This window comes from Roseiconus nitratireducens (assembly GCF_008629675.1).
In the GTDB taxonomy this organism is placed as follows: domain Bacteria; phylum Planctomycetota; class Planctomycetia; order Pirellulales; family Pirellulaceae; genus Stieleria; species Stieleria nitratireducens.
Window position 1 is genome coordinate 230687 of sequence record NZ_VWOX01000004.1, and the last position, 57671, is coordinate 288357.

Genomic DNA, 57671 nt, shown 5'->3' on the forward strand with positions numbered 1-57671 from the left:
TTGGCTGCGGGAATTCGGCTTCGAAGACTGACTGGACGGCGACACTTTCATTCAAAAACACCGTGATTTGCGGTGCAATGAACGGCGTGGCGTTAGTCGCCGGTCGAAGCGGGACAAACCGCGGCTCAGCCAACGTGCGAAAACCCGCGGCTAGCGCCAAGCGGCGCACCCAAAGTGGCTCTTTCCGGCTAAGGATCCTCCGTTTCGGCGGAGCATTTGGGTGGGGATTTCGGGAGGCGGTTCCGGGCACGGGTTTCGGCGAAATGCGGCGGCCGGCACGGCCGGGGCGCGGGCCCTTTATGGCGTTCTCCATCCGACCTCCGCGACGCTGCTCCTTCCGCAGTCGCCTTGCGCGTCATAGAATCCCGGTCCCGAACGGCGATGCCGGGCGACCGCACTGCCACCTCACCCCCCAATCGAAAATCCGTCGATTCGATGACTGCAACTGCGACCAACCAACGCGCGTACAACTTTTCCGCTGGCCCCGCTGTCCTCCCCGTCCCAGTCCTGGAGGAAGTCCGCGACGAACTTCTGTGTCTGCCGGGAGCACGCAGTTCTTTGTTGGAGATGAGCCATCGCGACAAGCAGTTTGTCGACATTTTGCACGACGCGGAGAATTCGCTCCGATCTCTGCTGGGGATCGGTGACGACCACGCCGTGCTGTTCCTGCAGGGCGGGGCGGCGCTTCAGTTTTCGATGATTCCCGCGAACCTGTTGCGGGGCACCGGGAAATCGGCTGCCTACTTGCAAACGGGAACTTGGGGCAAGAAGGCCATCGCGGAAGCCAAGAAAGAAGGTGATGTTTCCATTGCCTACGACGCCAGCGGGTCCAACTTTGATCACACCCCGGGCAGCGGTGACTACAACGTCCCCGACGACGCGGCGTACCTTTATTACTGCAGCAACGAAACGATCCAGGGAGTTCAATTCCAAAGCGAACCTCCGTGTCCGGGCTCGGTTCCGCTGGTGTGCGACGCCTCCAGTGATTTCCTATGCCGCCCGCTGGACATGGAGAAGTACGGCATCCTGTACGCATGTGCCCAAAAGAATGCCGGACCGGCCGGGGTCACCGTGGTGGTGATCAAACGAGACCTGCTGGGGATCGGCAGTGACAAGCTGCCCGGTTACCTGAATTACAAGAACCATGCGGACAACGATTCGGAATGGAACACGCCGCCAACCTTTGCGATCTACGTGTTGGGCAAAGTTGCCAAATGGCTGGCAAACGATGTCGGCGGTTTGGACGCGATGGAACAAGCCAACCGCACCAAGGCGTCGCTTCTGTATGACGTGATCGATGGGTCGGGCAGGTTCTACACCGGACATGCGCGACCGGAAAGTCGTTCGATCATGAATGTGACCTTCACATTGCCCAACGACGACTTGCAATCGAAGTTCATTTCCACCGCGGCGGAACACGATTTGGTGAACCTGAAAGGTCACCGCAGCGTCGGCGGAATTCGCGCCAGCATCTACAACGCGATGCCGCTGGACGGTGTCAAAGCGCTCGCCGGCTTCATGTCCGACTTCGCTTCAAAGAACGCCTGATGCCCGATCGGCGTCGCCGGCGCGCCGCCCGCGTTGCTCTTCATCTTCGCCGGCCGACTTCCCCACCCTCTCCCTGTTTTTCTTTCCTGATGTACAAAATCCTGACGCTCAACAACATCTCGGTCAAAGGCCTTTCGCGACTTCCGCGCGAACAGTACGAGATCTCTTCGGACACCACGCGTCCTGACGGAATCCTGCTCCGCTCGTTCAAAATGCACGACATGGAGATTCCGGATTCGGTCGCCGCCATCGGACGTGCCGGTGCGGGAGTCAACAATATTCCGGTCGACCAAATGACCAAGCGGGGCGTGCCGGTCTTCAACGCCCCCGGGGCCAACGCCAACGCGGTCAAGGAATTGGTCCTCGCGGGCTTGCTGATCGCGTCGCGGAACATCTATCCGGCGATGCGGTTCGCCGGGACCCTGGAGGGAAGCGACGCCGAAATCTCCGCGGCCGTGGAATCGGGCAAGAAACAGTTTGTCGGATCCGAGTTGCCTTCGAAAAAGCTGGGAATCATCGGACTCGGGGCTATCGGCATCCGCGTCGCCAACGCCGCCAGCGCGTTGGGCATGAAGGTCATCGGCTACGATCCGCTGATCTCGGTGGAGAACGCCTGGAAACTGTCTCGCAAAGTCCAACAAGCGCTCAGCCTGGATCACTTGTTCTCGCAGTGCGACGCGGTCAGCGTGCACGTCCCGCTGCTCGACGCCACCCGCGGTCTGGTCAGCAAAGAGCGGATTGCGATGATGCCCGACGGCGGCACCATCGTGAACCTGGCTCGGGGCGGCATCTGCGACGACGAGGCCGTTCTGGCCGCGCTCGATTCGGGAAAGCTGAACGCCTACGTGATTGACTTTCCGACCGCGGCCCTGCTGAAGCATCCGAAGGTCGTTTCCTTTCCGCACCTTGGTGCGTCGACAGAAGAAGCCGAAGAAAATTGCGCGATCATGGTTGCCGACCAACTGCGTGAGTATCTGGAAGACGGCACCGTCCGCAACTCGGTGAACTTTCCCGAAGCGGTCATGCCGCGTGACGGAAAAGGCAGCCGAATCACGATCGCCAATGCAAACGTTCCCAACATGGTCGGCCAGATTTCGTCCATCCTGGCGGGCGCGGGTTTGAACATTGCCGACCTGTTGAACAAGTCACGTGGCGACGTCGCGTACACCGTGATCGATCTCGACGGCGGCGTCGAAGATACCGTGCTGGAGAAACTGGGCGCGATCGAAGGTGTGCTGACCGTCCGGCACCTTCCCGGCAAACCCTGACCCCGTTTGGAAGTCCGTCCCATGCACCCGTTCACACGGCTGACCTCGATGCGTTCGCTTGGACGGCAGATGCAAACGGTCACGCTGATCTTCGTCGGGTGTGTTGCGTGTTTGGGACCGACGCCACGTGGTTGGTCGCAAACGCCGTGGCGCCGCCACGCCATCGATGACCAATTCAAGGGCGCCGACGGCGTTCGCTTGGCAGATTTTAACGGGGACGGGTTGCAGGACGTCGTCACCGGATGGGAAGAATCGGGGTTGGTCCGTCTTTACCTGCACCCCGGCGCCGACGCCGTGACCGATCGCTGGCCCGCCGTGACCGTGGGACGAGCCCCGTCGCCGGAAGACGCGGTTGCGTGCGACATTGACGGGGATGGAAAACTGGATGTCCTCAGCTGCCACGAAGGCAAACACCGTCAAGCAATCGTCCATTGGAACGACGCGCCGGACAACTCCACCGAACAGTTGCTGCGGCGCGAACATTGGAACTCCGATCAGTTTCCGCAACTGGACGGCATTCAATGGATGTTCGCGCTTCCACTTGGTGAAATCGATTCGCGACGGTGCATCGCGATCGGTTCCAAAGGCAAGGATGCATCCATCACCTTGTTGGTCGCCCCCAGCGACGTTGCGGATGAGACGCCCCAAGCGAAACGCGACTTGAACCGCTGGACGGCGATTCGACTCCGCCCGGTCGGCTGGATCATGTCCCTTCGAGCGCGCGACATGGACGACGACGGTGACCTGGACATCGTGTTCAGCGATCGCAAGGGACCAGCACGACGCGTCGGATGGTTGGAACAGCCGTCGGACCTGCAAACCGCTTGGACCGAACACGGGGTCGGCGGTGACGGCGCCGAAGTGATGTTTCTGGACATCGATCAGGACCGCGTCGTCGTTGCCACACGAAAGTCGCACATCCTGGACTGCCGACGCGTCGGCGCACCGAACGATTCCCGCTGGCGAGTCTCGTCCATTGAAAACCCGCCCGGCGTGCCTTTCGGCAAGGCCGTCGCGCTGCTGCCGGAAGGCCGGATGCTGATGACGGCCAACACGAACGCCAGCCCGATCCGCGATCAGCCCGGCATTTGGATTCGCAGTCCCGGCGGTGAGTGGTCCGTCGTTGACCCAACGACCGAAACCAAGTTCGACCGAATGGAAGTGATCGACTTGGACGGCGACGGCGACCTGGACGTGATGACCTGCGAGGAACGTCGAAATCTGGGCGTGATCTGGTACGAAAACCCCGGGCAGGATTCTGGGAATCACTAGTGGTGCTTCCAGATCCGCCGTCAGGCACAGCCTGACCTACCGCTTGGGGTGAGCCGAGGGTTTCCTCGCCTCCAACCGGCGGCTAACGTCTTGCCGCTCTTTTCACCGCAAATCAACGTGGTTTTTGATTGGGCTGCAGGCGACGGTTTCACGGTGTTTCACGAACCGATTGGCTGGCGGGTCTTGCGCGGAATCATCTGGACCGGCCGGAGCGGATTTGGGTAGTGTCGTCTTTGACCATCCAGATGACCGCTCCAGCCCACCAGAAGGCCCGGAAGTGCCGCCGATCGACCGCTACCGACCGCTCCTGCTTCCGATCGGCATCATGGCCTGTCTGGTGGTCATTTTGTTGCCGCTGCCGACGCCCGTGATGGATCTGCTGCTGGCAGGCAACATCGCGCTGGCCGTGATCATTCTGCTAACCACGCTGCACGTTCGATCCCCGCTGGAATTCAGCGTGTTTCCGACGCTGTTGTTGGCGACCACGTTGTCTCGGCTGGTTCTGAACATCGCCACCACGCGGCTGATTTTGACGGGGGCTGCAACCGGCGGGGAAGATGCCGCCGGCGGTGTCGTCCGCACCTTCGGCCAATTCGTCGCCGGCAACCAGGTGGAGGTCGGGCTGATTCTGTTCCTGATCCTGGTCGTCGTCCAGTTTGTGGTGATCACGAAAGGCGCGACGCGAATCAGCGAGGTCGCCGCCCGTTTCGCTCTGGACGGCATGCCCGGGCGGCAATCGGCCATCGAAGCCGATTTGAACGCCGGGAACATCGATCCGGAAACGGCGTCCACCAAACGCGAGCAGTTGGGCGCCGAAGCCGACTTTTTCGCGGCCATGGACGGTGCTGGAAAATTTGTCCGCGGTGATGCGATCGCCGGTCTACTGATCACCGCCATCAACATCGTTGGCGGTTTGTACTTGGGCTTGTTCGTGTACGGAATGCCGGTCGGCCAAGCTGCATCGGTGTTCACGCGTTTGACCATTGGCGACGGCCTGGTCAGCCAGGTTCCGTCGCTGCTGATTTCCTTGTCGGCGGGATTCCTGGTGACCCGCGGGACGCGACCAACCGAACTGGGCGACAACTTCGTCCGGCAGCTATTTGGACAGTCCCAGGCGATGTGGATCGCCGGCGTTTTCTTGGTGCTGCTGGTCGTGACCGGATTGCCCCCGATTCCACTGCTGCTGCTCGGTTCGGGGTGCGTTCTGATCGCGACCACGCTGCGGCGAAGCGAACGCGAGCAAGAACACGCGCGACAACGTTCACGCGAGGAACAAGCGGCCGCCGAATCCGCCACTCAGAAACGTGTGGAAGACTTTTTGACCGTTGATCCGTTGGAAGTCGCGATCGGCTTGGGATTGCTGCCATTGGCGGATCCCAGTCGCGGCGGCGACCTGATGCAACGGATCGCCGGGTTGCGAAACCAAATGGCCGCCGAAATTGGGATCGTGTTGCCGAAAGTGCGTGTCCGTGACGACGCCACACTGGGCGACCAGGAATACGAAATTCGCCTGTTCGGCGACTTCGTTGCCCGAAGCGAGTTGCGGATGGACAAGTTGCTGGCGATCGGCAATGGCCAAACCACCGGGACGCTGCGTGGGGACGTGGTTTCCGAATCGAAAGCCAACGCACGTGCCGTCTGGATCGATCCGGCGGATCGGGAACAGGCGTTGATCTACGGATACAAAACTCAGACCGCGCCGGGCGTGCTGGCCGACCACTTGGAACAGGTCGCGCGGGCTCACGCGGACGAACTGCTTTCGCGTGATGCGACCAAGCACCTGCTGGACGAACTGCGCCAGATCGCCCCGGCGATGGTGGAGGAACTGGTTCCAGGCGTGATGGGTGTGGCGGACGTGCAAAAAGTCTTGCAGGGGCTGCTGCGGGAAGCCATCCCGATTCGCCAATTGAGCCTGATTCTGGAAGCGCTCAGCGACGCGGCGCGCGTCACCACCGAGACCGAAGTCCAAGTGGAATACGTCCGCCGTCGGCTCAAACGGACCCTCTGTTCCGGACTGCGTGACGCGGACCGCGTGCTGCGCGCGGTGGCCCTGGATGACTCCGTTGGAAGCAAGTTGATCGCGCAGGCAGCAACGCATGCCGGCGGCGAGCAGGGCAGGGCAGGGCGGTCAGCAAACATTTCGCAAGACGTCACTTGCAACGTGATTCGTCAAGCGGTTAAGAACCTAATCGATCGAGGATACCCACCGGTCATCCTGGTCGCCCCATCCTTGCGGCGCGACGTCAAGCGTGCCGCCGATGCGATGGGGATTTGGGCTCACGTCCTTTCGACTGACGAAATCACCAGCGACACCGAACTGGAAGTTCAGCCCCTCGCCTCTGCCCATCACGCGTCCTCGGCCGCCTGACCTGTCGATCGCCTTTATCCATTCACGCAGTCCGTTTTGATGCAAATCAAAGTCTTTCGAGCCGCCAATTTGCAAGCCGCGCTGGAGGAGATCCGAGAGCAGCTCGGCCCCAATGCGTCGGTCCTGAAAACACGGCAGTGCCGCGACGGTTGGATGGGATGGCTGGGACGCAGCTACGTCGAAGTCACCGCCACCGCGGCCACCGACGTGCTGCCGTCGCCACCGCTGAGCGTGTTGAACGCATCAAAGCATCCGATTGTCAGCAGTGTTCCGATCGACGCCCGTCCGCTGCAGCCGTCCGGCGATGAATCGCGACCGTTATCCATTCACAACGTTGCGTCCGCGCGTCCCACGGGGCCGGACGACCTCAGCCCTGCCGACCTTTCTCCGCTTGCCGACTATCACGCGCACCTGTTGTCCCTGGGGGTCGCGCGTCCCGTTGCCGACCGCTGGATCCGTGCCACGTCCGGCTTCGTCGCCAATCTGGGCGACCGATTGGAAGAGCCGTGGTGGAAACATTTACAGCGGAGTGTTGCCCGAGAAATTCGGCTCAGCGGCCCCATTCAATTGAATCCCGGGGAACGTCGCATCGTTGCGTTGATCGGTCCGACGGGCGTCGGAAAGACAACGACCATCGCCAAGCTCGCGGCGGGATTTCGCCTGCAATCCAAACGCCGTGTCGGTTTGCTGACCATCGACACCTTTCGAATCGCCGCGGTGCAGCAGCTTCAAGCGTATGCCCAGATCATGGATTTGCCGATGAGCGTGGTCGAATCGGCCGACCAGATGCGGCACGCGATCGAACAACTTGGCGACGTCGATCTGATTTTGATCGATACGGCCGGACGAAGCCCGAAAGGCGATGCGAGGATCGAGGGGCTGGCCGACGTGCTGCAAACGGCGCAACCGGACGAAACCCACCTGGTAATCAGCGCCACCAGCACCGCTGCGGTCGTGCAATCGGCTTTGGACGGCTTTGCCGTCGCCCGGCCCACCGCCGCGATCCTGACGAAGCTGGATGAGGCGCCCTACACGGCGGGAGTCCTGTCGGCGGTGACTTCGACCAACGACTTCGTTGGCGTTCCGATCAGCTACCTGACCAACGGACAACACGTTCCCGACGACATCGCGATCGCCACGACCGAACAGTTGCTGGCACGGTTGCTGCCGACCCCGATCGAAATGCCGCAAATCGAAGCGGCTTAATCCAAAAAACAACTCAACCTCAATTAGCCAACGGACCGATACAGAAGAAGACGAAGGCTGGACCGCGAAAAGATGACTTGAGAGCTTTTTTTCGGAGTCCGCTTTCGGCGACTGGGTAGACCCAGCCACGCTCCGGCAACAAACCTGGACACGGATGTCCCAACGGGTTGGCCGGTGCAAGGGTCTGCGATACCCGCGGGTGTCTGATGAGGAAGGTGGCATGGAAGCGACCTGAATCATCGACCGCTCGCAAGCGCCAGCCCGGCGCACTGACAACGATCAACGTTGCCTCGACGGCCGGACGCCGTCGGCGGAAACTTAAAAGTTCATGGAGGATTGGATGCCAGCCGCAGTATCAACGGACGACGAAATCCTAGAGGTTTGGAAGCAATTCAAACAAACCGATAAGGATGCCGAAGAATACGAACCGCTGCGTAATCGCTTGGTCGAGCGTTACATGCCGCTGGTTCGCTACAACGGCGAACGCATCTGGCAGCGACTGCCCGACGGCGTCGAGCTGGACGATCTGATCAGCGCCGGAATTTTCGGACTGATGGACGCGATCGATGCCTACGACATGGATCGGGGCGTCAAATTCGAAACGTACTGCGTTCCGCGAATTCGCGGCGCCATGTTGGACGAGCTTCGCACCATGGACTGGGTGCCTCGCCTGGTTCGCAGCAAAGCCAGCAAGCTGGCCGTCGCCAAGAAGAAACTGGAGACTCGATTCGGACGCCCGCCGTCGGTCCAGGAATTGGCCGAACACATGGAGCTGTCGATCGCCGAAGTCGAGAAGATGGAATCTGACGCGAATGCCGTCGGCGTCGTCTCGCTGAACAAGAAGTGGTACGAAACCGACAGCTACAAGGACGTCCGAGAAATCGACATCCTGGAAGATAAGAAGGGTGAAGATCCGACCCGCCGCGTGCAAAAGAACGACCTCATGCGGCTGGTCACCAAAGGGCTCAACCGCAACGAGCGTCTGATCATCATTCTGTACTACTACGAAGAACTGACGATGAAGGAGATCGGCGCAACGCTGGACCTTTCCGAGTCGCGCGTCAGCCAGATGCACACTTCCATCGTCAACCGTCTGCAAATGCAACTGGGACGTCGGCGCGTCGAGTTCGGCACCTGAGGCCGAACAGACTCTTTGCTCCGTGTTGGCGATCCACCCGGCACCAACACGACGACGGTCTTGAATCAAATCTACCGGCTGCCACCCGGTCTTCGGCCCGGCGCGAAAGCGTCGGGCTTTTTTGTTGGCTGCTCGACCCATCGAATGTGACTCGACATGCCGATCGGCGGGGCAGGGCAGGGGACCACTCCCGGCGTTCTCCCGGGGCACGCCGACGGAGTATCATGTTTCGGCGTCACCGTCGGCGCATTTCGTCCCATTTGCCCAGGCATCCCGGAATGATCCGATCCTTGCTGTTGCCCGTCTTGATCGTCGCGGCGACGTCGCCGCTGGTGCCCCCCAACGCTGCCATCGCCGGCCGACCCGTGTTGCGTCCCGACGATCGCCCGATGCTTGTCAGTGATGATTTCGAACTGGCCGACGGCGCCGCCTGGGACGGGGCAGCGACCCTGTACGTGCCCGACGTCAAAGGCCGAAAGTTGTTGGCGTTCAATCTTCGCAAACCGGATCAACCGCCCAAAACGGTTCTGGACTCGCTGGCCATTTCCGGGACATGTTTCCAGCTGGGCCAGCTGTACCTGGCCGACAACCGGGACGCGAGAATCCTGACGTTCCAGCCGGGCGGCGAGATCAAGACGTTTGCCGCCTTCGATTCGCAAGAACGCCCCAACGACTTGGCCGTCGATGCCGAGGGCAACGTCTACACGACGCTCACCCGCCAAGGCCTGGTGCGCAAGATCACACCGGAGGGAAACCAGTCAATCATCGCCAACGGTTTGGATTCACCCAACGGCATCGCGCTCTCGCCGTCGGGAAAACGGCTGTACGTCTCCTCAGCGCGGCTGGGAGTCATCTTTCGCATCGATTTGACCGGCGACCAGCCCAGCGGCGACGCTGCCGAACTTTTTTGCCAGTTGCCCGCAACCACCGACGGCTACAAGGGCGACGGGATGTGCGTCGACCGGGCCGGCAACCTGTACGTCTGTGGTGCCCAGTCGGTCGTCGTCTTCGATCCGTCCGGCGATCTGATCAGCACGCTGACGACTCCCCAACGCCCGATCAACGTGACAATCGCCGGCACGCAGGGCCGGACCTTGTTTGTCAGCACCTTTGGCGGTTTGTATCAGCACGATCTGTCTGCCTATGGTGTGATGCCAAATCGTCCGACGCAGCCGCAGAACGACGACTCGCCAACCTCGACCGCGATCCCCGATGGCATCCGGGCCGAGTTCAATCGGGTTTATGCGGTCGACGGAAAACGTGAATTGCTGATGGACCTGTTCGTGCCGCAATCAAACGATGCGGCCAAACCGGCTGTCATCGTTGTCCACGGTGGCGGCTGGATCAATGGTGACAAAACAAAGTTTCGGGCCCTGGCGATTCGGTTGGCAGAACGGGGGTATGTGACCGCGGCGATCGAGTACCGCTTGGCTCACGAAGCCACGTTTCCCGCCGGCGTCCGCGACTGCAACGCGGCAACCGTTTACCTGCGATCGCAGGCGAAGGAGTTGGGCATTGACCCGAAGCGCATCGCCGCGGTCGGCGGTTCGGCCGGAGGCCACTTGGTCGGGCTGATGGCGGCGGGCGACGACGTACCCGAGTTGAAGTCTCCCGCGGATCGTGATGCCGACTCGTCCCTGGCCGCCGCGGTTGTCATGGCGGGCCCCTTGGAAATCGCCACCGGTCCGGTCGCCGAACGTTCCATCCACCAGCGGGATCAATCCAACAGCAACGTCTGGTTGGACGGGAATCTGACCGAATGCCCGCAGTTGTACCACCTGGCCGACGCCCTGGAAAAAATCGACGCCTCGATGCCCCCGACTCTGTTCCTGTGCGGCAGCCAGGACAACCCGGATCGCAACGAAAAAGCGAGGGACAAGATGAACGCCCTCAACATTCCGAACCAGATCGTTGTCCACGAAGGCGCCAAGCATGGACATTGGAACCGAGCCGACTGGATCTCCCAAGTGGTTTCCGATATCGATGACTTCCTGAAAAAGCATCTCTGATAACGACCGGTTCGCCGAATCCGGTTCAGCGGCGACCGTGTCCTGACGAATTGCCGTCGCCGAGCTTTGTTTTTCATCCGACACCTCGCAGATCGTTGAATCTCCATTGCGCGTCGCCCACATCATCACACGAATGATCATTGGCGGTGCGCAGGAAAACACGCTGCTGAATTGTCGCGACTTGATTGACCAGTACGGCGACGACGTGATGTTGATCACGGGACCGGCGCTCGGCCCCGAAGGCGACCTGTTACAGCGTTCAGGTTTCGCGGACGCCGGCGACGGTCGGGGCAGGGCAGGGGAGTTGCGAATCAAGCTGCTTCCGGATTTACGCCGCAACATCGATCCGCTGCGAGACCTGCGGGCGGCACGCGCGATCCGTCGCACCCTGGCCGAATTTGATCCGCAAGTGGTCCACACCCACAGCGCCAAGGCCGGATTGCTGGGGCGTCATGCCGCCTGGTCGATGGGGATTCCTGCGGTCATCCATTCGGTGCACGGTGCGCCGTTCCATCGCTTCCAGCCACGTCCAGCGCGAGAGTTCTTTCGACGTTGCGAACGGTGGGCGGGATCCCGATGCCATCATTTGATTTCGGTTGCCGATGCGATGACCGACCTGATGGTCCAGGCCGGCGTCGCGCCGAGAGAGAAATTCACCACGGTCTACAGCGGAATGGATGTCGATCCTTTCCTGGCAGCGGATCGCCATCGCGACGCGGTTCGGGCCAAGTACGGTATTCTCGCTGACCAGGTGGTGATCGGCAAAATCGCCCGTCTGTTTCACCTCAAGGGTCATGACGATTTGATTGCAGCGGCCCAGGCGGTCGTCCGTCAGTGCCCGCAGGTGGTCTTTCTGCTGGTCGGAAGCGGCATCCTGGAAGACGCCTTGAAGGCCCGAATCGAATCCCTGCAACTTGGCCGTCACTTCATTTTCACCGGCTTGGTGCCGCCCGAGGACGTCCCGCCGCTGATCGGCGCGATGGACGTGCTGGTCCACACGTCTCTGCGTGAGGGGCTGGCACGGGCGTTGCCGCAGGCCTTGATCGCCGGGAAACCGGCGGTCAGTTACGACGTCGACGGCGCCCGCGAAGTGGTGATCTCTGACCAGACCGGGTTTCTGATCCCGGCACGCCAAACGGCGGCCCTGGGGGACGCGCTGATCCGTCTGAGCCAAGACAGTGGCTTGCGGCAGCGGCTGGGCGGAGAAGGGCGGCGACGCTTCACCGAGCAATTCCGTCACGAGACGATGACCCGGCGGATTCGCGAGATTTACAGCCGATTCACGGGCGAAAGCTAGCCTCCGGGCGGCGGGGCAGGGCAGTTCTGCTGCGGATCCAGCCTTTCGCGTCAGGGGCCGCGTCAACTATCATGCCGCTTCTAACGGTTGGTGAACCTTTGGCAAATGAGGCAAAGTTTTCCGCTCTTCCAGGCGCACCACCCCCCTCTCTGGCGCCCTCCCGTCCGCACGGTGACTGATGACCAAGACCCGCGATTTCTACGGACCCTATCGGCTGACCCGGCTGATCCGATCTGGATCAACCGCCGAGGTCTGGGAAGCAGTCGAAGAGCACGAACAAAAGCGCTACGCGCTGAAGATCCTGAAGGCCTCGATGGCGAAGGACAAGTCCGAAGTCGCGATGTTGAAACACGAGTACAACGTCGGACAGGATCTGCAGAACAGCCCGCGAATCATCAAGATCCTGGATTTCAAGACCGCCAACGACCGGCCGTTCCTGGTGCTGGAGCTGTTTAGCGAATTGAACATCAAACAGGCACTGCGACGCGGACCAGATTCGCTGGCCTTCATGCTGGACAAGATCATCGAACAGGCCGCCGAGGGCCTGTACTACATGCACACCCGCGGCTGGATCCACTTGGACGTCAAGCCGGACAATTTCCTGGTCAGCCGTGACGGCGAAACCAAGTTGATCGACTTCACCATTTCGGAGAAGAAGAAGACCGGGCTGAGCAAGATCTTTCACCGCGCCAGTTTGGCCAAGGGCACCCGCAGCTACATGGCGCCCGAACAGATCCGCCGCAAGATTTGCGACGAGCGCACCGACATTTATTCGTTCGGCTGCGTGCTGTTCGAAATGGCGACCGGCAAACCGCCGTACACCGGCGACACCCCGAACGACTTGCTGAATCGCCACCTTCAGTCGTCGATCCCGAGCGCGATCGCCTACAACAAAAACATCAGCAAGCCATTCGCCGACTTGATCAAATCGATGATGGCCAAGAGCCCGGCGGACCGACCGCCATCGCTGTGGGAATTCCTGAAGGAAATCCGATCGATGGAATTATTCAACAAGCGACCTCGCAAACCCGAGATCAGTGTGTTCGACAACATGCCGGGAATCCGAGGCGCCGACGACATGATCCGCAAACCGTCACGCGACGAACTGGAACCAGAAGAGGAAACCTGATCGATGGCCGGACCCGGACTCGATTTTGAAACTGAGATCGCGGAACTCGAAAGCCGCATTAGCACGCTGGAACGTCAAACCGAACGCGATGACGAATCCGAAGGCGAATTGAGAAGCTTGCGGATCGATTTGGCGAAGCAACTCCGTGAAGTCTACTCATCGCTCGACCCTTGGCAGACCGTTCAAGTCGCCCGCCACAAGAATCGACCGTACACCAGAGACTACCTGAATCTGGCCTTCGACGATTTTGTCGAACTTCACGGCGACAAACACTACGGTGACGATCGCGCGATGCTGTCCGGCTTCGCCAAACTTGACCGCTTCAAAGTCATGGTGCTGGGCCATCAAAAGGGCCGGACCTTCAAAGAACGCGCCGCGTGCCACTTCGGTTGCGCCCATCCGGAAGGCTATCGCAAAGCGATGTCGAAGATGCGGCTGGCCGAAAAGTACAAGCTGCCGCTGATCTGCTTCATCGACACCCCGGGCGCCTATCCGGGCGTCGGGGCCGAAGAACGCGGCCAGGCGCAAGTGATCGCCGAAAGCATGTTCAAAATGAGCCAGCTGAAAACCCCGATCATTTGCATCGTGATCGGCGAAGGCGGTTCCGGAGGCGCACTGGGAATCGGCGTGGGTGACCGAATCGCCGTCATGCAACACGCCTATTACAGCGTGATCAGCCCCGAAGGCTGTGCGGGCATCTTGTGGAAAAGCCACGAACACGCCCCCAAGGCCGCCGCGGCGCTGCGATTCACCAGCGACAACCTGCAACGGCTGGGCGTGGTCGACGATGTCCTGGACGAACCGCTCGGCGGAGCCCATCGCGATCACCATCAGATGGCGTCGCGGATGAAAACCTATCTCTCGCGGACACTGACGGACCTGGAATCCAAAAGCATGGATCAGCTGCTTGATGCCCGCTACGAGAAGTTCCGACGCATCGGCGTGTTCCTGGAATCGGCGTCAGCCTGACGCCGATTCATTGGTTGTCGACAACCGAGCGCCACGGCGGGCTTGGTTGTCGACAACCAACCAAATGACGCCGCAGCGGCCTCGGCGACGGCCGTTGATCGAAGCAGCGAATCCGGTCACGCCGACGGCCAATCTTTCGGCGGCCGGCAAGCGGCGATCACTCCACCGAGAGGGACCGCGACAAACGACAGCGGCGAGCACTTCAATGGACCTCCAAGCAGTCCACGACTGGGTCGTCACGCAGCCGATGAAAGCCACCAGGGAAGCAGCCAAAGACGGCAATTTGCCGGGCAAAACACCGCTTCCGCAACGTCCGATAATCACTCTTATGTTGTATTGAGTGTCGAAAAACCCCCGTGTTTGAGCGAATTCCCGGTCTGGTGGCTGCTCGCATTGCGACTCGGCACGTTCCACTGCCCGGCTACACGAAGACGGCGTGGGATTCGCGGCCGACAGCATCCCGCTAAGCGACCAACGCACCACTGTTTAACACACGGTTGGTCAACTCGAATGACCGCCGTTGCCGCCGTCGCCAGACAGCTGACGACCAGGCTCTGAGCAGCACCGCTGCGTGTGCTGTCGGACGTGGAGGAGCGCTTTGCTACTGCCGCCGCCACCCGGCGGGACGAGCGATCGTTGACGGGCCACCGATCGACGGATTAGCCGGGGGCTGCGACGTCGCGGGGGATGGCGTCTGGAAGGACTGCCAGTCCTGCTGCCATTCGGAGATCGTCTGTGGCGTCAGTCCCGTCGCCCCGTCACCCGATCCCGGGACGAAGGGCGCCGCCGGAGACGAGGAACCTCCTATCGCCTGGTCCTGGAACTGAGCGTCGAATCGATCCAGGTAGGGACGGACGAAGTGATGGATTTCCGGCGGGATCACCGATTCGCTGCGGTCCAGATTGCGGGCGATGAATCGGCCGGTACCGCTCGCCACGATTTTAGTGCGGACCGAATCTCCCATCAGCGTCACGGCAAACAGGGTGATCAAGGTGCAGTACAACGCCCCCTTCAACAGCCCAAACAAAAAACCGATCTGTCGATCGAATTCTTTCAATCGCATCCGGTCGATCGTCTGCCGAACCATGTTGAACCCGACCCACACCACCAGCGATGTCCCGACGAACAGGATCAGCATGGCCAAGAACCGGTTCCACGGCGGCTCCGCCTGGATCGACTGGCTGAGCGGTTCGCGGAATCGATACGCGACAAAGTAGCTGAACACGATCGAGGCGATTGACGCCAGTTGCCAGGCGAAACCTTTGACGGCGCCGAACAGGCCGGCCGACACCAGCACGACCAACATCACGATGTCGTAGATCTCCACGAAACCTTTCTCGTTCGGACAGGGGGCGGGAGCGCGTCGCACGGTACCAATGGCTGGGGGACCAATGGCTGGGGACCGACGGGCGAGTACCGACGGGCGGGGGCGGCGCGCGAAACCGATTGACAGCAAATACGTTTCCCCCGGCGCCCGGCACCGAGGGGCAACTGACACCAAGGGTCCGGGAGCGACTTATAGAGAAGTCGGGCGTGAAAACGAAGAGCGATTCGGCTTGGCACCAACCGCGCGAAAGCGGTATGTACCAGGATGCTTTCTCCGCAGTCCCCCGCCCTGCACCGCCATTTCGATCATCAGTTTCCAGCGTGGCCGATTTTAAAACGCACATTAGCGTCAGCACGCTCACCGGGATCGCCTACGGTTACTGGGGTGTGACGACCCAATCCATGACGCTGGAAAACGGCATGATTGCCGGAGGCCTGTGTTCGGTCAGCGGGATGCTTCCCGACCTGGACAGCGATAGCGGCGTTCCGCTGCGAGAGATCAGCATGTTCGTCGCGGCGGTCGTCCCGGTGATGATGATCCAACGCTTTCGCGACTACGGACTCTCGCACGAATCGATGGCGCTGGGTGCGATGTTGATCTACGTCGCGATCCGCTTCGGTTTGTTTGAATTCTTCAAACGATTCACGATCCACCGGGGCATGTGGCACAGTTTGCCCGCGGCGGCGTCGGCCGGCCTGATCACTTACCTGGTCACTCCCTGCGAAAGCGATGGCGTCCGAGCCTACAAGGCGTTCGGCGTGGTGCTGGGATTTCTGGTGCACCTGATCCTGGACGAGATCTGGGCCGTCGAAGTCGGTGTCGGACGGATCCGCACCAAAAAATCATTCGGAACCGCCCTGAAGTTCTTCGGCTCCGATCCGATTTCCAACGTCGGGATTTATGCCATCCTGTTCGGGCTGATTTACACCGCGTGGAGCGACAACGAAATCGCGGCCAGATTGCGGGAGAGAGCCAAGTACGACCTGACAGCCCCGGGGTGGCAGATCGACGCCGATCCGTCTCCGGGCAGCTGGCCCCAGCGGGGTTGGACCAAACCCAATCTCCAGGACCCGGCCTGGCAACCGCCGCAATTCGGAATCGGAAACTCGACGTCCGATGAAAGTCGGTGGAAATAAAATCGGCATACCACTCATCGCCGTGGTGCCGCGTTGATCCTTCCCGCCTCAGCGTTCCAACAGCATCGTGACCGGTCCGTCATTGATTAGCGCGACTTGCATGTCGGCGGCAAAGATTCCTGTTTCGACGTGCAGGTCGTGGTCTCGAAGTCGCTGGACGTAGTGCTGGTACAATCGATTGGCGGTCTCGGGAGCCGCCGCGGCGGTGAAGGCGGGACGCCGGCCTTTGCGACAATCGCCGTACAGTGTGAATTGGCTGACCGCCAGAACGCTGCCGCCAATGTCTTGGATTGATCGATTCATTTTCCCGGCGTCATCTTCAAAAACTCGAAGCACCGCGGTTTTCGCCGCCATCCAGTCCACCGCCGACGGATCATCTTCTTGCCCGATCCCGACCAACGCCAAAAATCCGCGTTGAATCTCTGCGATGACTTCGCCTTGCACAGAAACACTGGCCTGAGCGACGCGTTGGAGTACCACTTTCAACGGAAGGTCCCTTAAACTAAACGGAGTTGGCCGAAGCCGCCGGTCCACTTGATTCCATCGCCACAAGGCTTCGCCTGGCCTTCGGCCGGCTGGGTGCTGTCGCGGGTACTGCGGTGCAGCCGCTGTATCGGCCGACCTGTATCCTGGCAGCCCCGTATCTGGGCCGACCTGTATCCGGGCATCCCAGTGACCTGGTTGGCGATGGAACCGCCCTGCCCCGCCGGTTCGCACCGCATTTGTTTTGACGCCATGCCGTACCTGTTTACCTGTCCCCACTGTGGTTCGAAAACCCGGGTGGACGATCGCTACAGCGGACAAGTTGGTGAATGCTTTTCCTGCGGCAGTCCGATTCAGATTCCCGACTTCGCAAATTCCGAGGTTGACGACGCGAACTCCGCGTCGGTCGACGGCAAACGGCCGGTGGGCGTGATCATTGCCGCCGGCGTCGTGCTGACCCTGCTGGTCTGCCTGATCTTTGCCGTGGTCCGGTTCGGCGGATCCAGCGTCACGCGACTGACAGAGATGCGACTTCGCAACGCGTCGATCAAGAACCTGGAAGCGATCGCCGGAGCCTTGAACGCGTACGCGGCCGACCACGGCACGTACCCGCCGGCGATCTTGCGTGACGATGCCGGCCGGCCTCTGCACTCCTGGCGTGTCTTGATCCTGCCGTACCTGGGCGAACAGGAAACCTACGACCTGTTTGATTTGAGCAAGCCGTGGGATGACGAGATCAATCTGCAGGCCAGCTACGAGACTCCCGGCGTCTACCAGCACCCATCGGATCTTCGTCGATCGCGCGGCCAGTCGGGCTACTATCTGCTAACCGGGCCCGGGACGTTGTTTCCGACAAGCGGCCCGTTGTCACCGACAAACATCAGTGACGATCCGTCCAAGACCATCCTGGTCATCAGCGGCGCGCCACCGCTGAGCACCTCGCTGGGGGCCTGGGCCGAACCGGTCGACCTGGACTTCTCCAAAATGCGTGGTGTGATCAATGGTACCGTGGGTGTTGAACCGGGCGGCTGGCTGGATGATGGCGTGACGATGGCGACCGTGGACGGCCGGGGTCACTTCTTACCCAACACGTTGTCGCCCAAAACATTTGCCGCATTGGCGACCGCCAACGGCAAGGAACCTTTGGCCGACGACACGCTGGATTGAGCGGCAGTTCGATTCCAGATGTTTGGTCAACCGCTGCGGGTCAAGCCAGAAACCCGATCGGATAGGCACCACCGCCCGCGGTCGGAAAATTCCGGATGTTCGGCAGGATAGCCTCCATGCTGCTGTCGTTCGACACGCCGTACCACATCGCCAGTTCGCAAGCCAACTCGTCGACCGACGTGGTCGGAAGCAAGCGACCGCGGCCAAGGTCCAAAGCATTCCCCGGCGCCAACGACATCGGGTACTGGCCATGCAACCGGTTCCCGCGGATACCGCCGCCCATCAAGATCTGATTGCCTCCCCAGGCATGGTCGCTGCCGCGTCCGTTGCTGTTGAGGGTTCGGGCAAAGTCGCTGGCGGTGAATGTCACCACATCGTTCTGGACCCCCAACTCCACCGTGGCATCGTAAAAGTCCTTCAGGGCCTCCGCGACGCGTCCCAGATTCACCTGCTGGTTGTCGATCAGTTCATCGTGGTTGTCCCAACCGCCCAAGCTGACAAAGAAGATCTGTCGGCTCTGCCCGATCTGTGTTCGGGCGCCAATCGTCTTGGCTACCATTTCCAGCTGGCTGGCCAAGGCGTTGCCATTGGTCCGAAACGTGGTGTTCAGCGTGACGGCGTCAGTCGCCGCATTGAACTCGATCGCCGCGTCCAAAGCGTTTCGGTTCGCACCGGCGAACGTCTTTTCCACCAGGTTGCTGTAGGATCGTGCCAGCACGTCATCGGTCAGTTCCGAATAGATCCTCGCCTGGGTCCAAGTTTGGCCGTACCAATTGACTTCGCTGGCGCCCGAACTGGTCACGATGTACGGAACCACCGATCCGCCGGTCTGCAGCATGTTGACCGAGTTGAGCGCTATGCTCATTGAGATGTTTGGATTGGTGTTGACGTTGTCGGAAATCATGTCCGCCATCCGCCCTGCCCAGCCGGTCACCTGCGAACGGGTTTGCGGGACCGACGTCATCCAGTGTCGCTGCAGGTCCGCATGCGAAAACAACCCCAGCGGCAGATTGGATTTGCTTTGGTAGTCGTTCATGGTCGTCGGTTCGACCAGGCTACCCACGTTGCACAGGAACGACAGATCTCCGGCATCGTACAGAGTCTTCAGGTCACCCATCGCCGGATGAATGGCAAACGTCCGACCGTTCGTCGTGTCGGTGATTGTGTGCAAGCCGTCCTCGGGCAACCCCAATGCTCCGTTGCCGGGGGCGTACACACCGCCGCGGGCGGCCAGGTAGTCCTCGCGTTCACCGGATGTCAACGGCGAGAGCATGTTGAAGGAATCATTGCCGCCGTACAGGAAAACGCATACCAGCGCTTTGTAACCCGACAAGTCATTGGCGGCGACCGCCGCGTTGGTGGCCGAAAGGCTGAACAACGTCGACAGCAACGAAGTGTTGGTGAGCGCGGCACATCCGCCCGCCATTTTCAACAGGTCCCGTCGCAGGGGGCGACGGTCGATCAAATGCTTTCGAATCATCGAACGGACTCCGGCGACCGGATGGACAGAGAATCTATGGATGGGAAAAACAAACGGAAAGGTCCGCCGGCCGAACCGTTGCGGCCGTGGCGGGCCGTGGCGGGTCGCGGCGGGTCGCGGCGGGTCGCGGCGGGTCGCGGCGGGTCAATCGGTGATCGCCGCAAACGGTGTCAAAACGGTGGCGATGATCGCCGATTCTGCTCGCTGATCTTCCATGTCTGGTCGCCAGGTCGCATTGTTTTTCATCCAGGCGGTTCGCGAGGCAATCTTTTGGACCACGGCTTCCTGGTAATCTTCCGGCATCGATCCGTAACAGAACACTAGGTCCAAGTGGTCCATCAAACGGTGCATGTCCTCGTCTTCGGTGCACCACGCCTTTTCCATCTCCAGATCGAAATACAAATCACTGTTGTGCGAGTATCCGGCACTGTTGTTACTCCAGCGTTGCTGAGAACGCTGCGAAGAAATGTCCCAGATGTAGCGAGCGGCCAACCGATTGGAGGTCACCGGCGTCTTGATCTGAAACTCTGGCGCGGCCAGGAATCCGTTGGGGACCCGGCGGGGCGGTGTGTATCCCAACAAATCGCCCGGCGGCTGGTAATCGGGAAGGTAGAAGTTGAAGACCGTTGGCGAACGATACGGTTCCTGGCTCCAGCTGTAATCCATCGGCATCAGCATCATGCGGCCGCTGGAGTGGCTGCTCGTGGCGTGCAGCCCGCGCAACAAGCGGGTGTAGCGAATGACCGGTTCGCTCAGGGATGAAAAGTCGGTTCCGCGGACGACCACCTCCACACGGTAGGGATCGCGTCGCGACAGCAGACGTTGCCCTCGCCACAGTTCCGGATCCAAAAGAACCGCCTTGACGACCGCGCCAAGATCCCCTTTCACACCCTGCCCGTTGTCATTGAACGTGCGTGCGACGCGATAGATGTAGGCCCGCGACGGGTTACTTTTGACCAACCGCTGGATCAATCGTCGGGCGATGAACGGCGCCACGTTGTCGTGGGCCATCAGGTTGTCCAACGCGGCATCGATGTCCGCTTCCCCGTCGACGATTTCATCACTGCCAACGACCTGGCCGCCGAGCAGCGTTTTGGTACCAGGCTCATGCTCGAAGTCGAACATTTCCATCGGGGCTTCCAGATCGTTGCCCCAGTAAAAACGTCCCGTCCCCGTCGCGTTGGGATGCGGTTTGAATGCCAACCCGGTAAAGATCTTGGCAAACTCCTTGATCGTTTCATTGTCGTAGGTCGGAATCAGGTTGCCGTCACCGTCGACTTTTAACAAGCCGTCCATCCGTAGTTCATACAACCCGATGGTAAACAGCTGCATGATTTCGCGGGCGTAGTTCTCATCGGGAAACCGATTGGCCGCCACGTCGGTTTTGCGGTTCCGCATGTGACTCAGGTACACACCCATGACCGGATGGTACGTCACGTCTTCAAGCAATTCGCGATAGTTCCCGAACGCGTGCCGGACCATCAAGTCGTAGTAACTACTCGGCCCGATCCACCGCCCTTGCCCGCTGTGATGCCCGGGATTGCGATCATTGAAGCCGGCGCCGTCTTCGCTGGTCACCAGGATCTGGCTGAGCGCCCAGGCGACGCGTTGGCGAAGCTGATCTTCACCAGCGAGCGCGTTGTGCCACCAGGCGTGATAGCGATACCGTTGGATGTAGGCGTTGTCCTGCGTGGTCGTGAACCCGTCGCGAGACACCATGTCGATGATCAACGGACGGTGCAAGCTGGGCGGGAGATCCATCTGACGATCGATCCACTCTTCACACGCCCGGCGCGTCCCGATCTGCCCCATCCGCTCGGCCAACGCTTCGATCGTTTCGATCGTCGGGCCGAACGTGGCGCGCGAGAGAAATTGGGCGGCAAGGATTTTGCGTTTCATCACCGCCAGATCGCGGCGAGATTCGACTTCGAAGGTGCCCGCCTGGAGCGTGGCAGGAATCCAGCATCCTGCCAGCAGGATTCCGAACAGGAACCGCCAGCACCCACGCGAAACAACCGGCATCGCTTTCACCTTGGGCCTCGTGTTTGCCCGCTCTTGGGGGCATTAGAAAAGAGCACGCTTCTGCCGAACGCCGCGAAACCGGCAAATGATCGAGCGCCCCTCCACCGATTCGACAATCCGGAGCCCTGGAGGGTAGACAAAAGCACCCTAAAAATCAACTAATGATGCCCTGGCTGCCGAAATCGACGCCCCGCCGGGGACCCTTCGGAGTCCAGCTGACCGACGGCATTGCTGAGACTGGGCCGGCGGAGCCGGCCCGACAGTCGGTTCCAAGGCGGGAGCCTTGGAACCAGGGGATACCTCGTTCCCGGGCTCCCGCCCGGGAACGCACTGCATGCTGGCTCCGCCAGCTGGCGACAAACCGTGGGTCGCCCGAAAGGCTATCGATACATGGCGCCGGCGGAGCCGGCCAGACAGTCGGTTCCAAGGCGGGAGCCTTGGAACCAGGGGAAACCTCGTTCCCGGGCTCCCGCCCGGGAACGCACTGCACGCTGGCTCCGCCAGCTGGCGACAGACCGTGGGTCGCCCGAAAGGCTATCGATACATGGCGCCGGCGGAGCCGGCCGGACAGTCGGTTCCAAGGCGGGAGCCTTGGAACCAGGGGAAACCTCGTTCCCGGGCTCCCGCCCGGGAACGCACTGCATGCTGGCTCCGCCAGCTGGCGACAGACCGTGGGTCGCCCGAAAGGCTATCAGTACATGGCGCCGGCGGAGCCGGCCGGACAGTCGGTTCCAAGGCGGGAGCCTTGGAACCAGGGGATACCTCGTTCCCGGGCTCCCGCCCGGGAACGCACTGCATGCTGGCTCCGCCAGCTCGCGGCCTAATACTTCCGCGGTGTCACTGTTCCCTGGACCCGACTGGGCAGCCCTTGGATCCTCAGGAAGCCTTCCGCGTCGTCCTGGTTGTAGGATCCTCCGCCTTCCATCGTTGCGATCTCGGCGTCGTACAGGCTGTTGGGGCTGCTGCGAGAATCGACGATGACGTTCCCCTTGTACAGTTTCAGGGTGACTTCGCCGGTGACCGGTCGTTGTGCCTGGCGGATGAAGGCCATTAGCGCGTCCATCTTGGGCGTGTACCAAAAACCGTAGTACACCATCTCGGCGACTTCAGGCGCCATCCGGTCGCGGAGGTGCATCAGGTCGCGGTCCATCGCCAACTGTTCGATGTACATCAGGGCGTCGTACAGGACCGTCATGCCGGGCGATTCGTAGACACCCCGGCTTTTCATGCCGACAAACCGGTTCTCGATCATGTCGATCCGGCCGATTCCGTTGCGACCGGCGATCGTGTTCAGGCTCTCGACCATCTGCAAAGCGTTGACCTGATTGCCGTCCAGGCTGACCGGAACGCCGGACTCAAAACCGATCGTGACGGTCTCGCTCTCGTCGGGAGCCTCCTGGGGACTGACGCCCATGCCGAAATCCACCAGCTCGACCCCGTTGATATCCAACTGTTCCAGGTCCCCGGCTTCGTAGCTGATGTGCAGCACGTTCTCATCGCTGCTGTACGGCTTGGCGGTCGAAGCCTTGACGGGAATGTTCTTTTGTTCGCAATACGCGATCAATTCCGTCCGGCCGGGAAACGCCTCGCGAAATTCCTTGATCCGCCACGGGGCAATGATTTCCACCTTGGGATCCAGGGCTTCGGCGGCCAATTGGAAACGGCACTGGTCGTTTCCTTTTCCGGTTGCCCCGTGGGCGTAGGCGGTCGCACCGACTTCGCGGGCGACCTGCAGACACACCTTGCTGATCAGCGGACGGGCGATCGAGGTTCCCAGCAGGTAGATCTGTTCGTACTTGGCTTGCCAGGCCAGCACCGGAAACGCGAAGTCCCGACAAAGCTCTTCCCGCACGTCGATCAGACGAGCGGAGGCGGCACCGCAGTCTCGAGCCTTTTTCATGATCGCTTCACGATCTTCGCACGGCTGGCCCAAGTCCACATACACCGCGTGCACTTCGTAGCCCTGGTCCTGCAGCCAGCCCAGAATCACGGAGGTATCCAGACCACCGGAGTAAGCCAAAACACACTTTTTACTCGACATGAAGGGATGACCCTCTTGATGCACACGGGAAACACGGGGTGACGGCCGGCAGCGGGGCAATCCCCAGACGCTGGAATCCCCCGATTGAAACTGCGATCGGGCTTTACTGCAAGATGGCCCTCCGCGAAGAGACCTCCGCGAAGAGACCTTCGCGGGACCGCCGCGGGGCGTCTGTGCGCGGAATTCCCGCCCCGCGTTGCGAGCCGCTCGCCGCTCCGCGGAAGCATCCCGCCCGGTCATTCCGCCGCGGTGCACACGGTCCGCGGGAAGCGTTCGCGTTACGATGAATCCCCGAAGGGCGTCCGGGGCGGGCGTCCACTGACGTGTTCCCACTGGCCTTGGTGAGTGACGGTCCGATGAAAAACCGACTGCGACAGGTCCAACCCGTGTTGATGAGCCGGGACGTCCGGCGATCGATCGACTTCTACCGCAAGCTCGGCTTTGACCTGGTGTTCTGCGACGACCCGGGCGCGGAGCGGTACGCCGGGGTACGACGTGACGACGTCGAGTTGCACCTTCAATGGCACGACGCGGACGAATGGGAATACCCGGTCGACCGCCCCACGTACCGTTTTCCGGTCCAACAGGTCGACGCACTGCACACCGAAATGGAAGCGGCCGATACCGGCACGTCGCTGACCGCGGTCTGGGACACGGCCTGGGGAACGCGGGAGTTCCATCTGCTGGACCCGGACGGCAACGGCTTGCAGTTCTACCGTGACCTTCCTATCAACGACGCCAACACCGAAACGACTCCGAACGGAACCGACGCGCCGTGAAGACTCGCCGGACCACGCTCCCGAAAACGCCCTCACCTTTGTCAACTCGCACCTTGCCCACTCGCTACCTTGTCAAGCAGCCATGAAGTCGACGCAAGCTCCCCTGCCCTTCCCCGGCCGTCAAAGCGATTCGCACAAAGGCGATTTCGGTCGCGTGGTGCTGATCGGCGGATCGCGAGGAATGGCCGGCTCCATTTCGCTCTCATCGATGGCGGCGCTGCACACCGGCTCCGGACTGGTCACGGCGGTCGTTCCCGACCGCTGCCTGGAAACGGTCGCGGGATTTCATCCCGGCATCATGACGCTACCGTTGCCCGCGACCCCCGCAGGCGAGTTCGCGCAGACGACGGGCGGCGTTCCGGACATGATCGAATCCGTCGTGGCGTCCAACGCCACCGTTGCCAAGGCGGACGCGATCGGATGTGGGCCGGGGATGGGGACCGGCGCCGGATCCGTTCGGATCGTCCGATGGTTGCTGGAGCAAACCGATCGCTGCCGGGTCTTCGATGCCGATGCGATCAACATCATTGCCCAGCACCGATTCTTGGACCGCCCTCCCCTGCCCCGCCGACAAGCATCGGTGGTCCTGACGCCCCATCCCGGCGAACTGGCACGTTTGACCGGCGTCTCTCCCTCGGATCGGCCGGGACAGATCGAAGCTGCCGAGACCCTGGTCCGCCGACATGCCTTCACCATCGTTCTCAAAGGCGGTCCGACGGAGGTGTTGGGTCCGGTCGACCCATCGGAGGAAGCGGGGACGTGTCAGCGTCACACCAACACCACCGGCAACCCTGGGATGGCGACGGCGGGCAGCGGCGACGTCTTGACGGGGATGATGACGTCACTGCTCGGTCAGGGGCTCGGCCCGTGGGACGCCGCGCGGCTGGCCGTCTACGTCCACGGACTGGCGGGAGACCTGGCGGCGAAAGCTCACTCACAACCTGCGATGACTTGCGTCGAACTGCTGGGGCGCATCGGCGATGCCATTGCCACGACGGAAGATTGATTCGCGGGGTGGCGGCGCAAACCGGAAGCGACTGCGATCCGTTATCATGGGCATCGGATTCCTCCCCCACCGACTCCTTCTCGCTTGAACCTCCCATGCCCGCTTTCGTCAGCCGTTGCCATGCGATCGCAACATCGCTGTGCTTGACCGCATTCCTGTTGCTACCCTCCGGTTGCAGCCGCGATTCCAATTCTTCCGCCGACGCCACGCAGTCCGTCCTGCGAATCGCGGTGATTCCCAAAGGGACCAGCCACGAGTTTTGGAAGTCCGTTCATTTTGGCGCCCAGAAAGCCGCGAAAGAATTGGGCAACGTGGAAGTGATTTGGAGGGGGCCAGTGGTTGAGAGCGACACCGGAAGCCAGATCGAAGTCGTCAAAGACATGATCACCATCGGCGTCGACGGCATCGTCCTGGCGCCGAATCAGAAAGGCGGACTGGTTGACCCGGTTCAGGAAGCGATCGGCGAAGGCATCCCCGTCGTGATCTTTGACAGCGGTCTGGATGACGGCCCGGAAATTGTCAGCTATGTCGCAACAGACAATTACATCGGCGGACAAATGGCCGCCGAAGCGATGGCGAAAGCGATCGATGAAAAAGGAAACGTCATCCTGCTCCGCTACATCGCCGGAAGCGAAAGCACCGAACAGCGTGAGAACGGATTCCTGGACCGCATCGCGGACTACCCCGACATCACCGTCGTATCGTCCGATCAGTACGCCGGCGATAATGCGACCAGCGCCAAAGAAAAGGCCGACCAATTGCTGCAGTTGCACGGCGATTCACTCGCGGGGATCTTCGCCGTGTGTGAACCAAACGCCAACGGAACGTTAGAAGCGATCAAAAACGCTGGGCTGGCGGGCAAAGTCAAGTTCATCGGCTTCGATCCCAGCGACGCACTGATCGGAGCTCTCGGCAACGGCCACTGCCATGGGATCGTGCTGCAGGATCCGGTCCAGATGGGTTACCAATCGGTGATGACCATCGTGGACTACATCAACGGCGAATCCGCCGAGGAATTCCAAAGCACGGGCGAGTACTTGGCGACGCCGGAGAACATGGATGAGGAACTCTATCAGCGTCTGCTGCATCCCCCAACCATCGAGTGAACCGCGTTGCTTGAAGTTTCCGGGATCGCAAAACGCTTCGGCGCGACTGTCGCGCTCGATCGAGTTTCCTTGGCCGCCGAGCGCGGACGTGTGCTGGCATTGATCGGCGAGAATGGGGCCGGCAAGAGCACCCTGCTGAAGGTGCTCAGCGGCGCGCATCAATCCGACTCGGGGACGATGTCCCTGGACGGCCAGCCGTTCCTGCCGCACAGTCCGATGGATGCGCGGCGTCGCGGCGTGGCCATCGTCTACCAGGAACTGACGCTGGCGCCGGATCTGAGCGTGGAAGACAACCTGCTTTTGGGTCAGCCCGGGACGGGAATGGGAATGCTGTTTCGGTCGCGTCAGCGCGAACGCATCGGCGAAGCGCTGCGTCAAGTCGGACTGCCGCATCTGGATCCGAAGGCCCGCACCGGCGACCAGTCGATCGCTACGCAACAGCTGATCGAAATCGCGCGAGCACTGGCCACCGACGCCCGCCTGATCCTGTTTGACGAACCCACCAGTTCCCTGCCGGCGGCGGACGTGGATCGGCTGTTTCAGCTGATTGACGATTTGCGTCGCAAGGGACTGGCGATCATCTACATCAGTCACTTTTTGGAAGAGGTGCGAAGGATTGCGGACGACTACGCAGTCTTGCGGGATGGCCATTCCGTCGGCAGCGGTCAGCTGGAACAGATCTCCGATGAACAGATCATCTCGCTGATGGTCGGCCGGGATGTGACCGATCTGTTTCCCACGGTTTCGCACACCATCGGGGATCCTCGGCTGCAGGTCCGCAAGCTTTCGGGGAGCCCGATTCCCAGTGACGTCTCGTTTGAACTTCGCCGCGGCGAAATCTTCGGCCTGGCCGGATTGGTCGGTGCCGGACGGACGGAGTTGCTGCGCTGTTTGTTCGGTCTGCGACCGGCCCGAGACGGAACCGTCTTGCTGGAGGGTCGCCCGCTTCCAAACAGCGTCGGCCGGCGGAAGCAATGGGGATTGGGGCTGCTGAGCGAAGATCGAAAAACCGAAGGTTTGGCCCAAAACCTCTCGATCATCGAGAACCTGGCGATGGGGAATCACGGGCGCTACAGTCGGCTGGGATGGTTGAACCTGGCGGCCCGATCCCGCGACTGCCAGCGGTGGATGCGTCGCGTCGAAGTCAAAGCGGAAAACGGCCAACAATGCGTTGACGAACTGTCCGGTGGGAATCAACAAAAGGTCGCCTTCGCGCGACTGTTGGCCCAAGACGCCGAAGTCTATTTGCTGGATGAACCGACCAAGGGCATCGATGTCGGAACCAAGTCGGAGATCTATCGCATGATGGGCGAATTGGCGGCGGCTGGAAAAACATTGGTTTTCGTCAGTTCGTACCTGCCCGAGTTGCTGGCCGTGTGCGACACGATCGGCGTGATGGCCCGCGGACGGCTGACCGAAGTCCGCCCGGCGGCCGAGTGGAACGAAGAGGACCTGATGACGGCGGCGGTGGCCACGCCGGCCGCTTCCGAGGAAACGGAATTCGCATGAACCTGAAACGTCGTCTCGGATCAATCTCACTGGCGCTGCTCAATCACGGGCCGGCACTGGCGTTGATCGCCATCGTGCTGTTGTTCACCATCGCCGACAACGCGTTTGGAAGCGGCAGCTTTTTCTCCGGTCGAAACGCGCGGGTCATCATCAATTCGGCGGCACTGGTGGCAGTCCCCGCGTTGGGCATGACCCTGATCATCATTGCGGGCGGCATCGACCTGTCAGCCGGCACCGCGTTGACGCTTAGCGGCACCGCGCTGGCGATCGCCTTTCGCGACTACACGATTGACGCGCAGGCAGCCGGTGCCGGTACCTGGATCGCGTTGGCGTTATTGGGGGGGCTTGGCGTGGGAGTGCTGTGCGGACTGCTTAACGGAATCATCATCAGTGTGACCGAAATGGTGCCGTTCATCGTGACCCTGGGCACCATGACCATCTTCCTGGGGCTGGGACAGGTCATCGCTGACGAATCAACGGTCTACCCACAGACCGAACACCTGCCCGACTGGCTGCGGTACCTGTGCTACACGGGCAGCAACGAAGAACGCTACTGGATTCCTTTCCTGCCGATTCCTTCCAGCGGACTGATCGCGATCCTGCTGGGCGGTCTGGTCGCGGCATTGCTGCGTTTGACCGTGTTCGGCCGGAACATCGTCGCGGTGGGCTCAAGCCCCTCGACGGCCCGTTTGTGCGGCATCCGCGTCGGGGCGACCACGGTGTGGGTGTACGCCCTGGCCGGCATCTTCGTCGCCGTCGGCGCCCTGCTGTACTTCGCCAACGTCAAGAACGGCAACCCCTCCGACGGGACGGGAAAGGAACTGGAGATCATCGCGGCCGTGGTGCTTGGCGGCGGCAGCCTCAGCGGCGGACGGGGATCGGTTTCAGGCACCCTGGTCGGCGCGTTGATCATCAAAACCATCAGCAGTGGGTGCACGATGCTGTCGATCCCGAACACCTACACCCACATCATCATCGGTGTGATCATCATCGTCGCGGTGCTGATTGACGGGCTGCGCAACGGCACTCCGGCGTGGCTGTTCAACCGTTTGGGACGCCGGGCCGATTGACGCTGTGGCGATGGCGACACCGGGGGGTGTTGTCGGGCTTCCATCGACACTTCCCTGATCGTCGCCGATCGACCACACTAGGCGCTGTCTGATTTGCGTGAGCCGCGGGTTCTTTCGCATCAACCGGCGGCTAACGCCTTGCCGCTCATTGCACCGAACCGCTGGACGAGCGAAAAGGGACAGGCCTCCCAGTTCCCAACCCGTCCGCACCTCAAGGTTCGATCCACCGCGAGGCACGGTCCCGGCTCTGCATCCTCCCATCCCTCCCCGTCTGTGACCGAAATCGTCTGGCTTCCCGATGTCACCCGCAACACGGTTGACGCTGCGCTGCACGGTGGGGTCACCAGCATCGGCAATTTTGACGGCGTCCATCGGGGACACGCCAGCCTGCTGCAACAAACCCGGCAGCTCGCGGATGAATTGGACGGCCCCGCGATCGCCTGCTTGTTCGACCCACACCCGATCGCCCTGCTGCGACCGGACGCCGCACCCAAACGTCTGACGACGGTCGACGAACGGGCCCGACGCATGCAGCCGCTGGGGATCGACTACCTGCTGGTCTGCCAGACCACCCAAGACTTGCTGGATCTGTCGCCACAGGCGTTTTTTCGAGCTTTGCTAATGGGCAATCTGCGCAGCCGCGGCATCGTGGAAGGCGCGAACTTTTGTTTCGGCAAGGACCGCCGGGGTGATGTCGCGATGTTAAGGCAACAGTGCCGCAACCACGACATCGCGTTTCGTGCCGCCCAAATGCGTTTGGCGGACGGGGAAATGATCAGCAGCACGCGAATCCGAAACGAGCTGGACCGGGGCCGGGTCGAGGCCGCCGCGCGAATGATGGGACATCCGCATCGTTTGTCGGGCCAGGTGACCCATGGGGATCAACGTGGCCGGACGCTCGGATTTCCGACCGCGAACCTGGACGACATCGAAGTGGTGATCCCCGCTCCAGGCGTCTACGCGGCCTGGGCCGACACGGGCGACGGCCGGTACGGTGCCGCAGTGCACCTGGGACCGAACCCGACGTTCCGCTCCGGGGGGTCCAGCAAAGTCGAAGTCCACCTGATTGATTACTCTGGCGACCTGTACGGCCAAACCCTGTCGGTCGATTTCGTCGACCGGATCCGGGATGTGGCCCGATTCGAGTCTCCCGAAGCCCTGACAACACAACTTACCCACGATATCCGCTCCGTCCGGCAACGGCTGGAGCAACACCAAGAGCACGAGTCTTTATGAGCGTCCACTGGAAGAAATTCACTGAACAAATCAGCCACTATCAGTCCTTCGTGCTGGTCAGCCACGTCCGCCCGGACTGCGACGCACTCGGCAGCGAGCTCGGAATGGCCTACGTGCTGCGTGAAGCCGGCAAGGACGTGCGGATCATCAATGCTCACCGCGTTCCGCCGGCACTCCAGTTTTTGGATCCGGCCGGCAAGATCGAAGTGCTTGGCGACCACGTTCAGCCGGAAGACATTTCCGCCGATTGCATCATGATCCTGGACACCAGCGCCTGGGCCCAACTGGGAGACATGGCGGACGTGATTCGCGCCGCCTCGTGCGACAAGATGGTGCTGGACCATCACGTCGGCGAAGACGATTTGGGCGCCACGATGTACAAGGACTACCAGGCCGAAGCGACCGGTACACTGGTGGTCCAGGCGGCGGATGCCCTGGGAGTCCCGCTGGCGCGGCAAATGGCGTCGGCGTTGTTTGCCGCCATCGCGACCGACACCGGGTGGTTCCGGTTCGGCAGCGTGACCGCGGAAACCTACCGGATCGTCGCGCGGCTGGTCGACGCCGGTGTCGTCCCGGCGGAAGTTTACGGAGACCTGTACGAACGCGACACGCTGGGACGGTTGAAGCTACGCGGCTTGATCCTGTCGCGGACCGAAAGTGAACTGGACGGGGCGTTGGTGCACACCTACGTGGAAAAGTCTGATTTCGAAAAGGTCGGCGCCGAACCGAGCGACACCGAAGACGCGATCAACCTGACTCTGGCGGTGGAGAACACCAAAGCCGCCGTGATCTTCGTGGGACAACTGCGAGGCGGATTCAAGCTGTCTTTCCGCAGCCGCTGCGAAATGGACTGCAACGAGGTCGCCCGTCAGTTCGGCGGCGGAGGCCACAAGGCGGCGGCGGGTGCCTTCCAGGAAGGCACGCTGGCGGACGTTCAGGCCCGCGTGTTGCCGGTCGTCAGAGCCGCCTTGGAGAAGGCGCTGCAGGCGTCTTGCTAGTTGGACAGCAGCAGTTTGGGTGAGCCGCGTGGCGCTAACCGCGGGTTTTCTCGCCTCAACCGGCGGCTAGCGCCGTGCCGCTGATTGCACTGCAATTCACGATGTTTTTCGATCGCGGCGGCAAGCCATTCTCTGGCGATCATGGTTACTGGAAAATCGCCCCGATCACTCGGCCAGGAAGAAACCGGTCAACGTCCAACCGGTATCGGTTCGCCGCCAGAAGGATCCGCCACTGTTGAGGTACTCAGCGATTTCCGCATGCGGCGGCAACTTGGCCGCCTGGATCTCATCCGGTTGGCCTTCGTCTTTTTCTTGGATCAGCCGCCGCAGGAGGTTGGAAACCAACGAATCGCTGTCCTTCAGCTCGCCTTTGCGCAACAACTCGTAGCGGGACCGCAGTGAGACCCGCGGGTGGACGATGGCCTGGAACGTGGACGGATCGGCCCCCAACTGTTCCATTGCCTCCAGCACCCGCTGCGTCTCCGGTTGGGCCCCAAAACCGTCCTCGGCACCCATTTGAATCCTCAAGCCGACCTTGATCAGCAGATCCGCGTGGCTGGAGAACATCAAGTAATCGGCCCCTTCCGGACCGGCGCCCTCGACCACTGCGATGGCCCAGTGGTTCAGAAGTGGTGCCGAGTCTTCGGACTCAATCTCCTCCTCAAAGCCCAAAGCGGCCAACTCCGCATCGATATCGGTATCACCTTCTCCGGCTTCCACCTTCCACGCATCAAACTCTTTGACGTCCAACTTGATCGCATCGGCCTCGCCGGCCATTGCTTTGCGAATCACTTCCTTGACGACCGAGACGTCCTTCAGAGGCAACGCGACCAGCATCCGATCCGAATCCGCGCTCGCGGGAGTCGTGTTGTCCCGCAACAGCAGCACTTCGTCCTTCAGGTTCGGCAAAAAGTCCTTGGCGATGTCGATCTGCGGTCCTTCCGGGTCCTCTTTGATGCCGTCGATCATGGGCCGGAAAAGGTCTTCCCCAAGCGCGTCGTTGACCAACGACTCGGCGGCCCAAAAGGCATCTTCCAGCTTCCAATGGACGCGGTAGAACGCCCCCAAGTCGGCCGGCAACCATCCCGGCAACGACTGCCAGGGGGCGTTGATCGACGCCAGCATCCGGGCGGCTTTGGTCAGGGTTCCCGGCGCCAGAACGACGCCGCGGTGCAGGACATCAAACCGTTTGCCCGCGACGGCCCCGACACCTCCGATCGCTTCGATCACGGAGAAGCCCTGGCGTTCCAGCAAGTTCAGGATGTCGACTTCTTCGCGGCGATCGTACTCGAACACTTCCCGCAAGATCCGTCCCAGGGCGAAGGGCTCGGCGAACCATTCCCAACACACGGTGGCATCCGGTTCCTGGGCCGATTCAATGGCGGTGTAGGCTTCGCTGATCACGTGCTTGAAGGATTCACGATTGGCGAAGGCATCGGTGGGAGCCTTTCCGGAGATCGCATCAAGCAAATTCTGGACAACGGTGTCGCGGTCGGCGGCAATGAATCGCTGGTCGTTCCAGGTGATTGCGATCTCTTCGATTTTCAACTGCCCCGGTTTCGGCTTGGTGCGGTACACGCGAATGACGTCATCACCGTAGGTCACGTCGCGTCGTGTCGACCCACCGGCCTTGAGATCCTGATCAATTTTTTCAGCCGCTGCGGCCGCGTCCTTTTCCATCCCGCGAATATCGGCGATGACGCAAAGCGAATAAGGGCGCCGCTTGTCTTCCGGAAACGAAAGCCACGCCAACACGACTTCGCCCGACGCCATGTCGTACAAGTCCTGCGGCTTGACGCCGATTTTTCGATCCAAGGAATCGAGTCCGTTGATCAAGTTCTCTCGCTGGGCATCCAAAAACGGTTGCATCTCGGGAGATGCCATCAGGGCGCCGATCCGAGTTTGCTGCCAGGCGTTACAGAAATCCGGCAAGCTGGGAATGCGCAACACGCCCGCGGTCGCCTCGGGCAAGAGCGAAACGGCCCGCACGAAATCGTCGGCATTCTCCGCCGCGTTCTCATCCGAAGGGCCGGAATCGTCCTGCGTCGCGGCGGCCGACTCGGCATCGGACGCTTCGGCCGTCGCCTCCTGGGCGGCGGCGCGAGGCAGTGCTTGCCCCGGGCCCCCGACGCCCGCCAGAACCAGCAGGGCCGCGATCAGGCATGCCAGCCAGTGTCGATGTCCGCGGCTGTGATTGGTTCCGCCGTCCTGATTGATTCCGCTGTACTTCGGCACGCACCGACTCCCAAGCATTTGTCTGTAAACCATTTTCATCTCAGAATTCTATCGCGGCACGCATCGCCCTGGGACGTCCAACTCACCCGCATCGAATGATCGTGTCCCCCAGGCGTCCGCCCCGCATCCGCCAAACTGCCCCGAAAAAGGTCGCCGGCCCCCTGGCCTCGCAGTCACCTGGGCTCGCGATGATCCCGCACGGTCTCCACGCTGTCGCCCCGGTTCCGCGAGGGCGAATTGCCAGGCCGCGAGCGGCCAGTATGTTATCGCACTCGATATGACCACGAAACGCCGCTCGAATTGACACGACGAATTCACCCGAAATGTCCGAATCCGACCCGATTTCCACCGAAAGCACCTACCAAAACCCGCTGATCGAGCGATACGCGTCTCGAGAAATGGCCACCCTGTGGGGGCCCGAGCGTCGTTTCCAGACCTGGCGACAACTGTGGATCGCCCTGGCGGAAAGCGAACAGGAGCTCGGTCTGCCGATTTCCGACGCCCAGCTGGAGCAGCTACGCAAGTTCCGGACCAAGCTGAATCTGGACGTCGCCAAAGAGTACGAACGGGTGCGTCGTCACGACGTCATGGCCCACGTTGAAGCCTACGGAGACCAATGCCCGGAGGCCAAACCGATCATCCACCTGGGCGCCACCAGCTGTTTCATCACTGACAACGCTGACGTCATCCTGATACGCGATGCGCTCGGTTTGATAGCGCGACGGCTGGCGGCGACGATCGACGCGATGGGCCGGTTTGCCGTCCAGCATCGTGCCCTGCCCTGCCTGGGCTTCACCCACCTGCAACCGGCCCAACCGACCACCGTCGGTAAACGCTGCTGCCTGTGGACGTACGACCTGGTGCTGGACCTCCACGAGATCCAGCACCGTCTGGAAACCCTGTGTGCCCGCAGCGCCAAAGGGACCACCGGCACGCAGGCCAGCTTCCTGCAACTGTTCGGCGGCGACCACGACAAGGTCCGGCAGTTGGAGCAGAAGGTCGCCCAAAAGATTGGATTCGACAAAACCTATGCGGTGACCGGTCAAACCTACCCTCGGAAGGTCGATGCCCAGCTGTTGGATGCGCTCAGCGGAATTGCCCAGAGCCTTCACAAGACCGCCACCGACATCCGCCTGCTGGCCAACCGAAAGGAAATCGAGGAACCGATCGAAAAGCATCAAATCGGTTCTTCCGCCATGCCGTACAAACGCAACCCGATGCGAAGCGAACGGATATGCGCACTGACGCGTTTTGTGATGAGCCTGCAGAGCAGCCCCGCCATGACTGCGGCCACACAGTGGATGGAACGGACGTTGGACGACAGCGCCAATCGACGCCTGGTGATCCCGCAAGCGTTCCTGGCGATCGACGCGTCCCTGGTGCTGATGCAGAACATTGCCAGCGGTTTCGTGGTCTATCCGAAAACGATCGAACACAACCTGGCCAAGGAACTGCCCTACATGGAAACGGAAAACATCATGATGAAGGCGGTCAAAGCGGGAGGCGATCGCCAGGAATTGCACGAGAGGATTCGGGTCCACAGCCGCGAAGTGGCTCAGCGCGTCAATGCCGAAGGAAAACCCAACGACATGATTGACCGACTGCGTGACGACCCGGCCTTTTCCGCCGTCGATTTCAATACGGAGATCAATCCGCTGGACTTCGTCGGGCGGGCTCCCGAACAGGTCGATGAATTCATCCAAGAGCAGATCGAGCCGATTCGTCAACGCTACGCCGGCGAGTCGTCGCTGAGCGTGGAAGTCACGGTCTGACTTCCGCGCGGTCAGGTGCTCGCGTTTGAGATCGCAAGACTCGATCGCCAACTCGCTTCGCTGACAGCCCGCGATCAATCACCGGCGCGGAGCGGTCGGAATGTCGCCCGACGGCTCGATTCGGCTTGTTTCCAGGCTTCGACGACTCGCTCGTAAAGCACCCGCTGGGCTCGGATCGGTGGATCGTCCCCGGGCGTCCGCTGACGATAGCTGCCGTCGGGCAACATTTCCCAGCTGTTGGTATTGTCGTCGAAGTAGGTCTCCAGCACCGACTTCAAGTGCTCGCTGCACTCGCGGTCGTTGACCGGCACCAGCAGTTCCACTCGCCGATCCAGGTTTCGGGGCATCCAATCGGCGCTGCTGATCAAGACTTGATCGTCACCGCCCTGGCTGAAGCAGAAGATCCGGGCGTGTTCCAGGAACCGGTCGACAATCGAAACCACCTTGATGGTCTCGCTGAGCCCTTTGACGCCGGGACGCAAACAACATTGCCCGCGGACGTTCAATCGGATTCGCACCCCCGCCCGGCTGGCACGGTACAGCGCGTCAATCACTTCGGTATCGACCAATGCGTTCAGCTTGGCCGTGATTTGGCCGCGGCCTTCCTGCAAGCTCCGCTGCGTTTCCTCATCGATCAAGTCCAGAACGCGGCGTCGGAGGGTCGTCGGGGCCGCGGCCAACTCCTCCATCGCTCGGGGCTGACTGGCGCCGGTCACGGCGTTGAAGAAGGTCGTGGCATCCCGGCCGAGCACCTCATCACAGGTCAGCAAGGACACGTCACTGTACAGCCCCGCGGTGACCTCGTTGTAATTGCCGGTGCCGAAATGCATGTAGCGAACGATCCCTTGCGGTTCGCGGCGAACGATGATGCAGACCTTGGCATGCGTCTTCAGGCTGTGAATGCCGTAGATCACCTGCACTCCGGCGCGTTCCATTTCGCGCGCCCATTCGATGTTCCGAGCCTCGTCAAATCGCGCCTTCAGCTCCACGATCGCGGTCACGTATTTCCCACGCTCGGCCGCCCGTTCCAGGGCCGCGACGACCGGGCTGTTCTTGCTGGTCCGATACAGAACCTGCTTGATCGCCAGCACATCCGGATCGACCGAAGCTTCCTCGATCAAACGCACGACCGAGTCAAAACTTTCGTAGGGATGGACCAACAACAGATCGCCGGCGGCGATCGTGGCAAACATCGGTTCTTCGGGATCGATCCGGGGATTCGGCTTTGCCGGCCAGACGTCGTCGCGGTGGTTGCCGAAGCCTTCTTCGCCGTGCAAGGTGAACAAGAACGAAAGGTCGACCGGTCCATCGATCGGATACAGATCGTGCGGCGTCAGTTGCAGAGCGTCCCGCAGAAACTCCACGGTCAGCGCGCTGGCATCGGCCCCATACTCCAACCGCACCGGACGCGAGTAGCGACGGCTCTCCAAAACCTCTTCCATCCCGCCCAGCAGATCGCTGGCCTCATCCTCACGAAGCTCGATGTCGGCGTTGCGCGTCAGTCGGAACGGGATGCATTCCACCACTTCGCGGCCGGGAAAGAACTCGCCGATGAAATGCGTGACCAGACTTTCCAGCAGCGTGTATCCGTGCCGCTTGTCGCCCGACAGCGGCAAGACCCGCGGCAACGCCCGCCCCATGGGAATCAAGGCGAACTCGAAGTCGCCTTCCTGTTCTTCGGCTTCCGCATCGCCGCTTGCCGCCCGCAACCGCGAATCGCTGTCGCGGACCAGGCGGACGCACAAGTAGACGCCCAACCCCTGCAGCAGCGGAAAACTGTCCGCCGAAACCGCCTGCGGACTCAACACCGGGAACACATCGCGTCGGAACCGACTTTCGGCGGCCCACTGCTCGGGCTCGCTGGCTTCGGTCAGCGCAACCTGCTCGATCCCGGCGGCCTCCAGCTGTGGCCGCACTTCATCGCGCCAGATCTTGTATTGCCGCGTGACGATCTCGTGCCCCTTCTCGGACACCGCCTGCATCTGTTCGTCGGCGAGCATGCCGGCCGGATCGCGAACCGAAGGGCTCCGCTTCTGCAGAATCTTCAGCCCGCCGACGCGGACCATCATGAATTCGTCCAGATTGGAACTGGTGATCGCCAGAAACTTGGCGCGTTCCAGAATCGGCAAGCTTTCGTCCGCCGCTTGGGCGAGCACCCGTTCGTTGAACGCCAACCAGCTCAGTTCCCGATTCAGAAACCGGGACTCCGGCAGAGGCTTCGAAACGTTCTCTTTGCGGGCGGAACGCTTCGGGGTCGCGGCCGACTTGGCCCGCGGAGTTCGCTTCGACTTCTTTTTTTTCTTCGGCACGGCTTACTCGACTTTGATTCTTCAGCCAGCCGTTGCTCAGCCGGCAGCCGCCGTTACGAACGCATCCGATCCCGACGCCGGATCGGGCAACAGGGCAGGAATCGAAGATTGATCGGCGACGTCGCTGGAGGTTTCCGAAACGACTTCCTCTGGCGTTTGCTCCGCAGGCTGGTCCTCCGCCTCCGCCGCGTCGGCATCATCACCGGAACCCAACAGGATCTCAAAAGCCCGAGGATAGAAATCCTTGCCGTAGCTTAGTTCGCCGCCCTGGTGTCCGACCAGCCCCACCAAAACGGCGATCACGATCAATCCGAATTTCCAAGTCCGTTCCATCCCCAAACTGTTCTTGCGACGCCCGACCAGCGCGATCAACGCAAACAGCACGGAGGAAACGGTGACGATCACGCCGCTCCAACGGTGCCAAAAGACCTCGCTGTCAAAATCGATCTTGGTCCAGGAACCGTATCCCTGCTCGGTGGCGAAGGCCCAGCCCATGGCCGTCGCTGCGAGCGCCGTCGGGGCGCCCAACAATAAACAGGCCAGTGGAATCTGCGTGCCCATTGCCGGCCACTTCCATCCCAGCACCACGAACAATGCCCCGAACAGGAACAGCGCGATCGGAAAGTGCACCGTGGCGGGATGAAAGAAACCTTGAAACATCCACAGACGGCCGGCCAAGGTTTGTGGCTCGGACGGCTCATGTGTGACCGGTTCGGCTGCCTCGGCTGGCACCAGACCGGCCGCGAACGTCAGTCCTTCGGGCCAATCAGCGCCTTCCTGGATCCAAGCGTGAATGACGGCCAGCTCCGCCGGTAAAAGTGGTCCACCGTGGCTGGGCGGCGGCATCAAATAGTCCGGGTCCTCCGACAACATGTAGTCGACGAACATCGTGCTGGATTGGGCGTCCTCCGGCTCCACGTAGGACATCACCGAATCAGGGTCATCGATCCGAAAGTCGTTCTTTGCCTCGTCCTCGTTGTGGCACTCCAGGCAGTGCTTGATGAAGATTGGCACCACGTCCCGTTCAAAGCTGATCATCCGCCCCTGTTCATCAACGGCCGTCCGTTCCTGGGCAGCAGCCGGGCGGGTCGAAATGGCCACGAACGCCGCGACCATCAGACACCAGCATCCGATCGACAACCCCCGCTGTGACAGTGGAACGGGATTCAACGAATCACTGATGGGAACCGACATCTTTGTGGATCTCCGAATAATTCGAACGATACCATGGCTTGCCGAAAACGAGCCGCTTCCGATCGCGCCCGGGCATCGATTCTGGGGTGGGGACATTTCCGCGGCGAGGCCGGTTCGTCGGTGCATGGCGATCCTCCGTGATCAAACGCTGCCAGGAAGCTTGCCGCGCCGGTCAACATCACACGCTGAATCGGCTCGCTCTGCGGACGGCATTCTGGCTCGGGACGAAACCAACCTCGTAGGGGAAAGGGCGGGACCGGCTTGTGCGTCATTGCGTCCAGACGCAATACCGACATGCCGGTGCGGCACAACGGCCCTGGGGTCGGAAAGTAAAACAATCCCCAGGACTCCGGCCACAACGCCAGTATGACACACCCCGGAGCGACTTCCAATCACCGACATGCCCGGCCGGCGATCACACTGGCCGCTCACCCACCAAAGGAGGGTGAAACCGAAGGGGACGACCTCCTGGCGAGGGCAGACCTCAGACGCCCAATCCGGCAAACGCACTGCCGATGCCCAGGGATTTGATCTCCGTCTGCACCGACGCTTTGTCGGGGTGCTCGAGCGTTTCGACGACCTCGTCGGCTAACAATTGGGCAAACGCCGCCTTGGCTTCCATCTTCATCGCGTCCAACTCCGCCGGAGTCAGTTCCACCCCAGAACGTTTTTTGACGGCCGCACACAATTCAGTCAGATCCGCCTTGGGATGCGTGCTGCGAGCCAACAGCACCGAGTACAGAGGGCGCTGTGGGTCCTGATGTTCCGTTCGCTCCAGCGCCCGCCAAGCCCGCTGCAGCAGGCATTCACGCCAGCGGATGATCCACTCCTTGGACGACAGGTTGATGCCGGAAGGTTTTCCGGGCTCGCCCGATTGACGTCCCAGCTCGTTCAGCCGGGCTTTCGCACAGGACCGCACCGCACGCAACAGAAAGTCCCGGAGACGTCCGTTGCGATGCTCACCGAAACCCGCCGACACCAAGTGATTGAGCAGAATTCGCAACGCCTGATCGGCTTCCGTCTCGCTGCCCAACACGGCAACGAGTTGTCGCCGCATCGGAGCCAGGTATCGGAGCACAAATCCGGCCGCGCTGTCGGCCTCGGTCCAGGAATGAGATGAGCGGACCAAATTGACGGTCGAGCGTTTCGGACCCAGAGAAGAAGTTTGTGTGTCCATAGCCTGATTATAACTTCCTAAAGCACTTAAACGAGCCCCTAGGGGGCTCGAATCCACGGCTGATGGGGCGTCGGTCCCCTCACCGGCCGCGCGCACCCTTCTTCCCAGTATCCACACCTTGCAGATTGCACGCTCCGGCCACATCCTGCTGCGTTTGGGATCGCAATTCTAACGACTCTTTCTGGAGCCCGGTGTGTCTCGCACCCCCGTCAACCGTCTTGTCGACGGACAGAGTTTGGACCAGCCCTTTCGACTGGCCGACAAGCAAATCCGCGTCAATCGCCAGGGTGGAAAGTACCTGCTTTTGAAGCTGGCCGACCGCACCGGCACCATCGTCGCCATGCTTTGGAATGCCGACGATTCCGATTACGAAAAGATTGACCGCGGCGACTATGTGCACGTCCTGGGCCGAACCCAGGTGCACCAGGGAACCCTGCAAATCATCCTGACCGGCATCGACCCCCTCACCGACAAGGACGAAATCGATCCGGCCGACTTCGACTCCTTTGACGCCGGGGCCGCTGACGCCGCGTTGGGCTCAATCCAAAACATCCTCGGATCCCTGAACAACGATTCATTGCGTCAACTGGGCGAGGTGTTTCTTCGCGACGAATCGTTTTTGCAACAGCTGCGGGTGGCCAGTGCCGCGGTCACCAACCACCACGCCTATCCCGGCGGACTGCTTCGGCACACTGCTGACTTGATGGAGATGTGCCAGGCGATTGGCCCCCGCTACGATCGCGTCGATGTCGACCTGTTGCTGATGGGTGCGTTTCTGCACGACTTGGGAAAGATCCACGAGATCTCACCTGGTGGTGAACTCAGCTACACCGATCGGGGCCAATTGGTCGGTCATATCGTGATCGGCGTTCAAATGCTTGGCACCGCGATCGCGAAGCTGGAGGCTGACACCGGCCAGCCCTTCCCGTCGGAATTGCGGATGCAGTTGGAACACCTGATCGTATCGCATCACGGACAACTGGAATTCGGCAGTCCCCGTCTGCCGGCAACGATCGAAGCCGTGCTGCTGCACCATGTGGACAACCTGGACGCAAAGTTGACTTCCTACTTGAGCATGATCGAATCCGATTTGACGAACAACGAGAACTGGACCAACTATCAACCGTCCATCGGCCGCAAACTTTGGAAGAAATCGTGACGCAAGAATCGGAACAAGCCGCCGGTGCTCCCGCCGTCGTGCTCCTGTCCGGCGGCTTGGACAGCACCACGTGTCTGGCAATCGCTCGTGAGCAAGGATTCACGGTGCACGCGATCAGTTTCCGATATGGCCAGCGACATGAGTACGAATTGGAACGCGCCACCGCGTTGGCCGAACAGTTCCAGGCCGCCAGCCATCGCATCGTCGACATCAACTTGTCGCAATTCGGTGGTTCGGCCCTGACCGACCCGGCGCTGGTCGTCCCGAAGAATGAGTCTGCCGATCGAATCGGCACGGACATTCCGATCACGTACGTGCCCGCCAGAAACACGGTGTTTCTTTCCTTGGCGCTGGCCCTCGCCGAAACGCTGGACTGCACCGACCTGTTCATCGGCGTCAACGCGTTGGACTACAGCGGCTACCCCGATTGCCGACCGGAATACATCGCGGCGTTTGAGAAGATGGCCAACCTGGCAACCCGCAATGGCGTGGCGGGCCGCTCGCTGACCATTCACGCGCCGCTGATCGACTTGACCAAGGCGCAGATCATCGCCAAAGGGATTGCGTTGGGAGTTGATTATTCGAAAACGCTGTCCTGCTACGATCCGCTGCCCGGCGGCCGACCGTGCGGCCAATGCGATGCCTGTCTGCTGCGTCAAAAAGGCTTTGACGAAAACCACCTGACCGATCCGGCCATTGGCCCAGCCCCGGATGCTTGAACGTCGGGCGAGTCCCATCGATTCATCGTTCAGGTGTTTCCGTTGGCGGCGGTGTTTCCTGCCGAGGCGGGTCCCGATCGAAAGTCCGTGGCTGTTTCGCCGGCCGAAGCTGTGGCGTTTCCGGCTGGTTTTCTCGGTAGTTGCGTGGACCGCTGGCGATGGACTGCAACGATTCAAGCGGGATCCGTAGGTCTCCCGCCACCGCATGGTGGGCTGTCAATTTCTGGCCCTCGAGCGTCGCCGACGGCAAACCAAGCCGCACCCCCTGCATCCCACGAAGAACCAACCGGCAACTGTCATCCACCCCAGTCGCTGGATCCAGGAACAGAATCCGAGCCACGGCCTCGCGCGGCAAACTTCGTTGGACAGAGCGGACTTCCACTTGGCACCGTTTGTCATCCAGCGACAGCAGGCGGCCCCGCAGTAAGTCTCCGGTGACGGAGACGAACAGATGGGTCGGCGGGTCACCGGCTTGATTGCGAGGCACCGTCAATAAGGGATCCAGACCCAACGTTTGAACGCGAACCTGGGCTTTCAATGACACCCCGAGAATCTGCCCGCGATCGATCGTCACTTCGCCTCCCCAGCGATTGCGAAACACCACGCGGTCGGCACCGATCCGCATGACTTGCCCGGGAAGGATGTCTCCGCTGGTCAGTTCGACGCATTCACATTCAACTGACGCATCCAACAGGGACGACGCGTCGGGAGCATCCTCACCGGCGGTGAGATCGCGTGTTGACTTCTGACCAGCGGAGCGTGGTTCGGGGACATCGGACCTTTCTCGTAGCTGGATCGTCCATCGCCGTTCGATCGGCAGTTCAACCTGCTGACGAAACATCGCTGACCGCCAAGCAAATCCACCTTCGGCTGCAAGTCCTTCGATCAATCGTCCTCTCAAACGAAGCTCATCGGCGATCAACCAATGGTCGGAGCTTGACGTCGTGTCGCCGCCGTCGGCGGGACCGAGAATGCGCACCAGTCGTGATGGCGTGATCGGGGTGACCGTCCGAGCCGATCCCCAACGAAAACGAATCCGGTGCTGATCATCGTCACCCAGGAAATTGCCCACCAATCGTGATTGATCGGCCAGCAGGATCTCCGCCTGCTCCGCCCGCACCGCGTCGTCGGTCACCACGTCCGTCTCAACCAACGACAAACGCATCCGCAACACGTTCTCCGACGAGACCCATTGGTCGGCAATCCGAAACCGCCGGCTTTCAGGGTCGAATGCGACAGCGGCCTGGCCGATCACGTTGCCATCGCGGCCCAGGGTGAAGCGGTCAGGCAACCTTCGCGAAAGCGGTAATTCGCCGTCCCACTGCAGGACATCAAACTGTTCCACACGCAACGGATCCCCGTGACTGGCCAAAGAGATCGAGCGGTGCAAAATCGGTTGCTCATCCTCCAACGCGACGGCGGCCAACTGAATGCCGTCACGATAAGCGGCCATCCGTCCCGCCGTCTGATCGACAAACAGAGTCAATCTCAGTTCATCCTCAGCCTGCGCCAGCCCGGCAACCGCGGTGTCAGAAACGCTGGGGTTGGCACGGACCAGTGACAGACTTTGCCCCAGCCAATTGACGTGTGTCGAGAAGCGTTCGGAGGGTCGCACCGCCAACGATCCGACTCGTGGCCGACCGCCCTGCCCTGCCCCGTCCCTTGACCGCTCGTCGTTTAACCGGTCGCCCAGCGCCAACTCAAAGTCGGGTTCCCCCTCGCACCGAATCCGCAGTTGCAACTGAAACTTCGGCGGCAGATCCAACCATCCGACAATCGACGATCCCGGAACAGCGCATTCCAACGCTCCCTTCGGATCGCTCCAACCGTCGGCAGGTTGCCAGCGTCCGTCCGCATTCCTCAACGATTGCAATCGTCGTCGGACCTGTGGGGCGGCCACCACGGAGACGACTTCCCCGACGTCCAAAGTGACTTCACCAAGGTCGCGAGATTGAATTTGAATCGCGTCACGCTCCCACGACAGCAGCTTGCCCACCACACGTGACTGATCATTCAACTCGAACGCGAACTCATTCTCGGCGCCGGTCGTTGACAGGTCCGACTCGGCTCGGCGCAGATTCATCAGCGGGATCTGCAAAGCTTCGCCCAGCGACTCGCTCTCGAGCATGACGACGCCAGGCTCGTCCGCGGCGTGAAGCGTGCCCGCCAAAACGCTCCCGTCACGCAGGGTAACGTGCATTTTGTCTTTGCCAGCGGATCTCTCCTGGGTCGCGCCGGGTCGCGGGTCAGCGGCGAGGATAAAAATGGATCCGAGAATCGCGATCTTGGTGAGGGAATTCAAAGCGTCACCGTTCATAGATCGGCAGATAGCGAAAGTTGACAGCCAAAGCCAACAACGACATCGACGTGCTGTTGGTCACGCCCAATTCGCCATCGAAACTTCCGTCGGCCTTTTGGGTCCGCTTCAACACCTGGATCAGACGCTGATTCCAACTCTGCCAGGTTTCGAAATCGGACTGAAACAGCGCTTGTGCTTGATAGTAGCGGGCGTACTCCGGCCAAATCGTCCGGGCGTCCTGGTTGCCAACCAGATAGCGTCGCGTCGCTTCGTAGGCGGGGTGGTCCTTTCGGCCGGCGATGGACAACACCAGGTTGACGATGCTGCTGCGCGCTAGCGAATCTCCACTGCCGTCGGTTGGGCTGGAGTATCCCACAACGCCGTTTGCCGCAGTCATTTGACCGAAGTAGTCCACGGCCTGATCGATGGATTCATCTGGAACTTCGATGGCGGCATTTCGGGCGGCCAAGAGCCCCATCACCACGGCGCCGGAGACGGACGTGTCCGCATCGCTGGCATTGGGAGCGTACCGCCACGCGCCGAATCGGTTCTGTCGCTGCGACGTCAGCGCTGCCCGCACGGCCAGTTCAACGGCCTCCCCCAGACTCCGCATCCGATCGGGATCGGTCCCGTCGATCAGATCCAGATCGTCCACCTCGCCGTATGCTTCACACAAAGCCAAGGTTGCGAATCCGTGGTGGTACATGCTCGGTCCCATGTAACCGGTCACGGCGGATTGGCTACCAATGATGTGCCGGAGGGCTTCGCGAATGACATCACGATAGCGGCCGTGATTCGGGTCTTCGCCGGAAGCCAGAAACGCCAGCAACGCCAAAGCGGTCGTTCCCGGCCCGGCACCTTCACCGGCCGGCCAGGTCCCGCGATCGTTTTGTGTGGATCGGAGGAACTCCAATCCTCGACGGTAGATCTCCTGAGCGTCGCGCGAAACCGCTTGACCAATGATCGGTGTACTTCGATCCTCCTCTTCGGTTGGCGGAACCGGAGGCTGCGGTGTTTCGCGATCGGCTTCCCGAGGCGGCTGACCGCGCAGCGGACTCGTGGCGGCCAGCACCGCCAGTGACAGAATGATGGGAAGAATTCGTGTGGTCATGCCGTCGGTTCCATCACTTCCCATCGGAACCACGATCCCGCTGGGCGCGTCGCGTTTCCAGGCGGTCGAAGTATTGGTCCATTTCTTCGCGAAGCCGCTGCGGCACCTCGCTCGTTCCGCGGCCCACGGCGAGCTCGGTTGTCGATTCACGGACGTTCGCCAGGGCATTGATTCCTGTCCCCAACATTGCGACGGCCGCCTGATCCGTGTCGCCTCCTGATCCGCCACCCGCATCGCCGCCGCCTCCGCCGCCGCTTTCCGGACTGACCTTTTTGCATCGCAACAGCAACTCGATCGCTTCGGTTTCCGCCGCGATTGCCACGGCGCCGGTTTCGGGAGACACCAGCGTCTTGGTGGCGTCGACCATCGCTTCACTCGCCGCAGCCAACACATCGATTTCGGCGGAGAAGTTCAACAACCCGTCCGGCATCGCCTGCAGAGATTCCACCACGATGTCGACACGGTCACGCAACAGGTCCTGGTCTTCGCTCAGCCGAATCGCTTCGGCCATGTAATCGTCTCGCTCCATGGCCTGCCGGCCCTGTTCGGCGACCCGAGTTCTTTCGCGAAGTTCCACTTCGGATTGAAGGATCCGCAACACCTCCAAGATCGTCGCGGGCGAAAGAGACTTGGTGTTCTTCGGCCCCGATTCCGCGTTTGGCGGGCCGGGGTCCACCAAATCATCGGCCCAGCGATCGATGTTGTCCGCCCAGTATTCCGCCACAGCAATCGAGTTTCCCGGATGCAGTGCCACCTCATCCCGCATCGCCTCGAGTCGGCTGAGCACCTCCGATGACTTGATTTCGCGGAGGACCTGTCCGAAATGTTCCAGCTCGCGGCGTTGATAGAAGGCTTGCAAGTCGTCGACCGCCTTTTGCAACCGGTCGGTCGATTGGACGATGGCGTCGACGATGACAGGGCTGAGTTCGCGGTTCGCCTCTGGCGGCTTGCCGAAGGTGTCATCAATCTGCCTGGCCAGTTCGGTCGCCACGCGATCCTGCATCCGGCTGATGGACTTCAACCGCTTGACCAGAGTGCTGCCCTCCATCGCGCCGAGAAGCTCACGCAGCTCGTCGGAGATCGCATCAAATTCCGCGACCAGATCGGACTGGTCTTCGACGGCGTCGTCCAGCGGATCTTGGTCGTCTGCATTCTCCGGTGCTTCGCCGTCGGCTTTGCCACCATCTCGGCCGGACGTGTCTTGGATCGTCGTTCCGGCAAGGCCCAAACGCTCCTGTTGATTCTCGTCCTGGTCGGAATCCCCGTCCGGGTCGGAATCCTTGTCGTCGGCCGATTCCCCGCCCTCGGGGCGCTGCCCCAGCGACGTTTCCTGGTCCAGCAATTCCTTGAACTTTGATTCCTCCTCGGCAGCCTGTTCCAACAGCTGTGCGACACGCGGCATGCTGTCTTCACCAAGCTGCTTGAGCGTCGTGAGGGTTTCCGCAAGCTGTTCGACCTCATCCGGATTGATCGATGCGTTCCGGGCCGCCTCGCGCAGCAAGTCTTCCCCGTCGGAAGTGATCCGCTGCAACAGTCGGCCGTTTGCGGCTTCAGCGTCCGCCTGGCGACGCAACTGGGACCACCACTCCTGATCACGTTGGTCGTCCGCCGTCCGTTGCAGTTGGCGATTGCGTTCAAACAAATCCAGCTCGCGATCCCGGGCATCCAATGCGGACTGTCGCCATTGGTCAAACTGTTCGGCAATCCACACGGCATGTTCCTCAGCCGATACGACGTCCAGCCGGATGGCCGGTGAGTAGATTCGGCCGCGGCCGGGCAAGTCGTCCTCCACCCAAAACCTCACCAAGGTCGGTGACGATTCGATCTGCAGCGCCGCACCTTGGAACGCCGCCGCGACAGTTTGCGACGGCTGCGTCCGCGTGGGTTCGAAGAATGCCGCCAAAGAATCTTGCCCGCGTTCATGGGTCGGATCCATGGGCCCACTCAAAACGCGTTCACCTGACCGCGTCGGATCCTGCTCCGATTCCCAACGCATTCCCACGCGACGGATGCGATAATCATCCGATACCGCCAATCGAAACGTGATGGTCTGGCTCGCAAGCACCTTGCCGGGGATCTCAACCGCATCGACCATCACGGTCGGCGGCCGATCCGGGATCGCTTCCAATGCGATCGACAGGGGCTGCTCCGGTCGCAACCCGTCCTGGTCGGTCCATCGCAACAAGACTTCATTGGCCTGCGGATCGATGGCGCCGCCAAAGCGAGCTCCCTGGACCGGAACCGCCTTGCCGTCGATCGATGCCGACTTCAGGGGCGCAGAGACTTCCACCCGCAAAGCGATGCCGCTGCCCGGCACGAAACGCAGACGACTATTCCCCAACATCGATCGCAAAGTGTTGTCGGGAACGACCCCGTCCAGGTAATCGGGAAAGCGAACCACCGATTCCAGCGAGATAGCTTCCGGACGAACCTTGGGCACCAACTGAATGCTCGCCAACGCATCGCCCAAACGCAGCCTGGCCGTGGTCGACTCGATCAACGCCGGCAATTGGAATCGATACTGCCCGGCCTCGGTCGGCTGGCCGATCCATTGCTTCGCGCCAATCGACAGGAGAGCTTGTCGGGGTTTCCACAGGCTGTCGTTGCTAACGCGTACCGACCACGTGACGGGTTGATTCTGCGGAACGACCAACTCGGCGGGGACGCCATCGATGGTCACAAACGTGTAGCGCTCGGTGGGCGATAGGGGAGCGACCAGTCGCGCCAACGTGTTGGTGACGCCGCGGGGCATCAACAACGTTGCCAGCACGATCAACACCAACAACCCCGCCAGGAAACGCCGGGCCGCTGCGAACGTGTCTTCGGGCAGGGCTTCCTGAAAGGTTTGTTCATCGGCCCGACGGGCGACCTGATCCAGGGCCGCGGCACACAGGGCCGGAGAACGCACCTGTTCGGACTCGCTGTCCGCCAATTCCAGAACACCGACCAGATCGTCGCCGAAGGCGGGTTTCCGCTGACGAATGCGCGACGCAATTTGCAACGGACGGCGTGTCCCCCACCAGTCCCGCGCGAAAGACAATCCGGCCCAGACAACGATCGAAAACACGGCCGCCAGCAGGAATGAACGCGCTCCGGCCGGAGCTTCCCACCAACGTTCGAACAGGAACAACACCAGAAACACGCCCGACACGCCGATCATGGCGGCGATTAAGCGATCGGCCGCACTCTTCCTCAGCAGCGCATTGCGATACGCCGCAAGCCTTTCTCGCAAGGCCGCTGGAACTTCGATACGTCGACGGTTTTTCTCAGGCAACATGCTCGGTTCGTTTTTCGTTTCCGATTGGGGCCAGTCTAGATCAAACCCGCCCATTTTCTGGCGATCCAGAATCCGCCCAAGGCCAAAAACATGGCTCCCAGCATCGCAGGGTGATTCCACCACTGGATTCTGCGAATTCGTTCCGCCTCCAGCGGCAAGCCGTTGAAGCGGTCAATCCAGTCACGCACCGTCCCGGTCGCCAGCATTTGCCCACGTCCCACCTCCGCAATGGCCTGCATCACATCGGTCCGGGCCGGACGTCCGATCGGTTCGACCGCCCTCCCCTGCACTTCCAACCGTGTCTCCAGCGTCGATCCATCGTCGGGATTGTTCAACCGCAAGCGATAGCTGCCACGCTCCGGAAAGCGGACTTCGCCCACAAATGCGCCCCACTGCGTGTCAACGTTCCGCAATTCATGCGAGCGGCGACTTCCGTCCGGATGGATCACCTCCAGTGGCAACGTGTCCGCCGTCACCGGCTCGCCCCGCTCCGACATCGCCGCCGCCCGCAGGGACACCAACTCACCGGGAACGGGACGCTCGGGGTGGTAGGACATCCGCATCGATTGGCCCACCGACATGTTCCGCTGATACGCCATCCAACGGATCACCTGGCCCCAAAAACGATAGTGGTATTTGTCTTCAACCCCAAGCCGCCAACGCCAGGCGGAATCGGTTCCCATGAACAGCACCTTGCCCGCACCCGAGCGGCGGGTGACCAGCACGGGAGTCCGCCCGCGGTCATCGGTTGCATCGGAAGGTTGGTCCTCCTGCGACTTGACCGCCAGCACTTCGCTGCCGGCCCGAGGACGTTGCACCGCCGCCCACCATTGGAAACCCGGCAAGGATTCCCAGATCGTCCAATTGGTCTCCGCGTCATCGGACAGCTCGGTCAACAGGCTGCGCCGGCCCTCGTTGGTCAATACATACTTTCCCGGGATCTCGCTGCCGATGCCGCGGGGTTTCGATCGGTCCAGAATCACCGGATACAGATCGCCCAGCGCGGTGTCCAGCAATGTGTCCTGGAACCCATGTTGTCCCGGCATCAGCACCAGCCCGCTGGCCTGCTGCTGGACCAGTCCGACGATGTCGCGACATTCGGAATCGGTCAGTTGTCCGGGCCCAACGCCGATGTCTCCCAGAATCACAACGTCGTACGATGCCAACGCTTCCGGCCCCTGCGGCATTGCCGAAAGATAACCCGTCCCGCCACCGCCGACGTCGCCCAGTTCCGGGTGCAGCAGCAAACAGGAAACTTCGATGCCGGTGTCACGCACGAGCGCATTGCGCAGGTACCGATACTCCCACCTTGGGCGAGTTTCGATCACCAAGACGTTCAGCTTTTCCTCGCGCACATCGATCACTTTGGTCCACTGATTGTTGGACGTGATTCGCTCGCGAGGATCGGCCGCGACCTTCAAGGTCAATGCATACTCGGCCGCTTTTTCCGGTCGCCATGTCAACGCGGCATCCAGGCGTTGCCCCGCCGCGACCTGCAAACGTTGCTCGCTTACCGTCGCACCATCCACTTCCAAAACCACTTGCAGATCACCGGCATCCGGCATCCAGTTCTGTACGGCAAAAGGAATGCGGACCGGCTTACCGGCGACCCCAAATGTGGGCACATCCGCCGAAATCAACTCCAAGTCGGGCAAGCGCGACGGGCTGCCGATCGGCCGGGTGTCACACGGAACCGTCACCGGTGTGTTCAGCGACCAACGTGCGGCCGCTTCGACCGGCGAACGCCCCACGTTCCAGTCTCCGTCGGACAACAACACCAAGGCGGCCAAATCCTGGCCGTGCCGCCGGCCAGCTTGCTCGATCGCCCAAGCCAGGTCGCTGCCACCGCCGTCGTCACCGGAGAATGATTCGACCACGCGTTCAAATCGGTCGTCCAGTTGCTGCCAGGACGCATCCGCCAGAATCTGATCGACGGCCTGTTGCCGGCTGATCACTTCGCTGCCAGCCGGCACATCGGTGGTCTGCATGCTGGCCGAACGGTCGACCAGCAACACCAGTTTCCGCTTGGTCGTAGGCGGTTCAAGGAACGACGTCTCGGGCTGCCACAACATGAACAAGGCGATCGACACGATCAGAATCCGCAACCCCTCCGCGATCGCGACGCGCCACCGCCGTCCCTGTCGCAAGAAGATGGTCGCTGATAATGTCGTCACGGCCAGCAGAACGACGAAAGAGAACGCCATCATCATTGCGACCGCCCCATGCGATGCGGCAACGACAAGCAAGCTTCGACCAGCATCCCGCCGATCATCAGAATCCAAACAGGCGTCCAGATGTCACGAACCAGTTGGCCGGCCGAATTCGAGGCGTCAGAAGACAGGCTGATCCGATCGAAAGAAACGCCCGCGAAGATGCGATTGAGGTCATCCTGAGTTAATGCCGGCGAACGAGATTCCAGCGGCGATCGATTGATGGCCAGAAAACGCCGTCCTGCCGGCTCCTGCCCAGGATCCGAGTCTTCCTTCAACTCATAGACCCCGGCATGATGACCGAACTCGGCCATCGCTTGTCCCGGATCCGCTCGCCCGGACACCGGACGGATCGACGCTCGCTCGCGTTCAACCGCCGGCGGCAATGCTTGACCGGCGATCAGGCTACCGTCTGCGGCATGATCTTGCTGTCCGGCATCCAGCATGGCGGCAATCAAGTCGCACAGAACCACACCATGCCGCACAAAGTCGCCGTTTGGATCGGACACGTCAGCGCCGCAAAACCACGCGACGCCTTTCCCGATTCGTTTGCTGCCGATCATCGTCTCCTGGCCGTTGACGGCAACGGCGCGAATCAAATCGCCCTGGACCTCGACGAATCGATCCAGCGGGAACTCGATGTCATTGAACTGCAACGTCAAATCAACGTCTCGGGTCCACTCACCCCAACGGATCCCCAAAAAACTGGACGTCGTGGCAGAACCCGGGGACGGGAAGAACAACGCGCTCCCACCGTCGCGCAAGAATCGCTCAATCACTTCGGCGTCCGAACCGGTGGGCAGCGGCCCCTGCCAGATCAAGGAAACCGAACTCGCCAGAACCGCCGCCAGGCCGTCGGCGTCGGACGCTTCGGACGCTTCGGACGCGTCCACCCAACGCCCTTGCGCGACTTCCACCGCGACTTCGACCGCGTCACTCCGCTCGGCCATCACAAGTGCCGCGGACCGGCCGGAGCTGCCGCCGGTGACAAAGTACCATTGATCGTCCGCGACATTCACGTCGGCCGGGATCGACACCTGACCGGTTGACTGCACGGACCGGTCCGCCAGGTTCACGACCTGTTCGAACGACACTTCCCCTTCGGCGTCCAGATCCACGTCCACGATGGAGGTGACGTCGCCCAACTTCACCCGAACGGGAAGCGTGTCGGCGATTCCCGCATCCCGTGTCACCTTCATCGAAAGCGCCACTCCCCTGCCCTGCTCCGTTGGCACGACGCTCGTGTCAACCAATTCCAGCGAGGCATTTGCGCCCCGTTCACGTCCGAAGTCGATCAAGTGAATTTGCAGCTCCGCGGACAACTCCGAGAGTCGTTTGGCCAGAAGTTCCCACCGCGGCGAATCCGGTTGCCAATCCAGCTGTTGCAGATCGCTGCAGATCCAAACGTCAGCAACCGCGGGCGGGTCCTCGCGCAGCACATCAATGGTCGCCTGAATCAGTTCCGGCAGGTTGGCAGTTGAGTCGGCCGGTCCGGTGATCGCCGCGTCGACCAATGCCGCCGGTCGCTCCAAGCGAATCGGTTCGGCTGACACGCTGTCGATCAGGATCACTTCGCCAACGCCCAGCGTTTCCATTGCCGAAACGAATTCACGCCGCGCGGCTTCCAACCGGGTTGTGCCGACACCGACCTGCCGCTGCATGCTGGGGGACCGATCCAGAATCACCAGGGTGCGCGTCGCGTCTGGAGAAAACTGCCCGGCCGCCCATCCGAACGCGCCGCTGGAGAGCGGTCTGGCGAAGGCCACCAACAGCATCGCCAACACCAACATCCGGGTGATCAAGATCAACCAGCGACGCAAACGATTCGGCCCACTACCGACGCGATTCGCCTGCCGCAGAAACATCATCGCGGCCCACGGCATGGTGGGGTGACGATGCCGGTGGATCCAATGAATCAACAGCGGCGTCAGCACCAGTGGCAGTGCCCACAGAACGCCCAGACGAAGGAAGCTCATCCCACCGAACCTCGACTCCGCGATCCGGAAGGTACGCCACCGCCTGATCTTCGCCGGTCCTCGCGCCGCGATGGCTGTGGGGTAAGCCCGCGGCGAAGGAACCGCCCCGGATCGGCTGCCGGACGTTTGACTTCTGTCATTTCCGCCACGTGGTCAGACCGGCAAGAACTTGTTGAAATTCCAAACCGGTCGATACCACTTCTGCAATTGCAGTTGTCGCACCAGCCGATCACTTCCGATCGTCGACACCGGCAACCAGGCAAGCTGAAGGCATCGGAGATCGCGACGATCGACGGGCCAGGTCTGACGAGCGGCTTCGGAAAGCTGCAGCCTGAGCCTGGCTTGCAGGTTGGCGGTTTCGCCGCAGTAAAGTGAGGTCGCGTTCAATGAATTCGAGTTCAATGGTGTCGGACTGGCAGACGGATCGTCGACGTGACGGATCAGGTACGCGGCCGGCCCTTGCGGCAACTCATCCCAGTCCAGATCGGCCGCCCCCTGCCAGTCTTCCGGTTTGAATTTTCGCAGACCGAGCTTCCGGGAATTGGTCGCGTCCAAACGTCGCCGCGCCGCGGAGACCGCCTTGCGCAGTTTCAGTGCGGCCCAACGGTACTGCAACGCAGTGAATCCCGGTGCCCAACCGCCCGCCGCGGCATCGAACTGCTCTGCCAACCTCGGATCGCACAGGATCTCGTCCAATCCGGCGTCGGCGTAAAGCTCGCTGACGCTCCGCCACGCGATTTCCACAGCGAACAAAAAGGGATCCAGCTCTTCCCAATCAAACGCGGTTCGGTTGGACGTCGTGATGTCGGCCTGTTTCATCCGTCCGGATTTCCGCAACGCAAACAGGGCACGGTTGCGTTCGGCCGGTGTGCCATCCAACTCCGCCCGGTCGCAGCGGACCTGGAAGTCTTCGTTCAGCAGCGGATCGGCGACCACCCGATCGACCGAGTACCCACGGTTGGATTCGCAAAACGCTTGCACCAGCTGATCGGCGTGCCGGCCATCTTGCACCCAGTCGGAAACGGATTCGGCGAACCCTGGCAATTCAAGCGTGGTCGCTGCCGCGCGACGAGCCTTGGCCGAGTGCGTCGCCGGGGCGCTGGCTTTCGGTTCGGGCGAGCCTTCCAGCGAATCGCCCACCGCGACAGCCTCGATGCGGCGTTGTCCCAAGCGAGCGTACTCGGTGGACATTTCAAAACCCAAAAACTGTCGTCCCAGCTTCTTGGCAACCGCCAACGTCGTCCCGCTTCCCGAGAAAGGGTCCAAGACGACATCGTCCGGATTGGAACAGGACCGAATGATTCGCCCCAGCAATTGTTCGGGCATCTGGCAACCGTGGAAACCGGCCCGCTCCTTGAACGTCCCGGCGACCCGCGGAAAGTACCAGCAATCCTCGTCGGGCGTGAACGCGTCGACACAATCCTGCGGCCGCAAGATCCAGGTGTCGTCGGGCATGCGACCCTTGGGATTCGCACGTTTGTCGGCATACACCAATTGCCGTGCCGAGGGCACAGCGATCTCGGATGCGTTGAACGTGAATCGGCTGGGATCTTTGACGAAATGGAACAGGTGCGCATGGGACCGCGTGAACTTGGTTCGGCAATGCACGCCAAACGTGTAGTACCAAACGACCCAGGATCGAGGGTGAAATCCGATTCGCTGGGCTTCGACCTTCAACTCCGCCGCGTACTCATCTCCGATGGCCAACCAAAACGCGCCGCGGTCATCGAGCACACGATGGACTTCTCGCATCCATTGGCCGGACCATTCCAGATACTGGTCTGACTCCAACCGGTCATCGTACTGGTCGTACTCGTAACCGATGTTGAATGGCGGATCGGCAAATACCAGTTGGACGCTGGAAGCATCCATCGATCGCATGGCGTCGATGCAATCACCCTGGTGAATGCGTCCGGGACCAATCTCGCGAGCCCGATTCTCCGCAGCTGTTTCCATCAATTCGTTCCCGTTCGTCCTGGAGGCGACGCCCCGATCTGACAATTCCTGCCCCTTCCCGCGGCTGACTTAGCGGACAGCTTTCCATTTCAATTCGATGGGCGCATCCAATCCGTCCGCCAGCGTGGTGACCGTCACCGGGTGCACACCCTTTTCCAGATGAATCTTGGTCGTGTACGGCTGGCCGGGTTGGAACGCGAAATCCGCGTCGATCAACGTCGCATCATGAATTCGCGCGAATGCCCGCGCCCGGGAATTCAGTGTGACTTCATACCAGCCGGTTTCGGGAGCTTGGAAAGTCCCTTCGAAGTGGATGGCGCCACGCTCGGCGATGGCGGACAGGTCGGCCGAACGTCCCGAGCCTTGGGGATCCAGTGCGGAAACCTCCGGCACGTACGGGAACTTGCCCGGATACAACGTCCACTTCCAGTTGTCTTGCGGGGCAATGTCCAAAGACGGCACCGGAGCGTCGTCGTAGGGCCGCTTGGCAGACGCGTTGCTGCGACGCAGCTGCAGGACGCGGGCCTGCATCTTCCGCTGCAGCTCTTCAAACTTGGGACTCGTCCCCGCCAAATCTTTCAATTCTTTCGGGTCCGCCTGCAAATCGAAGATCTCGAACGGCTGATCATGTTTCTTGACGTCGACGCGGACGCCCTTGTATCCGTCAACAAACACGACCTGCATTTGTCCGCGACGCTGGTTCCGCTTCGCGTCCTGAAAATCCTGGTAATCCGGCGTCTTGCCGCCATTGAAGTACTCGATGTAAACCTGGCCCGGCTGTTGCTCTCCGCGACCGGTCAGCGTCGGCAACAATGAAACACCGTCGGTCCGAGCGGGTGGAGCGATCCCGGCGGCATCGGCAAACGTCGCCATCCAATCGTGAAACTGAGACGGGTGCTGATCGACCGAACCGGCGGCGATTTGCCCCGGCCACCAGGCCAACGTGCCGACGCGAATTCCGCCTTCCCAAACATCCCGTTTGGTGCCGTCAAAGGGACCGTAGGACTGAAACGACTGCGGCGTGTAGTTCGCGTTTTGCAGGTAGGCCTCGTGATGCGGGCCGTTGTCGCAACTGATCACCACCAACGTGTTTCGATCGATCGACAGATCCTTCAGCGTTTGCAACAAGTCGCCGACGCAGTTGTCGATGCGGCGCACCATCGTCGCGAAACGCTCCTCCACGTCCGACCATCCCTTGCCGGTGTAGTCGGGATACCGATATCCGTCGACGGTGCCCGTCGCCGTGTTGATCATCCGCCCGGGCTCACCGATCCACTGCAATCCGCCGGTCAGGCCATGGCCGTCGGGATACGGTGTCGACGGCAATTGCAATGCCGCGTGCGGGGTGTCGTAGGCCAGGTACAGAAAGAACGGGTCGTCGGCGCCACTTTGAACATGCGTGGCGATCCAGTCCTTGCTGCGGGCGGTGAACAGGTCGGTGGTGTAGCACTTGGCCAAGTCCTTGCTGACCTCCTGGTCATTGTGCCAGACCTGTTTCGGAGTGCGGTGCGAGGGGCTGTTGCCAAGGTCCCACGTCTCGGCCGGATAATGAATGTGGCCGTCCCGATGACGAACGTAACCGTAGAACTGGTCGAACCCGCGTTTGGTCGGATAGGCCGACCACTCGTCCGGCGATTCACCGTCGCCTTGCAGTCCGTACTTGCCGACCAGCCAGGTTTTGTACCCCGCCGACTTCATCACGCTGGCCAGCGTGTGATTGTTGGCCAGCGCTTTGTCGAACTGGTTGTCGCGCACCTCCGCATGCCCCTGGTGCACTCCACTTAGCAGAGACGACCGGCTGGGGGCGCAAACCGGAGCCGGACAGTAATGCGCCCGCATTTGCATGCCTTCGGCGGCCATCTGATCCAGCATCGGTGTCTGATGCGTTTTATCGTGCTTGGACTCGTTCTGGTACAGAACGCCGAAGTCGCCCCACCCCATGTCATCCAACAGGATAAAGATCACGTTCGGACGTGTGCCAGCCGAATCGGTCTGAACCTGGACCTGAACCTGGGCCTGGACCGGCCCGGTCGCGGCGATGCCGAGCAACAGGATTGCGAACAAGTGACGAACCATGGCGAATATCATCCTGGGGAATGGCGGCGGAGTTCAGCGCGCGGGCGGATTCTGACCGCCAGTTTAGCAACGCGGGCCCTCGCTGCGAGCACGTGCCACCCGGTCGATTCAGGCAGCCGTCGGATTTTCCACCCCCATCGGATGCCGCTGCCGCTACGCGAAGACGACCGGTCGACGTTCAAGCCCAAAACTGAAAATCGCCGGCCGCTTCAAAGGCGTGTTCGTAATGCCGAACCGCGGATGGCTGGTCTTGATCAACCGGCCACCAAACGGCGATCACGTCGAAGCGGCAGGGGGTGCCCAACATTTGACGCCGTTTCAGAAATCGCAGCGCCGCGCGCGTCAGCCTGACTTGCTTCTCCGCATCGACCCGATCAGCGGGGTGCCCGGGGCGGTGCGATTGCAGGGTTTTGACTTCGACAAACACCAACGCACGTGTCTTTCGATCCGCCGCGATCAGATCGATTTCCCCGGCCCAGTCGGATTCGTTCTCGGCAACGACGACCAAGCCCTTTCGCCGCAGCAGTCGCGCCGCGACCTGTTCCCCGCGACGCCCGACCGACGCATCGGGGTCGACACGACCGAACCGCCAGGCGACGTAGCGATCACGCACCCAGTTCCAATGCCGCCGGACATC

The 57671-nt window shown here is 61.3% G+C and carries 40 protein-coding genes (2 of these 40 running past the window's edge); 23 read left to right on the top strand and 17 right to left on the bottom strand.

The window, feature by feature from the left end:
• The 11 genes from FYK55_RS08815 to FYK55_RS08865 form a co-directional block, all read left to right on the top strand.
• On the top strand, positions 1-31 hold the end of the coding sequence (locus FYK55_RS08815) for an NYN domain-containing protein (protein ID WP_150076031.1). The gene continues 518 nt to the left of window position 1, outside the view; 31 of the gene's 549 nt are visible here — the last part of the coding sequence; the start codon falls outside the window, past its left edge; its stop codon occupies positions 29-31.
• Positions 32-435: 404 nt separating this feature from the next.
• On the top strand, positions 436-1548 hold the full coding sequence (gene serC, locus FYK55_RS08820; RefSeq protein ID WP_150076032.1) for a 3-phosphoserine/phosphohydroxythreonine transaminase: 1113 nt from the start codon (positions 436-438) through the stop codon (positions 1546-1548).
• Positions 1549-1637: 89 nt separating this feature from the next.
• On the top strand, positions 1638-2816 hold the full coding sequence (locus tag FYK55_RS08825) for a phosphoglycerate dehydrogenase (protein ID WP_150076033.1): 1179 nt from the start codon (positions 1638-1640) through the stop codon (positions 2814-2816).
• A 21-nt stretch (positions 2817-2837) separates the two neighbouring features.
• Positions 2838-4088: an FG-GAP repeat domain-containing protein gene (locus tag FYK55_RS08830; protein ID WP_150076034.1), complete on the top strand. Its 1251-nt coding sequence runs from the start codon at positions 2838-2840 to the stop codon at positions 4086-4088.
• A gap of 277 nt (positions 4089-4365) precedes the next feature.
• Complete coding sequence (locus tag FYK55_RS08835; RefSeq protein WP_150076035.1) at positions 4366-6456, top strand: flagellar biosynthesis protein FlhA; 2091 nt, start codon at positions 4366-4368, stop codon at positions 6454-6456.
• A 39-nt stretch (positions 6457-6495) separates the two neighbouring features.
• Entirely contained in the window at positions 6496-7662 is a 1167-nt protein-coding gene (gene flhF / locus FYK55_RS08840; RefSeq protein ID WP_150076036.1) for a flagellar biosynthesis protein FlhF, read from the top strand.
• A gap of 340 nt (positions 7663-8002) precedes the next feature.
• Entirely contained in the window at positions 8003-8800 is a 798-nt protein-coding gene (locus FYK55_RS08845; protein WP_150076037.1) for a FliA/WhiG family RNA polymerase sigma factor, read from the top strand.
• Positions 8801-9078: 278 nt separating this feature from the next.
• Positions 9079-10809 carry an SMP-30/gluconolactonase/LRE family protein gene (locus tag FYK55_RS08850; protein ID WP_161604381.1) on the top strand — a complete coding sequence of 577 codons (1731 nt, stop codon included), beginning with the start codon at positions 9079-9081 and terminating at the stop codon, positions 10807-10809.
• A 133-nt stretch (positions 10810-10942) separates the two neighbouring features.
• Complete coding sequence (locus FYK55_RS08855; RefSeq protein ID WP_235908538.1) at positions 10943-12106, top strand: glycosyltransferase family 4 protein; 1164 nt, start codon at positions 10943-10945, stop codon at positions 12104-12106.
• Positions 12107-12284: 178 nt separating this feature from the next.
• Positions 12285-13235, top strand: coding sequence for a serine/threonine protein kinase (locus FYK55_RS08860; RefSeq protein ID WP_150076040.1), 951 nt, complete (start codon positions 12285-12287; stop codon positions 13233-13235).
• 3 nt (positions 13236-13238) lie between these two features.
• Positions 13239-14204 carry an acetyl-CoA carboxylase carboxyltransferase subunit alpha gene (locus tag FYK55_RS08865; RefSeq protein ID WP_150076041.1) on the top strand — a complete coding sequence of 322 codons (966 nt, stop codon included), beginning with the start codon at positions 13239-13241 and terminating at the stop codon, positions 14202-14204.
• Between the two features lie 601 nt (positions 14205-14805).
• Here FYK55_RS08865 and FYK55_RS08870 read toward each other — a convergent pair.
• Positions 14806-15573 (bottom strand): CvpA family protein, encoded by a 768-nt coding sequence (locus tag FYK55_RS08870; protein ID WP_235908539.1) that lies wholly within the window; start codon positions 15571-15573, stop codon positions 14806-14808.
• 278 nt (positions 15574-15851) lie between these two features.
• Here FYK55_RS08870 and FYK55_RS08875 point away from each other — a divergent pair, with 278 nt between their 5' ends.
• On the top strand, positions 15852-16667 hold the full coding sequence (locus tag FYK55_RS08875) for a metal-dependent hydrolase (RefSeq protein ID WP_235908540.1): 816 nt from the start codon (positions 15852-15854) through the stop codon (positions 16665-16667).
• A gap of 48 nt (positions 16668-16715) precedes the next feature.
• Here the strand turns inward: FYK55_RS08875 and dtd are convergent, their stop codons facing one another.
• The gene (gene dtd, locus FYK55_RS08880) at positions 16716-17147 is read right to left on the bottom strand and encodes a D-aminoacyl-tRNA deacylase (RefSeq protein ID WP_235908575.1); all 432 of its coding nucleotides are present in this window, start codon (positions 17145-17147) and stop codon (positions 16716-16718) included.
• 54 nt (positions 17148-17201) lie between these two features.
• On the opposite strand from dtd, the gene FYK55_RS08885 reads away from it, so the two are divergent.
• Positions 17202-18317: a DUF1559 family PulG-like putative transporter gene (locus tag FYK55_RS08885; RefSeq protein WP_235908541.1), complete on the top strand. Its 1116-nt coding sequence runs from the start codon at positions 17202-17204 to the stop codon at positions 18315-18317.
• A 40-nt stretch (positions 18318-18357) separates the two neighbouring features.
• Here the strand turns inward: FYK55_RS08885 and FYK55_RS08890 are convergent, their stop codons facing one another.
• The 3 genes from FYK55_RS08890 to FYK55_RS08900 form a co-directional block, all read right to left on the bottom strand.
• Positions 18358-19797, bottom strand: coding sequence for a DUF1501 domain-containing protein (locus FYK55_RS08890; RefSeq protein ID WP_150076044.1), 1440 nt, complete (start codon positions 19795-19797; stop codon positions 18358-18360).
• Between the two features lie 144 nt (positions 19798-19941).
• Positions 19942-21819, bottom strand: coding sequence for a DUF1800 domain-containing protein (locus tag FYK55_RS08895; protein WP_150076045.1), 1878 nt, complete (start codon positions 21817-21819; stop codon positions 19942-19944).
• An 820-nt stretch (positions 21820-22639) separates the two neighbouring features.
• On the bottom strand, positions 22640-23860 hold the full coding sequence (locus FYK55_RS08900) for an argininosuccinate synthase (protein WP_150076046.1): 1221 nt from the start codon (positions 23858-23860) through the stop codon (positions 22640-22642).
• Positions 23861-24216: 356 nt separating this feature from the next.
• Between FYK55_RS08900 and FYK55_RS08905 the strand changes: the two genes are divergently transcribed.
• The 7 genes from FYK55_RS08905 to FYK55_RS08935 all read left to right on the top strand — a co-directional run bounded on the left by FYK55_RS08905 (position 24217) and on the right by FYK55_RS08935 (position 31564).
• Positions 24217-24639: a VOC family protein gene (locus tag FYK55_RS08905; RefSeq protein WP_150076047.1), complete on the top strand. Its 423-nt coding sequence runs from the start codon at positions 24217-24219 to the stop codon at positions 24637-24639.
• 82 nt (positions 24640-24721) lie between these two features.
• Complete coding sequence (locus tag FYK55_RS08910) at positions 24722-25645, top strand: NAD(P)H-hydrate dehydratase (RefSeq protein WP_150076048.1); 924 nt, start codon at positions 24722-24724, stop codon at positions 25643-25645.
• A gap of 95 nt (positions 25646-25740) precedes the next feature.
• Positions 25741-26751: an ABC transporter substrate-binding protein gene (locus FYK55_RS08915; protein ID WP_150076049.1), complete on the top strand. Its 1011-nt coding sequence runs from the start codon at positions 25741-25743 to the stop codon at positions 26749-26751.
• 6 nt (positions 26752-26757) lie between these two features.
• Complete coding sequence (locus tag FYK55_RS08920; protein WP_150076050.1) at positions 26758-28260, top strand: sugar ABC transporter ATP-binding protein; 1503 nt, start codon at positions 26758-26760, stop codon at positions 28258-28260.
• Positions 28257-29330 (top strand): ABC transporter permease, encoded by a 1074-nt coding sequence (locus FYK55_RS08925; protein ID WP_150076051.1) that lies wholly within the window; start codon positions 28257-28259, stop codon positions 29328-29330. The genes FYK55_RS08920 and FYK55_RS08925 overlap by 4 nt, the downstream gene beginning before the upstream one ends.
• Before the next feature lie 273 nt (positions 29331-29603).
• Positions 29604-30566 (top strand): bifunctional riboflavin kinase/FAD synthetase, encoded by a 963-nt coding sequence (locus tag FYK55_RS08930; protein ID WP_161604382.1) that lies wholly within the window; start codon positions 29604-29606, stop codon positions 30564-30566.
• A complete protein-coding gene (locus FYK55_RS08935) occupies positions 30563-31564 on the top strand; it encodes a DHH family phosphoesterase (protein WP_150076053.1) in 1002 nt (333 codons plus the stop codon). Before FYK55_RS08930 ends, FYK55_RS08935 begins: the two co-directional genes overlap by 4 nt.
• Before the next feature lie 165 nt (positions 31565-31729).
• Here FYK55_RS08935 and FYK55_RS08940 read toward each other — a convergent pair whose 3' ends face one another.
• On the bottom strand, positions 31730-33799 hold the full coding sequence (locus FYK55_RS08940; protein ID WP_150076054.1) for a membrane or secreted protein: 2070 nt from the start codon (positions 33797-33799) through the stop codon (positions 31730-31732).
• Between the two features lie 323 nt (positions 33800-34122).
• Between FYK55_RS08940 and purB the strand changes: the two genes are divergently transcribed.
• Positions 34123-35571, top strand: coding sequence for an adenylosuccinate lyase (gene purB, locus FYK55_RS08945; protein WP_150076055.1), 1449 nt, complete (start codon positions 34123-34125; stop codon positions 35569-35571).
• Positions 35572-35645: 74 nt separating this feature from the next.
• Here purB and ppk1 read toward each other — a convergent pair whose 3' ends face one another.
• The 3 genes from ppk1 to FYK55_RS08960 all read right to left on the bottom strand — a co-directional run bounded on the left by ppk1 (position 35646) and on the right by FYK55_RS08960 (position 40251).
• Positions 35646-37880, bottom strand: a complete 2235-nt coding sequence (gene ppk1 / locus FYK55_RS08950; protein WP_150076056.1) for a polyphosphate kinase 1 — start codon at positions 37878-37880, stop codon at positions 35646-35648.
• 36 nt (positions 37881-37916) lie between these two features.
• Entirely contained in the window at positions 37917-39074 is a 1158-nt protein-coding gene (locus tag FYK55_RS08955) for a c-type cytochrome domain-containing protein (protein ID WP_150076057.1), read from the bottom strand.
• A 484-nt stretch (positions 39075-39558) separates the two neighbouring features.
• The gene (locus FYK55_RS08960; protein WP_150076058.1) at positions 39559-40251 is read right to left on the bottom strand and encodes a hypothetical protein; all 693 of its coding nucleotides are present in this window, start codon (positions 40249-40251) and stop codon (positions 39559-39561) included.
• Between the two features lie 193 nt (positions 40252-40444).
• Between FYK55_RS08960 and FYK55_RS08965 the strand changes: the two genes are divergently transcribed.
• Together FYK55_RS08965 and queC are read left to right on the top strand one after the other, a co-directional pair.
• The gene (locus FYK55_RS08965) at positions 40445-41410 is read left to right on the top strand and encodes a 3'-5' exoribonuclease YhaM family protein (protein ID WP_150076059.1); all 966 of its coding nucleotides are present in this window, start codon (positions 40445-40447) and stop codon (positions 41408-41410) included.
• The gene (gene queC, locus FYK55_RS08970; RefSeq protein ID WP_235908542.1) at positions 41407-42129 is read left to right on the top strand and encodes a 7-cyano-7-deazaguanine synthase QueC; all 723 of its coding nucleotides are present in this window, start codon (positions 41407-41409) and stop codon (positions 42127-42129) included. Before FYK55_RS08965 ends, queC begins: the two co-directional genes overlap by 4 nt.
• 22 nt (positions 42130-42151) lie before the next feature.
• Here the strand turns inward: queC and FYK55_RS08975 are convergent, their stop codons facing one another.
• The 8 genes from FYK55_RS08975 to FYK55_RS09010 form a co-directional block, all read right to left on the bottom strand.
• Positions 42152-44329 (bottom strand): hypothetical protein, encoded by a 2178-nt coding sequence (locus tag FYK55_RS08975; protein WP_161604383.1) that lies wholly within the window; start codon positions 44327-44329, stop codon positions 42152-42154.
• Between the two features lie 106 nt (positions 44330-44435).
• Complete coding sequence (locus FYK55_RS08980) at positions 44436-45539, bottom strand: squalene--hopene cyclase (protein WP_235908543.1); 1104 nt, start codon at positions 45537-45539, stop codon at positions 44436-44438.
• Positions 45540-45552: 13 nt separating this feature from the next.
• On the bottom strand, positions 45553-48816 hold the full coding sequence (locus FYK55_RS08985; protein WP_150076062.1) for a hypothetical protein: 3264 nt from the start codon (positions 48814-48816) through the stop codon (positions 45553-45555).
• Between the two features lie 35 nt (positions 48817-48851).
• Positions 48852-51062 carry a CARDB domain-containing protein gene (locus FYK55_RS08990; RefSeq protein ID WP_150076063.1) on the bottom strand — a complete coding sequence of 737 codons (2211 nt, stop codon included), beginning with the start codon at positions 51060-51062 and terminating at the stop codon, positions 48852-48854.
• A complete protein-coding gene (locus tag FYK55_RS08995; RefSeq protein WP_150076064.1) occupies positions 51023-53002 on the bottom strand; it encodes a BatA domain-containing protein in 1980 nt (659 codons plus the stop codon). Before FYK55_RS08995 ends, FYK55_RS08990 begins: the two co-directional genes overlap by 40 nt.
• 153 nt (positions 53003-53155) lie before the next feature.
• The gene (locus tag FYK55_RS09000; protein WP_150076065.1) at positions 53156-54958 is read right to left on the bottom strand and encodes a DNA-methyltransferase; all 1803 of its coding nucleotides are present in this window, start codon (positions 54956-54958) and stop codon (positions 53156-53158) included.
• Between the two features lie 69 nt (positions 54959-55027).
• The gene (locus FYK55_RS09005) at positions 55028-57034 is read right to left on the bottom strand and encodes an arylsulfatase (protein ID WP_150076066.1); all 2007 of its coding nucleotides are present in this window, start codon (positions 57032-57034) and stop codon (positions 55028-55030) included.
• A 178-nt stretch (positions 57035-57212) separates the two neighbouring features.
• Positions 57213-57671: the 3' portion of a YraN family protein gene (locus tag FYK55_RS09010; RefSeq protein ID WP_150076067.1), read on the bottom strand. 12 nt of this gene lie beyond the right edge of the window; the window shows 459 of its 471 coding nt (coding positions 13-471); its start codon lies beyond the right edge, outside the window; the stop codon is at positions 57213-57215.

Excerpts from the sequence above, each read along its gene's own strand:
- FYK55_RS09000 (WP_150076065.1), bottom strand. The coding sequence starts at position 54,958 with ATGGAAACAGCTGCGGAGAATCGGGCTCGCGAGATTGGTCCCGGACGC.
- FYK55_RS08895 (WP_150076045.1), bottom strand. The coding sequence starts at position 21,819 with ATGCCGGTTGTTTCGCGTGGGTGCTGGCGGTTCCTGTTCGGAATCCTG.
- FYK55_RS08825 (WP_150076033.1), top strand. The coding sequence starts at position 1,638 with ATGTACAAAATCCTGACGCTCAACAACATCTCGGTCAAAGGCCTTTCG.
- FYK55_RS08995 (WP_150076064.1), bottom strand. The coding sequence starts at position 53,002 with ATGAGCTTCCTTCGTCTGGGCGTTCTGTGGGCACTGCCACTGGTGCTG.
- FYK55_RS08855 (WP_235908538.1), top strand. The coding sequence starts at position 10,943 with ATGATCATTGGCGGTGCGCAGGAAAACACGCTGCTGAATTGTCGCGAC.
- FYK55_RS08850 (WP_161604381.1), top strand. The coding sequence starts at position 9,079 with ATGATCCGATCCTTGCTGTTGCCCGTCTTGATCGTCGCGGCGACGTCG.
- FYK55_RS08925 (WP_150076051.1), top strand. The coding sequence starts at position 28,257 with ATGAACCTGAAACGTCGTCTCGGATCAATCTCACTGGCGCTGCTCAAT.
- FYK55_RS08960 (WP_150076058.1), bottom strand. The coding sequence starts at position 40,251 with ATGGACACACAAACTTCTTCTCTGGGTCCGAAACGCTCGACCGTCAAT.
- FYK55_RS08910 (WP_150076048.1), top strand. The coding sequence starts at position 24,722 with ATGAAGTCGACGCAAGCTCCCCTGCCCTTCCCCGGCCGTCAAAGCGAT.
- purB (WP_150076055.1), top strand. The coding sequence starts at position 34,123 with ATGTCCGAATCCGACCCGATTTCCACCGAAAGCACCTACCAAAACCCG.
- FYK55_RS08830 (WP_150076034.1), top strand. The coding sequence starts at position 2,838 with ATGCACCCGTTCACACGGCTGACCTCGATGCGTTCGCTTGGACGGCAG.
- flhF (WP_150076036.1), top strand. The coding sequence starts at position 6,496 with ATGCAAATCAAAGTCTTTCGAGCCGCCAATTTGCAAGCCGCGCTGGAG.
- FYK55_RS08905 (WP_150076047.1), top strand. The coding sequence starts at position 24,217 with ATGAAAAACCGACTGCGACAGGTCCAACCCGTGTTGATGAGCCGGGAC.
- FYK55_RS08985 (WP_150076062.1), bottom strand. The coding sequence starts at position 48,816 with ATGTTGCCTGAGAAAAACCGTCGACGTATCGAAGTTCCAGCGGCCTTG.
- FYK55_RS08890 (WP_150076044.1), bottom strand. The coding sequence starts at position 19,797 with ATGATTCGAAAGCATTTGATCGACCGTCGCCCCCTGCGACGGGACCTG.
- serC (WP_150076032.1), top strand. The coding sequence starts at position 436 with ATGACTGCAACTGCGACCAACCAACGCGCGTACAACTTTTCCGCTGGC.
- FYK55_RS08980 (WP_235908543.1), bottom strand. The coding sequence starts at position 45,539 with ATGACCACACGAATTCTTCCCATCATTCTGTCACTGGCGGTGCTGGCC.
- FYK55_RS08845 (WP_150076037.1), top strand. The coding sequence starts at position 8,003 with ATGCCAGCCGCAGTATCAACGGACGACGAAATCCTAGAGGTTTGGAAG.
- FYK55_RS08935 (WP_150076053.1), top strand. The coding sequence starts at position 30,563 with ATGAGCGTCCACTGGAAGAAATTCACTGAACAAATCAGCCACTATCAG.
- FYK55_RS08900 (WP_150076046.1), bottom strand. The coding sequence starts at position 23,860 with ATGTCGAGTAAAAAGTGTGTTTTGGCTTACTCCGGTGGTCTGGATACC.
- FYK55_RS09005 (WP_150076066.1), bottom strand. The coding sequence starts at position 57,034 with ATGGTTCGTCACTTGTTCGCAATCCTGTTGCTCGGCATCGCCGCGACC.
- FYK55_RS08915 (WP_150076049.1), top strand. The coding sequence starts at position 25,741 with ATGCCCGCTTTCGTCAGCCGTTGCCATGCGATCGCAACATCGCTGTGC.
- FYK55_RS08865 (WP_150076041.1), top strand. The coding sequence starts at position 13,239 with ATGGCCGGACCCGGACTCGATTTTGAAACTGAGATCGCGGAACTCGAA.
- FYK55_RS08860 (WP_150076040.1), top strand. The coding sequence starts at position 12,285 with ATGACCAAGACCCGCGATTTCTACGGACCCTATCGGCTGACCCGGCTG.
- FYK55_RS08955 (WP_150076057.1), bottom strand. The coding sequence starts at position 39,074 with ATGTCGGTTCCCATCAGTGATTCGTTGAATCCCGTTCCACTGTCACAG.
- FYK55_RS08975 (WP_161604383.1), bottom strand. The coding sequence starts at position 44,329 with ATGCACGTTACCCTGCGTGACGGGAGCGTTTTGGCGGGCACGCTTCAC.